The organism is Exilibacterium tricleocarpae (assembly GCF_007004655.1).
GTDB classification, from domain to species: Bacteria; Pseudomonadota; Gammaproteobacteria; order Pseudomonadales; family Cellvibrionaceae; genus Exilibacterium; species Exilibacterium tricleocarpae.
The window spans coordinates 599086-656756 of record NZ_ML660087.1 but is presented as its reverse complement, the minus strand read 5'-3'; the positions used below and the strand labels follow the sequence as shown (position 1 = coordinate 656756).

General features: G+C 59.2%; 48 protein-coding genes and 1 riboswitch (2 of these 49 only partly in view). Of the genes, 25 read left to right on the top strand and 23 right to left on the bottom strand.

The window, feature by feature from the left end; translation table 11 throughout:
- The 3 genes from FKG94_RS02525 to FKG94_RS02515 all read left to right on the top strand — a co-directional run.
- Positions 1 to 184 carry the final stretch of an MltF family protein gene (locus tag FKG94_RS02525; RefSeq protein WP_142902588.1) on the top strand. The gene continues 1955 nt to the left of window position 1, outside the view, so only the last 184 of its 2139 coding nucleotides appear in the window; its start codon lies beyond the left edge, outside the window; its stop codon occupies positions 182 to 184.
- 54 nt (positions 185 to 238) lie between these two features.
- Positions 239 to 739 carry an NUDIX hydrolase gene (locus tag FKG94_RS02520; RefSeq protein WP_142902587.1) on the top strand — a complete coding sequence of 167 codons (501 nt, stop codon included), beginning with the start codon at positions 239 to 241 and terminating at the stop codon, positions 737 to 739.
- A gap of 202 nt (positions 740 to 941) precedes the next feature.
- Positions 942 to 2717, top strand: coding sequence for a di-heme-cytochrome C peroxidase (locus FKG94_RS02515; protein ID WP_142902586.1), 1776 nt, complete (start codon positions 942 to 944; stop codon positions 2715 to 2717).
- 33 nt (positions 2718 to 2750) lie between these two features.
- On the opposite strand, the gene FKG94_RS02510 is transcribed toward FKG94_RS02515, so the two are convergent.
- The gene (locus FKG94_RS02510; protein WP_142902585.1) at positions 2751 to 3119 is read right to left on the bottom strand and encodes a transglutaminase-like cysteine peptidase; all 369 of its coding nucleotides are present in this window, start codon (positions 3117 to 3119) and stop codon (positions 2751 to 2753) included.
- Positions 3119 to 3304, bottom strand: coding sequence for a hypothetical protein (locus FKG94_RS02505; RefSeq protein ID WP_142902584.1), 186 nt, complete (start codon positions 3302 to 3304; stop codon positions 3119 to 3121). The genes FKG94_RS02510 and FKG94_RS02505 overlap by 1 nt, the downstream gene beginning before the upstream one ends.
- A gap of 129 nt (positions 3305 to 3433) precedes the next feature.
- On the opposite strand from FKG94_RS02505, the gene FKG94_RS02500 reads away from it, so the two are divergent.
- From FKG94_RS02500 to FKG94_RS02475, 6 genes are all read left to right on the top strand, one after another.
- Positions 3434 to 4462: a GlxA family transcriptional regulator gene (locus FKG94_RS02500; RefSeq protein WP_179957454.1), complete on the top strand. Its 1029-nt coding sequence runs from the start codon at positions 3434 to 3436 to the stop codon at positions 4460 to 4462.
- 45 nt (positions 4463 to 4507) lie between these two features.
- Positions 4508 to 4620, top strand: a riboswitch (TPP riboswitch).
- A gap of 125 nt (positions 4621 to 4745) precedes the next feature.
- Positions 4746 to 5843, top strand: a complete 1098-nt coding sequence (thiO, locus tag FKG94_RS02495) for a glycine oxidase ThiO (RefSeq protein ID WP_142902582.1) — start codon at positions 4746 to 4748, stop codon at positions 5841 to 5843.
- Between the two features lie 64 nt (positions 5844 to 5907).
- Complete coding sequence (thiS, locus tag FKG94_RS02490) at positions 5908 to 6108, top strand: sulfur carrier protein ThiS (protein ID WP_246124885.1); 201 nt, start codon at positions 5908 to 5910, stop codon at positions 6106 to 6108.
- Positions 6108 to 6902, top strand: a complete 795-nt coding sequence (locus FKG94_RS02485; protein ID WP_142902581.1) for a thiazole synthase — start codon at positions 6108 to 6110, stop codon at positions 6900 to 6902. Before thiS ends, FKG94_RS02485 begins: the two co-directional genes overlap by 1 nt.
- 113 nt (positions 6903 to 7015) lie before the next feature.
- Positions 7016 to 7465: a hypothetical protein gene (locus tag FKG94_RS02480; RefSeq protein WP_142902580.1), complete on the top strand. Its 450-nt coding sequence runs from the start codon at positions 7016 to 7018 to the stop codon at positions 7463 to 7465.
- Positions 7466 to 7742: 277 nt separating this feature from the next.
- Positions 7743 to 8873 carry a Wzz/FepE/Etk N-terminal domain-containing protein gene (locus FKG94_RS02475; protein ID WP_142902579.1) on the top strand — a complete coding sequence of 377 codons (1131 nt, stop codon included), beginning with the start codon at positions 7743 to 7745 and terminating at the stop codon, positions 8871 to 8873.
- Between the two features lie 9 nt (positions 8874 to 8882).
- Here the strand turns inward: FKG94_RS02475 and der are convergent, their stop codons facing one another.
- From der to ndk, 9 genes are all read right to left on the bottom strand, one after another.
- Positions 8883 to 10337 (bottom strand): ribosome biogenesis GTPase Der, encoded by a 1455-nt coding sequence (gene der / locus FKG94_RS02470; protein WP_142902578.1) that lies wholly within the window; start codon positions 10335 to 10337, stop codon positions 8883 to 8885.
- Between the two features lie 33 nt (positions 10338 to 10370).
- Entirely contained in the window at positions 10371 to 11510 is a 1140-nt protein-coding gene (bamB, locus tag FKG94_RS02465; protein WP_142902577.1) for an outer membrane protein assembly factor BamB, read from the bottom strand.
- Positions 11507 to 12199, bottom strand: a complete 693-nt coding sequence (locus tag FKG94_RS02460) for a YfgM family protein (protein ID WP_142902576.1) — start codon at positions 12197 to 12199, stop codon at positions 11507 to 11509. Before FKG94_RS02460 ends, bamB begins: the two co-directional genes overlap by 4 nt.
- 233 nt (positions 12200 to 12432) lie before the next feature.
- On the bottom strand, positions 12433 to 13698 hold the full coding sequence (hisS, locus tag FKG94_RS02455) for a histidine--tRNA ligase (protein ID WP_142902575.1): 1266 nt from the start codon (positions 13696 to 13698) through the stop codon (positions 12433 to 12435).
- A 58-nt stretch (positions 13699 to 13756) separates the two neighbouring features.
- Positions 13757 to 14869 carry a flavodoxin-dependent (E)-4-hydroxy-3-methylbut-2-enyl-diphosphate synthase gene (ispG, locus tag FKG94_RS02450; protein ID WP_142902574.1) on the bottom strand — a complete coding sequence of 371 codons (1113 nt, stop codon included), beginning with the start codon at positions 14867 to 14869 and terminating at the stop codon, positions 13757 to 13759.
- Between the two features lie 36 nt (positions 14870 to 14905).
- Positions 14906 to 15820, bottom strand: coding sequence for a RodZ domain-containing protein (locus FKG94_RS02445; protein ID WP_179957453.1), 915 nt, complete (start codon positions 15818 to 15820; stop codon positions 14906 to 14908).
- A gap of 11 nt (positions 15821 to 15831) precedes the next feature.
- Positions 15832 to 16698: a type IV pilus biogenesis/stability protein PilW gene (pilW, locus tag FKG94_RS02440; RefSeq protein ID WP_142902572.1), complete on the bottom strand. Its 867-nt coding sequence runs from the start codon at positions 16696 to 16698 to the stop codon at positions 15832 to 15834.
- A 61-nt stretch (positions 16699 to 16759) separates the two neighbouring features.
- Positions 16760 to 17938, bottom strand: coding sequence for a dual-specificity RNA methyltransferase RlmN (gene rlmN, locus FKG94_RS02435; protein WP_142902571.1), 1179 nt, complete (start codon positions 17936 to 17938; stop codon positions 16760 to 16762).
- Positions 17939 to 17986: 48 nt separating this feature from the next.
- Positions 17987 to 18412 (bottom strand): nucleoside-diphosphate kinase, encoded by a 426-nt coding sequence (gene ndk / locus FKG94_RS02430; protein WP_142902570.1) that lies wholly within the window; start codon positions 18410 to 18412, stop codon positions 17987 to 17989.
- 556 nt (positions 18413 to 18968) lie between these two features.
- Between ndk and FKG94_RS02425 the strand changes: the two genes are divergently transcribed.
- The gene (locus FKG94_RS02425) at positions 18969 to 19352 is read left to right on the top strand and encodes a SirB2 family protein (RefSeq protein WP_142902569.1); all 384 of its coding nucleotides are present in this window, start codon (positions 18969 to 18971) and stop codon (positions 19350 to 19352) included.
- Between the two features lie 9 nt (positions 19353 to 19361).
- Here FKG94_RS02425 and FKG94_RS02420 read toward each other — a convergent pair whose 3' ends face one another.
- The 3 genes from FKG94_RS02420 to FKG94_RS02410 all read right to left on the bottom strand — a co-directional run bounded on the left by FKG94_RS02420 (position 19362) and on the right by FKG94_RS02410 (position 21780).
- Positions 19362 to 20417 (bottom strand): FHA domain-containing protein, encoded by a 1056-nt coding sequence (locus tag FKG94_RS02420; RefSeq protein ID WP_179957452.1) that lies wholly within the window; start codon positions 20415 to 20417, stop codon positions 19362 to 19364.
- Between the two features lie 48 nt (positions 20418 to 20465).
- The gene (locus FKG94_RS02415) at positions 20466 to 20861 is read right to left on the bottom strand and encodes a hypothetical protein (protein WP_142902567.1); all 396 of its coding nucleotides are present in this window, start codon (positions 20859 to 20861) and stop codon (positions 20466 to 20468) included.
- 358 nt (positions 20862 to 21219) lie between these two features.
- On the bottom strand, positions 21220 to 21780 hold the full coding sequence (locus FKG94_RS02410) for a molybdopterin-guanine dinucleotide biosynthesis protein B (RefSeq protein WP_179957451.1): 561 nt from the start codon (positions 21778 to 21780) through the stop codon (positions 21220 to 21222).
- A 220-nt stretch (positions 21781 to 22000) separates the two neighbouring features.
- On the opposite strand from FKG94_RS02410, the gene FKG94_RS02405 reads away from it, so the two are divergent.
- From FKG94_RS02405 to FKG94_RS02385, 5 genes are all read left to right on the top strand, one after another.
- Entirely contained in the window at positions 22001 to 24154 is a 2154-nt protein-coding gene (locus FKG94_RS02405; protein WP_142902565.1) for an adenosylcobalamin-dependent ribonucleoside-diphosphate reductase, read from the top strand.
- Positions 24155 to 24165: 11 nt separating this feature from the next.
- The gene (locus tag FKG94_RS02400) at positions 24166 to 24870 is read left to right on the top strand and encodes a TSCPD domain-containing protein (protein WP_142902564.1); all 705 of its coding nucleotides are present in this window, start codon (positions 24166 to 24168) and stop codon (positions 24868 to 24870) included.
- A gap of 94 nt (positions 24871 to 24964) precedes the next feature.
- On the top strand, positions 24965 to 25492 hold the full coding sequence (locus FKG94_RS02395) for a CBS domain-containing protein (protein WP_142902563.1): 528 nt from the start codon (positions 24965 to 24967) through the stop codon (positions 25490 to 25492).
- Between the two features lie 191 nt (positions 25493 to 25683).
- Positions 25684 to 26358 carry a PspA/IM30 family protein gene (locus FKG94_RS02390; RefSeq protein ID WP_142902562.1) on the top strand — a complete coding sequence of 225 codons (675 nt, stop codon included), beginning with the start codon at positions 25684 to 25686 and terminating at the stop codon, positions 26356 to 26358.
- Entirely contained in the window at positions 26348 to 27643 is a 1296-nt protein-coding gene (locus tag FKG94_RS02385; RefSeq protein WP_142902561.1) for a hypothetical protein, read from the top strand. The genes FKG94_RS02390 and FKG94_RS02385 overlap by 11 nt, the downstream gene beginning before the upstream one ends.
- 822 nt (positions 27644 to 28465) lie before the next feature.
- Here the strand turns inward: FKG94_RS02385 and FKG94_RS02380 are convergent.
- The 3 genes from FKG94_RS02380 to FKG94_RS02370 form a co-directional block, all read right to left on the bottom strand.
- Complete coding sequence (locus tag FKG94_RS02380; protein ID WP_142902560.1) at positions 28466 to 29692, bottom strand: IscS subfamily cysteine desulfurase; 1227 nt, start codon at positions 29690 to 29692, stop codon at positions 28466 to 28468.
- Positions 29693 to 29758: 66 nt separating this feature from the next.
- Positions 29759 to 30253, bottom strand: a complete 495-nt coding sequence (iscR, locus tag FKG94_RS02375; RefSeq protein ID WP_142902559.1) for a Fe-S cluster assembly transcriptional regulator IscR — start codon at positions 30251 to 30253, stop codon at positions 29759 to 29761.
- A gap of 215 nt (positions 30254 to 30468) precedes the next feature.
- The gene (locus FKG94_RS02370; protein WP_142902558.1) at positions 30469 to 31770 is read right to left on the bottom strand and encodes a hypothetical protein; all 1302 of its coding nucleotides are present in this window, start codon (positions 31768 to 31770) and stop codon (positions 30469 to 30471) included.
- A gap of 512 nt (positions 31771 to 32282) precedes the next feature.
- Between FKG94_RS02370 and FKG94_RS02365 the strand changes: the two genes are divergently transcribed.
- The gene (locus FKG94_RS02365) at positions 32283 to 33992 is read left to right on the top strand and encodes a SulP family inorganic anion transporter (RefSeq protein ID WP_218943404.1); all 1710 of its coding nucleotides are present in this window, start codon (positions 32283 to 32285) and stop codon (positions 33990 to 33992) included.
- A 411-nt stretch (positions 33993 to 34403) separates the two neighbouring features.
- On the top strand, positions 34404 to 35825 hold the full coding sequence (gene gbpA / locus FKG94_RS02360; protein WP_142902557.1) for an N-acetylglucosamine-binding protein GbpA: 1422 nt from the start codon (positions 34404 to 34406) through the stop codon (positions 35823 to 35825).
- Between the two features lie 38 nt (positions 35826 to 35863).
- On the opposite strand, the gene trmJ is transcribed toward gbpA, so the two are convergent.
- Entirely contained in the window at positions 35864 to 36640 is a 777-nt protein-coding gene (trmJ, locus tag FKG94_RS02355) for a tRNA (cytosine(32)/uridine(32)-2'-O)-methyltransferase TrmJ (RefSeq protein WP_142902556.1), read from the bottom strand.
- A 188-nt stretch (positions 36641 to 36828) separates the two neighbouring features.
- Here trmJ and FKG94_RS02350 point away from each other — a divergent pair, with 188 nt between their 5' ends.
- Both FKG94_RS02350 and FKG94_RS02345 read left to right on the top strand, forming a co-directional pair.
- Positions 36829 to 37629: an inositol monophosphatase family protein gene (locus tag FKG94_RS02350; protein ID WP_142902555.1), complete on the top strand. Its 801-nt coding sequence runs from the start codon at positions 36829 to 36831 to the stop codon at positions 37627 to 37629.
- Positions 37630 to 37712: 83 nt separating this feature from the next.
- Entirely contained in the window at positions 37713 to 38075 is a 363-nt protein-coding gene (locus tag FKG94_RS02345; protein WP_142902554.1) for an EthD family reductase, read from the top strand.
- Between the two features lie 10 nt (positions 38076 to 38085).
- On the opposite strand, the gene FKG94_RS02340 is transcribed toward FKG94_RS02345, so the two are convergent.
- Both FKG94_RS02340 and asnB read right to left on the bottom strand, forming a co-directional pair.
- Positions 38086 to 39066, bottom strand: coding sequence for a methyltransferase (locus tag FKG94_RS02340; protein WP_179957450.1), 981 nt, complete (start codon positions 39064 to 39066; stop codon positions 38086 to 38088).
- Positions 39067 to 39165: 99 nt separating this feature from the next.
- Positions 39166 to 41082 (bottom strand): asparagine synthase (glutamine-hydrolyzing), encoded by a 1917-nt coding sequence (gene asnB, locus FKG94_RS02335; RefSeq protein ID WP_142902552.1) that lies wholly within the window; start codon positions 41080 to 41082, stop codon positions 39166 to 39168.
- Between the two features lie 648 nt (positions 41083 to 41730).
- Here asnB and FKG94_RS02330 point away from each other — a divergent pair.
- The 6 genes from FKG94_RS02330 to FKG94_RS02305 all read left to right on the top strand — a co-directional run bounded on the left by FKG94_RS02330 (position 41731) and on the right by FKG94_RS02305 (position 53174).
- Positions 41731 to 43512: a thiamine pyrophosphate-binding protein gene (locus FKG94_RS02330; protein ID WP_142902551.1), complete on the top strand. Its 1782-nt coding sequence runs from the start codon at positions 41731 to 41733 to the stop codon at positions 43510 to 43512.
- Positions 43512 to 44378: a citryl-CoA lyase gene (locus tag FKG94_RS02325; RefSeq protein ID WP_142902550.1), complete on the top strand. Its 867-nt coding sequence runs from the start codon at positions 43512 to 43514 to the stop codon at positions 44376 to 44378. Before FKG94_RS02330 ends, FKG94_RS02325 begins: the two co-directional genes overlap by 1 nt.
- A 25-nt stretch (positions 44379 to 44403) precedes the next feature.
- On the top strand, positions 44404 to 45267 hold the full coding sequence (locus tag FKG94_RS02320; protein WP_142902549.1) for a citrate synthase family protein: 864 nt from the start codon (positions 44404 to 44406) through the stop codon (positions 45265 to 45267).
- A 55-nt stretch (positions 45268 to 45322) separates the two neighbouring features.
- Complete coding sequence (locus FKG94_RS02315) at positions 45323 to 47440, top strand: TonB-dependent receptor plug domain-containing protein (RefSeq protein ID WP_142902548.1); 2118 nt, start codon at positions 45323 to 45325, stop codon at positions 47438 to 47440.
- 209 nt (positions 47441 to 47649) lie between these two features.
- Positions 47650 to 48579 carry an ABC transporter substrate-binding protein gene (locus FKG94_RS02310; protein WP_142902547.1) on the top strand — a complete coding sequence of 310 codons (930 nt, stop codon included), beginning with the start codon at positions 47650 to 47652 and terminating at the stop codon, positions 48577 to 48579.
- Positions 48580 to 48629: 50 nt separating this feature from the next.
- Positions 48630 to 53174, top strand: coding sequence for an EAL domain-containing protein (locus tag FKG94_RS02305; RefSeq protein WP_179957449.1), 4545 nt, complete (start codon positions 48630 to 48632; stop codon positions 53172 to 53174).
- 45 nt (positions 53175 to 53219) lie between these two features.
- Here the strand turns inward: FKG94_RS02305 and secF are convergent, their stop codons facing one another.
- From secF to tgt, 3 genes are all read right to left on the bottom strand, one after another.
- Entirely contained in the window at positions 53220 to 54377 is a 1158-nt protein-coding gene (gene secF, locus FKG94_RS02300; protein ID WP_142902545.1) for a protein translocase subunit SecF, read from the bottom strand.
- A gap of 15 nt (positions 54378 to 54392) precedes the next feature.
- Positions 54393 to 56258 (bottom strand): protein translocase subunit SecD, encoded by a 1866-nt coding sequence (gene secD, locus FKG94_RS02295; RefSeq protein ID WP_179957448.1) that lies wholly within the window; start codon positions 56256 to 56258, stop codon positions 54393 to 54395.
- 519 nt (positions 56259 to 56777) lie between these two features.
- On the bottom strand, positions 56778 to 57671 hold the 3' portion of the coding sequence (gene tgt / locus FKG94_RS02290) for a tRNA guanosine(34) transglycosylase Tgt (RefSeq protein WP_425460021.1). It continues 234 nt past the right edge of the window; 894 of the gene's 1128 nt are visible here — the last part of the coding sequence; the start codon falls outside the window, past its right edge; it ends in the stop codon at positions 56778 to 56780.

The following is a 57671-nucleotide window of genomic DNA, read 5'->3' as shown; positions in this document are numbered from 1 at the left end:
GCGTCTGGCGCGCCAAAAAGGGCTCGACCCGGATCGTTGGTTCGACAATGTGGAAACCACGATGTTGTTATTGAGCAAACAGGAATACGCCAGTAAAGCACGCTTTGGTTACGTGCGCGGGCGCGAACCGGTTAACTATGTGCGCGGTATCCGGGAGCGTTACCGGGCTTATCTATCGCTTTAAAAACGGTGCCCGGCACTCAATCACGGCTATGACCAGACAACCGGCATCGTCACTATGATCACGCAATTACCGCAATTAATTTGCCCTGTAAAACTGCTGGCACCTGCAGTGTGTCTTCTGTTTCTGACCGGCTGCGCAGCGGATTTCACCTGCTCCACCCCCGCCAACCCGTTGCCCGGGGCCAACGCCGGCTGCCTTGTCATTCACGACAAGAAACTGCTCGTTATTCAGCAGCGTTCCGGACGCTGGAGTCTGCCCGGCGGCAGCTCGGGCCGGGGCGAAGCGGCACAGTGCACCGCGCAGCGGGAAACCTGGGAAGAGACCGGCCTCGCAGTCGAAGTCGGCAACCTGGTGCGGGTATTCAACAACGGTTTTCACCTGTTCCGTTGCAGCGCCGCCGGCCCTCACGCCACCCCTCACGCCACCCCCAACCCAAGCGACCGCGGCGAAGTCAAAGCAGTGCGCTGGCTGCCCGCCGATCAGTTTCAGCAACTCTCCTGGCGCTTTCCCGAACAGGCCGCCTACCTGCAACAACTATTGACCCAGGAACCTTGATCGGGTCCCTTATCGGCCATCGGGTGGGTCTGTATTGTTTGACATTGTTAATAAACAGGATACTGTTTCATAATCACCAGGTGCTGTTGCATAACTGCCCGGCTTGGCCAGGTCAATAACAAATAACGCCGCAGGAGCCGGGCCGGCGTAAAACAGCTTCCAAGCCCAGTGCACAGACAATAACAAACCAGGGGAGCCCGGTATGAGATCGAGATGGCACGCCTTGGCCCTGTTACTCGCCGGCGCCGTCACCCTCAGCAACTGCTCGGTCTGGTCCGGCGACGACTACGCAGACGCCCGCCCGGCCGAGGGCCTGCCCTGGTGGGAAGTTTCCCAGGGCTGGAGTGACACCCAGCGCAAACAATTCTGGTTTATGGACCAGGGCTCGCGGCTGCTCCCCTACGACTGGTTTCTGCACCTGGAGTTGGAGGACAGCACACAGTTGCTGCGCGCCGACGCCAATATCGAGCGCCTTGGCTATATTCCCGCCCCGGCCGATCCCACCTGGAACCCGGACGGCCTGCCGATCGGACTGGCCAAGGGTGGCGCCGACACCGAGGGCACCGTCTGGCTCGGCCCCACCTGTGCCCTGTGCCACGTCAATAGGATCGCGCTCGATGGCAAACCCACGCTTATCGACGGCGCACCCACCCTGGGCGACTTCGAAACGTTCAACCAGCAGATTATCGACGCCCTGTTGATGACCTGGACGACAGCGGAGAAATTCGACCGCTTCGCCGGCAAGGTGCTCGGCGACAACGCCAGCTCAGCCGCCAGGGCCGAGTTGATGGGCAAGATGCAGTTACAGACCCAGGTGCTGGCAATCAAACAAGAGCAAAACCGGGGGCCCTATCCCTACGGCCACGGCCGCGTCGACGCTATCGGGGCGATCTTCAACCAGGTGACGGCGCAGATACTGAAGGCGCCGGATAACTGGCGCCCGGCCGATGCACCGGTAAGCTATCCCTTCCTGTGGGGGGCCTCGCAGTCGTCTGTAGTGCAGTGGACCGGCCTGGCCCCCAACGACAGGGCCGGTTTCGGGCCACTGATGCGCAATGTCGGTGAGGTGATCGGCGTCTTTGGCGTGGTGGAGGTGGTCAACCGCAGCGGCGACGCCTACCTCAGGGCCGAGGATACCCTGGAAGACCACCTGCGCAACGCCTCCAGGTTCGGCTACCGGTCCTCGGTCAATATGGAAAACTTAGGGCGTCTCGAAAAGCTGGTACGGCGCCTGCGCGCACCGCGCTGGCCGGCCAACCTGCTGCCGGCGCCGGACCCGGCCAAAGCGGCCCGCGGCGAGGCCATCTATCGCGCCCGCTGCATTGCCTGTCATGCCCTGGTGGCGCGCCGGGACCAGTACAAAAGCTATGAACCGGTCATGATAGAGGTGGCCAAAGTGGGCACAGATCCGAAAGTGGCCGACAATTTTCTCCTGGCCACCAATACCCGCACCGGCCAGCCCTGGGCCAGCGGCAAACTGGAGGGTACCCATGCCTATGTGATTGGCGGTGACCGCTACGGCCCCGAGCTACCCACCCGGGCCGGCAGTCAGCCCATCAGCCCCAGGGGCAGCGCCCTGGTCACCGTCGGCACCGGCGTCCTGCTGGGCCATCCCCCCGCCGCAGTCAAAGCCGCATTTCAGAGTTACAGTCGCGCCCGGGCTGAAAAAACCTTTAACCCGCGCTCCTACAAGGCGCGGCCCCTGAACGGCATCTGGGCAACCGCACCTTACCTGCACAACGGCTCGGTGCCCAACCTGTTCGAACTGCTGCTGGCGCCGGAACATCGCGCCACCCGCTTTTACGTGGGCAGCCGCGAGTTCGACCCGATCAAGGTCGGCTATCGCTCCGATGCCGGCACCGGGGGCTTCGAATTTGACACCCGGCTGGCGGGCAATCACAACGGCGGACACCCCTACGGCAGCGGCCTGACCGACGCCGAAAAGTTCGACTTGGTGGAGTTTCTGAAAACCCTCTGAGCCGGCCTCAGGTACTGCGAGTCGCGGCAGCGGCTAGATAATTTCGCGCCAGGGATCGCCGGGCTCGTAACCCGATATCCGCAACCAGCGGTAGTCCCGCAACACGGTATTGGGCACGACCGTCTTTTGCAGGTTGTCCAGAATCCAGCCGTCGACCTCCACCACCAGGTGCCCGCGGCGCGCGATTTCGCAATACACCAGCCGACTGCGCAGGCCCGCCCGCCGCAGCAGTGTGCGGCAGGCCAGACAGAAACCGTCGCAGTCATCGCGCAGCACCGCGCTGCCATCGTAGCCGCGCGGCGGCATATCCCAGCGCTCGGCACGGTCGGAGCGAAAAATAAAGTGTCGCATAACCTGCCGGTGAACCCCCAGCAATACCCTCCGCAATTCTTCACTTTGCATCAGCAATCCCCTCCCGGATCAACCTCGCGCAGGTCAGTGCAACCCTTGGGCGGCGGCACCTGGCGACCGGTCTGAAACGGCGCCGGTGACAGGCGTTGGCAACCGCTGAACAAGCCCGGCAACCAGGCCGTCGCAGCAACCGAAACCGTGTACGCGAGAAATCGACGACGTGAAATAGCTTTCATCACTACTACCTCCATTAGCGCCAGGGTTGGAGTCAGTTTAGGCAGTGGTGCGTAGAGACAGAAGTGGCGGATATGACATTTTTCGTGCTATTTGAGACAAAAAGACATAGACTCGGCAGACAGTTCACTATGACTACCAACACAGAGAGTCCGGATGTGATCACCGCTACCCTCCTGCTGGCCCCAAAAGTCATGGCAGCCAGCGTCATGGGCTTTGCCGATATGATCTATGTGGCCAACCGGGTCGCCCTGAGCCAGGGGCAGCCGGAGCCCTTCAAGCTGCGCATGCTGTCTCTCGACGGGCAGCCGGTCATCTGCTCCACCGGCTATCCGCTGGCCGTGGATGGCGACCTGGCAAGCGCCGAATCCAACGGCGTGCTTATTGTCCCGGGGTTGATGCTGGCTGACGGTAGACACCTGGACCGGGCCCTGTCCCACTACCGACCGCAGATAGACTGGCTCAAACACAACCATCAACGTTTTGATCGGGTAGTGACCAACTGCAGCGCCACCTTCCTGCTGGCGGAAGCAGGACTGTTAGATGGCAAATCCGCCACCACCTCCTGGTGGCTGACCAAAGCCTTTGCCCGCCGCTATCCGCAGGTGGATTTGGATGCGGATGCCATCTGTCGTTGCAGTGACCACTTTATCCTCGGGGGCGGCTCCGGTTGCTTCACCGACCTGATGCTGGTCATTATCGAGCGCTACGGCGGTCAGCCGCTGGCACGCACGGTAGCGAAGTATATGCTGGTGGATAACCAGCGCCGCAGCCAGGCGCCCTACGCTATCCTGCCCGATACCAACCACGATGACGTCGTGGTCGCCAGAGCCCAGGCCTGGATTCACCGCCATCTGCAGCAGGATTTCAAGGTCGAGGATGTCGCCCGTCATGTAGCAGTGAGTTCACGTACCCTGATTCGACGGTTTCAAAACACCCTGGCGGAAAGTCCCCAGACCTACACCCAGCGGGCGCGTATCGAGCACAGCAAGCTGCTGTTGGAGACCACCCAATTGCGTTTCAGTGAAATCGTCGAACGCTGCGGCTACAGCGACGAAAGTGCGTTTCGACGCCTGTTCAAAAAACTCTGCAAGGTCTCACCCAGCGAATACCGGCGCAAGTTCCATATCGCCCACCAGGTGCCGGCGGTGGCCGAATAGCGCAAACGTATTGCAGCCGCACACCATCCAAAGTAGACTGCCTGCTGACTCTTGTCGGGGCGCCCGGCGCAGTTTGCGCGCGGGGCTGAGATCGGACAACCGAACCCGTGGAACCTGATCAGGTTAAATCCTGCGTAGGAAACAAGACGGCGACCCCGGGCTCCATGCCCATTATTTATGGTCCAGACCCGCTTGTATCCCACTCGCCCTGATCCCCCGCCACCGGCAGACAGTCCGTTAAATCGTCACCATCCACTCGCTCTCTGATATTGCGGGCCACTGAATGACAGAGCAGACTCAACGAATTGCCATCGCCGGTGCCGGCCTGCTCGGACGCCTGCTGGCCTGGCGGCTGTTGCGCCGGGGACACGCCGTCACCCTGTTCGAAGCCGGGGCGCTGGCACAACCGGCGGCCGCCGCCCATACCGCCGCCGGTATGATCGCACCGCTCAGCGAGGCGGTGGAAGGCGGCGCCAGCGTCTACGAGATGGGCATGGCAGCACTGGCCCTCTGGCCCGACTGGCTGCGCGAACTGCACGAGCAAAGCGGCGAGGCCGTGGCCTGCCAGCACAATGGCAGCCTGATCGTCGCCCATCCCCAGGACAGCGCCGAGCTGCTGCAGTTTCACAGCGACCTGCGCCACACACTGGCCGACCGCGGTCGCTTTCATTGGCTCGACGGCGCCGGCATCGAGGCGCACGAACCCGACCTCAGCGGCCAGTTTCAACAGGGGCTGCTGCTGGAGGACGAAGCCCATATCGATAACCGGCATTTATTGCGGGCCCTGCTGCAGGTCATCCGCACGCAGCGGGCGGACTGTCGGGAAAACTGTGCTGTCGAACTGCAGCCCGGCGCCGTATCCATAAACAGCGGACAACGCGAGGAGTTCGATCTGGTGGTCGATTGCCGCGGCGTCGGCGCTAAACGCCAGTGGCCCGGATTGCGCGGTGTGCGCGGCGAAGTGCTGGCAGTGCAAACCCCCGAAGTGACTCTGCAGCGCCCGGTTCGGCTTATGCACCCGCGTTACCAGCTCTACGTTGTACCGAAAGCCAACCACTGTTTCGTCATCGGCGCCACGCAAATTGAAAGCGAGGACCGCGGTCCCGTGACCCTGAGGTCCAACCTGGAATTGGGCAGTGCCCTCTATACGCTCAATCCGGCCTTCGCCGAAGCCCGGGTGGTGGAGCTGAAGGCTAACCTGCGCCCGGCACTGCTGGACAATCTGCCCCGTGTTCAACACCGGCAAGGCCTGATCAGCGCCAACGGCCTCTACCGGCACGGGTACCTGCTGGCACCGGTGGTCATCGGTCATATTCTGGCATTGATCGAAGGCGGAGCCCTGCCGTTTGCCGATGCTCTCGGTATGGAACAGGTTGCCTGACAGATCATCCGGCGGGTTGGCATACCTTGCAACACTATTTGTAATACTGCGACGAGAAGACATAGTGAAGGTCAGCTTAAACAACGAGCCGGTAGAAGTTGCCGGCGCTACGACACTCAGCGCCGCCATCGAGCTGTGGCAATTTGGCGGTCAAACTATTGCAGTCGCTATCAACGGCGAGTTTGTATCCCGTTCAAATTACGCGACGCGAATCCTGGAAGCGGGTGATCGAATCGATATCGTTAAACCTGTGGGAGGTGGCTGATGGATGACGCACTAACACTTTACGACGAAACATTCTCCAGCCGATTTCTACTCGGCACAGCGCTCTACCCGTCGCCGCAAATTATGCGCGAGGCAATCACCGCCTCGGGCTGTGAAATTGTAACCCTGGGACTGCGCCGGCAAAATCCTGCCGATCGCGACGGCGACAGCCTGTGGGACTGCATTCGGCAAAGCGGGCGCAAACTGTTGCCAAATACCGCCGGCTGCAAATCCGCCAAAGAGGCGGTGACGCTGGCGGAAATGTCGCGGGAAATTTTTGCCACTCCCTGGATTAAACTGGAAGTGATCGGCGACGACTATAACTTGCAACCGGACCCTTTCGGTCTGGTCGATGCCGCCGAACAACTCGTGCGGCGGGGATTTAAAGTGCTGCCCTACTGCACCGACGATCTGATTCTCTGCCAGCGCCTGCTCGATGTGGGCTGTCGGGTACTGATGCCCTGGGGGGCGCCGATCGGCACCGGTCAAGGGCTGTTGAATCGCTATCACTTGCGCACACTGCGCGAACGCCTGCCCGATACCGTGTTGATTATCGATGCCGGTCTCGGCGCACCTTCGCAGGCCGCAGAAGCCATGGAAATGGGCTTCGATGCGGTGCTGTTAAACACCGCCGTCGCCCGGGCGCGGGACCCGGCCGCCATGGCCGCCGCTTTTGCCGCCGCCATCGGGGCGGGGCGCCAGGCATCGCGGGCCGGGTTGATGCATAAACGACAGACCGCGACTCCCAGCACACCGACACTGGGGCAGCCGTTCTGGCATCAACAGGGTGAATGACAACACTAATATGCCGCTCAGTTGCCATTTCTGTCACTGAGTTCACCTTTTTTTTCGTCTGACTTATCTAGAATGGGCGTTCGTTGCCAATACCCAACAGGGAGACAAGCACCATGACAATAAATAATTCACTGATGTCTGGCATAAGTTTTCTGCTGCTTATCGCTGCCGTTGCAGCGACGGCGCAAACCAACACCGGCGAGCAGGCGGTGGAACAAGCCACGCAGCTGGAGTCGGAGGCAGCAACGCCAACCGCAGCCGAAGCCGACGCAACACCAGTGACGCAAGAGGAAAGCGCCGCCGCTGAAGTAACCGGCGACACGGACCCGCGCACGATCAGCTACACCTGTGTGCTGCAAGATTTACAGCGACGCGTGGAGGTAGACTACCTGGACCCGGTGACCAATACTCCCTGCGAAGTGAGTTACTACAAAGATGTGGAAACGCCCGGTGTCAAACAAACACTGTGGAGTGCGAGCAGTGCCGAGGGCTATTGCGAACAACAGGCCGCCACTTTTGTAGAAAAACTCCAGGGCTGGGGTTGGAGCTGTAACAGCCAGTAACGCTCCTGTCGGGTGACAACCCGCGCCGTCGGTTGTCGCCCCACTGTTTCCATTTTACTGTACCGGCAGTACACACTTTTCTGGCGGCGTATTCTCCTGCATGACAGTTTACAACTTTTTACTGGTTCCACTTCCGCGCACACCGCTATTATGTGCGCTAGTGGTATCGATCTAATTACGCCCTATGCGATCCGCTGGCTAAATCTGTGCCAAGCTCTCGGAACAGCTCAAACTATCTCAGAATGTGGCACAGTGTAATCACTTCGAGATACAGACTATGAACGCTCCTGCCAATCAGATTCCGTTGCAGTCGGCCACCGTCGGTTCCGATGACGAAATAGACTTGTTCGAATTGATCGCCGTCGTTTGGAACGGCCGCCGGGTGTTGCTGGGTCTGATGGTCACCGCCGTGACGCTGGCGGCGATCTATGTCGGCCTGACACCTAAACTGTACAACGCCAGTGCCGATATTTATCCGGTCAATACCATTCAACTGGCGCTGATCTCTCCCGGTTTCAGCGCGGATGCAGAAAACCGCGCTACCGGTGAACTCAGTCCCGAACTGTTGTTCAACACCGCGTTAATGAAACTGCACAGTGAAAATATGGCGGAGCAGTTTCTCTCCACCACGGGTGCACAAGTCAATCCGCAAGGCGCAAACCCACAAACGGCCAAGCAATTTCTCGACGCTTTGAGTGTTAGCAAAGAGAAAAGCGGTACCCGGGCCGCCATCAACCTGCACGGCACACAACCGCAGGAAACCGCAACGCAACTCAAAGCATACCTGAACTTTGTCAGCCAGGCAGTCATCGTGTCGGTCTCCCGGGACCTGTTGGCCGCCCTCGACGCCAGCATCCAGTATATCGACCGATCGATGGAACAGGCCCGGCAACAGGCTGAAAACAAACGGCTTGATAAGGCCGCAGTTCTGGCCGAAGCCGCAGATATCGCCGCGGCACTCAGCATCCAGGAACCGAGGATCGACCATCTGGCCCACACGGAAGTAACGCCGTTCAATGACAAACTCTACCTGTTGGGCACCAGGGCGCTACAGGCGGAACTTGCAGCACTGCAAAGCCGCAAACAAAAAGATGCATTCATCCCCGAGCTGCGACAACTGGAAGCAGCCAAAAGCGCGCTGCTGATGGATGCCGAGAAAGTACGCCAGCATCAAACCAGTATCGACGCATTTACCCTGCCGGCTTCAATTCTTGCCCCGACACAACCCGCCGCGCCCAAAACCGCGTTGATACTCATCGCCGCGGTGGTCATCGGTCTGATCGCAGGCCTGGTAACCGTTTTTGTGAGACAGGGGATACGCGCTTACAAAATTCGCACGCAATCGGCCTATATGGCGGGATACAAAAAAGAAATTCTAAGGCGCGAGGGCCACTACGCCGTGCTGTGAGCCCGGCCGTTACTTTTTCTTCTTGGTGTGTTTCATCAACCGGCGTTTTTTGGCAATCTGCCGCGCCGTCAGCTTGTTCTTGCGCCCGGCAAAGGGGTTCTCGGTGGTTTTGAATTCAATCCGAATCGGTGTGCCGTGTAACTCCAGAGCGCGTCGAAACGTCTTTTCGAGATAGCGCCGATAGTGCGCCGGCACCGCCTCAGTCTGGTTGCCGTGAATCACGATAATGGGCGGGTTGTGCCCGCCCGGGTGGGCATAACGCAGCTTGATCCGATGGCCGTGTACCAGCGGTGGCGGGTGGTCGCCGACGGCATCCTGCAAAATGCGGGTGAGGTGGTTGGTGGTTAATTTGTCGGTGGCGGAGTGGTAGGCCCGCTCCACCGATTGATATAAATGCCCGACACCGGTGCCGTGCAACGCCGAAATAAAATGAATGTCTGCAAAATCCACAAAGCGCAGCCGGCGTTCCAATTCCTTTTTTAGGTAGCTCTTGTGATCGTCTTCGAGGCCGTCCCACTTGTTCAGGGCGACCACCAGGGCGCGTCCCGCATCGATAACATGTCCCATTAGATGCAGGTCCTGATCCACCAGCCCCTCGCTGGCATCAAGCAATAGAATCACGACGTTGGCGTCGTCAATAGCCTGCAGTGTTTTTACAATGGAAAACTTTTCCACGGTTAACTTGATGTTCTTGCGCCGCCGCACACCCGCCGTATCAATCAGTGTATAAGCCTTGCCCTGGCGCTCATAGTTGATGTAGATACTGTCCCGGGTGGTGCCCGGCAGATCGTATACCACCACCCGCTCTTCGCCGAGCAGGCGATTGACCAGCGTGGACTTACCCACATTGGGTCGCCCGGCAATAGCAATCTTAATCCCACCGGCGATTTCCTCCGCCGTGTCTTCGCCCGCTGCTGTTTTATTTTCTGAGCGTTCATCCTCTGAGTTTTCCGCAACGCCGGCAGTCGCCTGTGGCTCGCAGCCGTCGAGCACCGCCTGCATCAGGGTTTTCACCCCGCGCCCGTGAGTGGCGGTAGTGGCATAGATATCGCCGAGACCGAGTTCATAGAAAGGTGCAACGGCCAGATCGTGGTTGAGACCGTCGATTTTATTGGCCACCAGGTAGGTGCGCTTGCCGGTGACACGCAGGTGCTTGGCAATCATTGCGTCAGCCGGGGTCAGGCCGTCGCGGCAATCGACCATAAACAGCACGCTGTCGGCTTCATCGATCGCCTGCAGCGACTGGCCGGCCATGATGGTATCTATCCCGGTCTCATCGCCGCTGATGCCGCCGGTATCGATCACGATACAACGGCGACCGGCGATATCCGCCTCGCCGTACTTGCGATCGCGGGTGAGACCGGCGTAGTTGGCCACCAGCGCATCGCGCGAGCGAGTCAGGCAGTTGAACAGGGTGGACTTGCCTACATTGGGACGTCCCACCAAAGCGATTACCGGAACCATGACACCTGTCTCTGAAGTGGCCTCAACGCGGGCTTACTTTTTCACGACCTCTAGGGCGACCAATTTGCCGCTGTTGCCCAGAGCAAAAAGCTGGTCGCCGGCGGCAATCATAGGCGAGCGCAAACCATCGCCGTCGAGCTTGCGCCGGGCCACGTAGCTGCCATCCGCCTGGCTGAAGACATGCAGATAGCCATCGTCATCACCCACGGCCACATAGTTGGCGAAGGTTTGCGGCGCCGATACCTTGCGGCGAACCAACTGGTCGTTGTCCCAGATCAGTTCACCGCTGTTGGCCTGGTAGGCCTGTACGCTGTCACTGTCGGTTACCACATACACATTGGAGATACCGGCCGCCAGATTCTGGAAGCTCGAATTTTCCTGGGCCCAAATCACGCGACCATTGGCACGACCAAAGGCACCGAGGCGACCCTGAAAGCTGACGGCATAGACTAAATCGCCGTGCAACATCGGCGAGCCGTCGATATCCACCACTCGCTCCAACTCGGTGCGGCCCTGGGCCAACCCCACCCGTTGTTCCCAACGCAATACCCCGTCACTGGCGCTCACCGCAATGACCTTGCCGTTGGCAAAGCCGGCGTAGACAGCGTCGCCTCTCAATACCGGCGTACCCGTACCCCGCAGGGTCAGCACCGGCAGAGTGTTTTCATATAACCAGCGGCGCGCCCCGGTTTTGGCCTCGAGGCCGACCAGTTTGCCGTCCACAGTCTGCGCCACCACGATGTCACCATTGGTCTGCGGCGGTGCCAGCACTTCACTGCTTACCTGGGTGCGCCACAACTCGCTGCCGTCCGCCTGGTTCAACGCTATGACCTGTCCCGCGTAGGTCCCCACCAGCACCAGCCCGGAGCCGGCACCGACACCACCCGATACCGGCGTGTCCAGGTCGGTTCTCCACAGCCGCTTGCCGTCACTGCGGTTTAGCGCCGTGACCCGGCCTTTTACATCAACCGCAAACACCGCCTCTGCAGCAAGCGCCGGCACCAGCAGGGTATAGCGTTTATCCTGCCCGGCACCCACATTTCTGGACCAGACGGTCCGAATCTTGCCGGTGGCTTCAAAATCCACCAGCTCAGCGGGCTCCAGATCGATGCTGTCGGTTGAGGAACAGCCGACAATCAGGGCGGCGCACAGAGCGAGCGTGAGACGCCTCATGGCGCCTCCTCCGCACTGGCGACGGCGGGCGCGGCGAGCTGCAGGTCGTCGAGTTTCATTTGCAGGATGGGACGGCGGTTGGACTGACCCGGCAACAGCCTGTCGAGTGCCAACTGATAGGCCGCACGAGCGTCCGCAACCCGTTCCATGGCGACCAACACATCACCCCTGGCCTCGGCATAGACCGCGGTGAAGCTCGGGTCCGTCTCGCCCTCCACCAGCGCCAGCGCCTCATCCAACTGCGCCTGGGCCAGTAACACGCGCGACAAGCGCACCCTGGCCACCAGGCTGATGCCGTCCGACGGCCGGTTGTCGAGAATCCAACGCAAATGGATTGCCGCCTGCTCGAGGTCGTCGTTCTCAGCACTCAGTTTCGCCACCATCAGTGCCGCATTCTTGGCATAGAGACTGCCCGGATCACCGTCCTGCAACTGCTGGACAAAATGGGTGGCATTGGCCCGCTGCTCCTCGCTCAACGACTGGCCGGGCTCGACCGCCAGCACCTCGACCAGTTGTTCGTAGAGCGCCGCCGAGGACTCGGCCTGATCGCGCTGCTGAGTCTGCCAGGCCTCCCAGCCGAAATAACCTGCAACAGCGAGAACCACCCCCGCTATCGTGGACTTGCCATTCTCCTTCCACCACCTTTTAAGGGTTTCTAATTGTTCTTCTTCGGTAAGATGATCCGCCACAAAAGACTCCTGATTACTGTTTTGCCAAGGTTTTCAGCTACTGTTTCTAACTACTGCTTCTAGCTACTATTGCTAGCCACTAGCTTTCTTCAACTATCTTTCTTCAACTACCTTTCTTTCACTACGGTCTCTGGCTATTTTCCGGGAATACATTTCCTGACCGCCGCCGCTCACCACTATCCTTCACGCACCTGTTGTGGGCCCCCGCGACACCTTCGCAGGCGCCGTTCGACTCAGCCTCGCAGGCGGCTGATAACCTCTTCAACGGTGAGAGTTTCCTGCGCCTTTTCCTCACGTAAATACTTCAGCGCAACCCGATTGCCGGCCACTTCATCCGCACCGAGAATCAGTGCCACCGACGCGCCACTGCGGTCGGCCTTTTTCATCTGGCTCTTGAAACTGCCCCCGCCGCAATGGGTCAGCAGTCTCAGGCGCGGCAACGCCGTGCGCAATTGTTCCCCGAGCCGGACCGCCGCGGCCTGCACGTCACCCGCCACTACCAGGTAAATGTCGGCCTGTCGATCAAGCCCCGGGGGTATCCGGTCCAGCGTTTCCACCAGCAAAGCCAGGCGCTCGATACCCATGGCAAACCCCACCGCGGGAGTCGGTCGCCCCCCCAACTGCGCCACCAGGCCATCGTAGCGGCCGCCGGCGCACACGGTACCCTGGGCACCCAGCTTATCGGTGACCCACTCGAACACCGTGTTGCTGTAGTAATCCAGGCCCCTCACTATACGGGGGTTGATTTGATAGGCAATACCGGCGGCGTCCAGCAGCCCCTGCAAACGGTCAAAATGTGCGCGTGATTCGTCGTCCAGGTAATCGAACAGTACCGGCGCCTGCGCCAGCAGCGCCTGGGTATCGGCATCTTTGCTGTCGAGGATACGCAGCGGGTTACTGTCCAGCCGGCGCCGGCTGTCCGCATCGAGTTGGTCCTTTCTTGCGCTCAGGTAAGCCACCAGGGCATCGCGAAAGGCGGCCCGCGACGCCGGTGTACCGAGCGTGTTGAGCTGCAGGGTCACCGCCTGCTCGACCCCCAGCGTCCGCCACAGCCTGGCACTCAGTAATAAAATCTCGGCGTCGATATCAGGCCCCGCCATGCCGAAGGCCTCCACCCCGATCTGGTGGAACTGGCGCAGGCGCCCCTTCTGTGGTTTTTCATAGCGGAACATGGGCCCGCCGTACCAGAGACGCTGTACCTGGTTGTATAGCAGACCGTGTTCCTCACAGGCGCGCACACAGGACGCCGTGCCCTCGGGTCGCAGGGTCACGCTCTTACCATTGCGATCGTCGAAGGTGTACATCTCTTTTTCAACAATATCGGTCACCTCACCGATAGAGCGCTTGAACAGTTCGGTTTCCTCGAGAATAGGGAAACGAATCTGCCGGTAACCGTAACCTTGTACGACGCCCGCGACCGCGGCCTCCAGGTATTGCCAGAGCGCCGATTGGTCCGGTAGCAGATCGTTCATACCCCGTATAGCTTGAATTTTTTCCAAGATTAATTCCCAACTTCATTGTCAACAGCAAAACAATCGGCCGCCGGTTTACCGGGGGTCAGGCTTTTGCAATCAGGTCTTTCTGTTGCTCCGCCTTGACGGCGGCTTTTTCCCTGATCAAACGCTCCAGATCATCGACCAGGGACTCTTTTTTGAGTTTCTGGCTCGGTTCACCGTCGATATAAATCAGGTTATTGGGAGTGCCGCCGGCCAGGCCGATATCCGCCTCTTTCGCCTCCCCCGGTCCGTTCACCACACAGCCGATCACCGCCACATCCAGTGCCGTCGTCACATCTTCGAGACGGGTCTCCAGTTCGTTCATGGTCTGAATCACGTCGAAGTTCTGCCGCGAGCAACTGGGGCAGGCAATAAAGTTGATGCCCTTGGAACGCAACTTCAGGCTCTTCAGCAGATCCCAGCCGACCTTGACCTCCTCCACCGGATCGGCGGCCAGCGAAATGCGCAGCGTATCGCCGATCCCGTCCATCAGCAGCGCGCCCAGACCGACAGCGGATTTAACGGTACCGGAGCGCAGGCCGCCGGCCTCGGTAATGCCCAGATGCAGCGGTTGCTCGATCTGCCCGGCCAGTTCGCGGTAGGCCGCCACCGCCATAAAGACATCGGAAGCTTTGACACTGACTTTGAAATCCCTGAAATCCAGGTCGTCCAAAATGGCCACGTGGCGCAAAGCCGACTCCACCAGGGCCGCCGGCGTCGGTTCACCGTATTTTTTCTGCAGGTCCTTCTCCAATGAACCGGCATTGACACCGATGCGAATCGGAATACCCAGGTCGCGGGCCTTGTCGACCACCGCGCGGATACGCTTCTCGCGCCCGATATTGCCCGGGTTGATGCGCAGGCAGTCGACCCCCAGGTCGGCCACCCGCAGCGCAATGCGGTAGTCAAAATGGATATCGGCCACCAGCGGTACCTCGACCTGGGCGCGGATTTTGCCGAACGCCTCGGCGGCATCCAACGAGGGCACCGAGACCCGGACAATATCGGCGCCGGCGTTTTCCAGACGCTGAATCTGCTCCACTGTGGCCGCCACATCGGTGGTCTCCGTGTTGGTCATACTCTGCACGGAGATGGGGGCGTCACCGCCCACCGCCACCTTGCCGACCATAATCTGGCGCGACCGGCGACGTTTGATGGGGGATTGATAAAACATAGTCTAGCTACCTATACACTGGGGGTCGGGACCGGACTATTCACCGACGATGAAGCGCAGCGTTTTCCGCCCGCTCTGCGGATTGACGGCGACCGCCGCCCCATTGAGTGTCACGGCAACGGCGCGCGCATTACCCAACATAATATTGAACGGCGCCGCGCCGCTCAGGGACACCGTTTGCCCGGCCCGCTGCAGGTCAGCGATCAGCACCTTGCCGCCGGCGTCGGTGACCTCGACCCAGCATTCGTCGGTGAAGGACAATTCCAAACTATCGCTGACCGCAGCCACCTGCGGCGCTGGCGCAACGAGGTCTGCCGGGCCGGAAGCGTCCGCCGCGGGTTCGGCAGACACAGGTGCGGCCGGCGCAGGCTCAGCGGTGGCCGGGGCCATCGACGCCAGTTCACCTGCCGGCGCCGGCTGGTCCTGCAGACCATCGCTGTCGATGGAGGCCGGACCCGACGGCGCCGGCGACTCGCCGGCCACACCGGTGCCGGGCGCGGCCATCGGTCCGGGCGATTGCGGCTCCTCAAATAGGTTCACGGCCAATACCCACACCAGCATCAACGCGCTGGCAATGGCCGCGGGCATCATCCAGCTCGGCAACCGCCGCGCCGCCGCTTGGCGCCCGGTGCCGAGGTCCGCCTGGGTGACCCGCTCCGTGGTGCGCCGCATCTCCGCCAGATAGTGGTCGTAACAGGCGACCAGTTCGTCGCCGTCCAGATTCACCAGCCCGGCGTAGCGGCGGATATAACCGCGCACAAAGGTTTCAGACACCATATATTCGTAATGGTCCTGCTCCAGTGCGCACAACTTGTCTTCAGGTATACGCAGTTCCGCCGCCACACTCTGGGGCGTCAGATTGGCCGCTTCGCGAGCCGCCCGCAGCCGCGCCCCCGGCGTGTGGTCGGTTGCCGGCGGCGGGGAAGTTGTTGAGGTGTCGTCGGCGCTCATGGACATGTCGTTTAGTTTTTTAGCGCTTTTTGATACTCGAGGTACTCTCGCGAGTAGCGATGCAAATTTCTCAACGCCAGCGCGTAACTGGCCTCTTTGTCCTTGTTGCCAAAAATGCGCTCTATACGAATACCCAGCCACAGGGTCCGTGGCGTCTGCGGCGCGACCCGCGCAAACTGGTCCAGATGGCGTTTGGCGGCGGCATAATCCTGCTCCTGAAAATAAATATCCGCCAGCTCCACCAACGCCATGGATAGCCGGTTATCGAGACTCAGGGAGTGCTCGAAGACGGCCTTGGCCCGCTCCACACGGTCCAGTCTCAAGGCCGCGCGACCCAGATTCGCCAGCGCGATCGGCCGCCGGTCGTAGCCGATATCGTCAGCAGCCAGTTTGAAATGCTTGTAGGCCTCTTTGTAACGCTCGCGCGAATACAGAAATGACCCGTAATTGTTGTGCGCCTGGGAAAATCGCGGATTCACCCTGATGGCGCGACGAAAATGCTTTTCCGCCAGTTCCGGCTCTCCCTCGAGCTTGTATAGTAGCGCCATGCCGTTGTGGGCACCGGGTGCATTGCGGTCGATCTCAAACGCCTTATTGAAGTGGTAGCGGGCCGATTCGCGGTTTTTCTTGCTGAGATAGCCTATGCCGAGTTGAATATAAGTCTGCAGCGCCTTTTCCTTATCAATCTTGGGTTTGGGTTTGCTCCCCGGCGCATTGGTGGTGACACAGCCGGAAACAAGCGCCAGAACGCCCGTCAGCAGCAGCAACGCGACGCGGGCGGACCACCCGCGACCAGCGCCTCCACCATTCTCTCCTCGGAAACTGTCTCCTCGGATACGGTCTCCTGCGACACCAGCGCCGATCACAGCTACTGCCATCTTTAACCACCCCCTGCTATCGTCTGTATCGACGGTTATATTCAATCAATCGTTGCGTTTATCAACGCCCGGCGACGAATCGCACCGGCTCCGGCTGCACGCGCTGTTGCGCGCCGTTGCGGGCGTCCCGGTAGCGCTCGCTGCGGCGCGTGCGATCATTGACACTGCCGGCCAACTGGCCGCAGGCCGCATCGATGTCGTCACCGCGGGTCGTGCGCACGGTGGTCGTAAAGCCCGCCTGTATCAATAAATTCTGAAACCGGCGCAGGGCACCGTCGCTGACCCGCCGGTAATCGGACTGGGAAAACGGATTAAACGGAATCAGATTAATCTTGACCGGCACATCTTTCAACAGTTCCGCCAGCTCCCGGGCGTGGTGCGGGCGATCGTTGACCCCGTCGATCAAGGTGTACTCAATGGTGATTTTGCGGTGATTGTCCGGCAACCCTTCGATATAGCGCCGTGCCGACGCCAGCAGCATGGCAATCGGGTATTTGCGGTTGATGGGCACCAGTTGGTTGCGCAACTCATCATTGGGCGCGTGCAGCGATATGGCCAGGCACACATCGGTATACTCGCCCAGTCGATCCAGGGCGGGCACTACCCCGGAGGTACTCAGGGTCACCCGGCGCTTGGAGAGGCCGTAGCAGTTGTCGTGCAGCATCAGGTTCATGGCCGCCACGACGTTGTCAAAGTTCAACAGCGGCTCTCCCATGCCCATCATCACCACATTGGTGATCTTGCGCACCCCGGCACTGCCCAACTGGCCGAACGACTTGGCCGCAATCCACACCTGGCCGATAATCTCCGCCGCGGTCAGATCGCGGTTGAAACCCTGTTTGCCGGTGGCGCAGAAACTGCAATCCAGTGAGCAGCCCACCTGCGATGACACACAGAGCGTGCCGCGTTCGCCATCGGGAATAAAAACCGTCTCGATGGCATTGCCACCGCTGACGCGAATTAAAAACTTGCGGGTGCCGTCGGCAGAGTCCAGTTGCTGCAGGACCTCCGGCGCCCTGACCTCAGCCAGACGCGAGAGTTTGCCCCGCAGGTCTTTGCTGATATTGGTCATCGCGTCGAAGTCGGCTACGCCCTGTTGGTGTATCCACTTCAGCACCTGGGCGGCGCGAAAACGCTTCTCGCCAATGCGCGCAAAAAAATCCTCCAGCTCCGCCTGGGTCAGGCCGAGCAGATTTACCTTGGGCGTCCGGGCGTCTGTGGTTTGCGCCTGTTCAGTCATGACTGCACCTCTGCAACTGTCTCACTTGCCGTTACCGGCGGCGCGCGATCAGCGTGCGCAGATCTCTTCTTCGGCAAAGAAGTAGGCCACTTCGCGGGCCGCTGACTCAGGGCCGTCGGAACCGTGGACGGCATTGGCGTCGATGGACTGGGCAAAGTCGGCGCGAATCGTGCCCGCGGCCGCCTCCCGGGGATTGGTCGCGCCCATCAAATCGCGATTCAGCGCGATGGCGTTCTCACCTTCCAACACCTGGACCACCACCGGGCCGGATGTCATAAAGTCCACCAAGTCCTTGAAAAACGGGCGCTCTCTGTGCTCGGCGTAAAAGCCCTCGGCCTGTTCGCGGGACAACCGCTGCATTTTCGCGGCCACGAGTTTCAAACCGGCCTGCTCGAAGCGGCTGTATATCTGGCCAATCACATTCTTGGCGACCGCATCCGGCTTGATAATGGAAAGTGTACGTTCAACAGCCATTTAAAAAATCTCCGATTATTGTGTTACTACTTAAAATTCACTAAAAGTTAAAAGTTGTGATAATACTTAAAAATCCCGGTGGGCCCGCCAAGGCCCTCCGGTCAAAGTCCTGTTCGAGGATATCGTCACTCAACCAATAGGCAGCCACCGGCTTGCGGCGCCCAATTTCACAGTAGAAAACCGAGCCGGCGCCCGTAACGCCCGGCGCGGACCTATGCCTGCCACGGCACTGCCGGCAGCCCGTATCGCCAGCGCTCCGGCATTGCCGCGTTCAGTTAGCTAAACCGGTGAATTTTAAGGGCTTACTGGGTATTCAGCAACCGCTTAGCACCCTCTTTTGGTGAAAAGCGCCGCCCGTCGCAGAATGCCGGCATATTTTTCGAACGAGGCACTGTCGCACGCCTCGACTGACACCGAAAACCACCGATTGGCAGGCAAAGCCGGCGTGCCGTCGTTTTAGGGTTTTAGCGCTGGCGCCGGCGTATTTTGGTGATAGTATCCGCAGCAGCCGTCGTTTTATTCCACCCCGGCTTCAGAGGAGGACAGTCACCCTGCCATGGGAACACTGAAAATAATACACATGAGCTGCGCCCTGCTCGCTCTGGCCGGCTTTACCCTGCGCGGCGTCTGGATGCTGGCGGATTCTCCCCTGTTACAGCGGCGCTGGGTCAAAATCGCACCGCACATCATTGATACCCTGTTGCTGGGCTCGGCGCTGGTGCTGGCCGTGCAGATGCATCTGTCGCCGACCCAGCAACCCTGGCTGCTGGCCAAAATCCTGGCGCTGGTGCTGTACATCGGCCTCGGCACTGTGGCGCTGAAGCGCGGCAAGACCAAAACCGTCAGGGGCGTCGCCTGGGTAGCGGCACTGATGGTGTTTGGCTATATCATGGTGGTGGCGACGATCAAGTCGCCGTGGGGCTATCTGGCACTCCTTTGACGGCGCGGCTCAGTCCGCGATGATCAGCGCCAGGATCACCAGCAGCAAGCCGACAAAGGCGGCAATAATACCGATTCTGAGTCCGCGGCTGCGCGCCGCGATCTGCGTCTCCTCCGGATTCTGCTCCAACTGCGGCTCATCGGTCTTGAAAACCAGGGTAATGCGCCCGATCTGAATGCGATCGTTGTGACGCAGTCCGCTCGCACTTTTGGTCTCGCCATTGACCACGACTCCGTTGGCCGCCCGGGTGGCCAGGATCCGATAGCTCGAATCGAGCCGGATCAGGCGCGCGTGATCGCGGGAGACGGACTTCTCCTGAATGTGGATATCCGCATCTTTATCCCGTCCAATCAGCCATTCCTTGCCCTTGACATTGTTGTCCAGTGTAAAGACCTGCCCGCGCATCGGCGCCGTCATCACCACCAGCCGGGGGCCCGAGCCTACGCTCACATCCCTCTGGAACTGGCGATTGACCGACTCAATTTGCTCGCGCCGGTCCGGCGTCAGCATCTTCGTACTGTTGGCCCGGGCATTGGCCGCAGCAGCGCCGGGGTCGGGCGTCACCGCTACCGAAACCGGCTCCGCGGCCATCGGCACCACACCCGCTGCCGGTGTAACAGGTGGCGCCACCGAGCCCGCGGCGGGGGATTGCGCGGGCCGCTCGCCGTCGGCAGCCCTGCCGCGATCGGCGGCGGCCTGTTTCATCTTGGGAGTTGCCACCACAGTGGCCGCCGCCGCACCGGACTGGCGGGAGGTTACCCGATAGGCCAATTCGTCGAAGGCGACCTCGTCGCCGAGCGTCAAAAGGGTGCGCGATGCTATTTGCTTACCGTTGACGAAAGTGCCGTTGGAGGAGTGCAGGTCCTCGATAAAGACTTTGTTCGCCGCCACCAGTATTTTGGCGTGATAGCGGGATATCTGGCGGGAGCTTAAAATGATGGCGCACTCCACCTCGCGCCCCACCAGCATCTCGCCCTCCAGCGCAAAGGTCTCACCCGTCGCCAGAGACCTTAACGCCAGAGACGTCGATGCCGGATTCACCCTAGTCAAGTCGTTCGCTGTCAAACCCATAACCCCGTCGCTGTCTGCACGCGGCCATTACACCATAACTCCTTATTGTACCTCCAGTGTCTTGACACCCTCGGACTCAAGGTGTACTCCGCATGTGTTGAGCCCCACCACGGACACCTTGAAACTGCCGCGCTTGGCCTCGAGCAGCGCCGAATACGCCGCCCGCCCCCCGGGCTTGCCCAGATCGATGGCGAACTTGCGGCGGGTATTGCAGCGCGGCGAGTTTTTAATCTCGGCGTCGAGGTCAAACAACACGTAACCGGCGTGGTTGGCGATATGAATACTCGCCACCTGCCCCTCGGCAACACCGGCCTCTACCCAGGCGGCGCCGGAAAAAGCCGCCGCCAGCAGGAGCCAAACCACCCGGCGCGGCCACAAGGAAAGACAGACGGGTAACTGTAGCGGCGGTTGGATAATTGCAGTTGCATATAATCGCATAGACTTCACTCGGGAAAAACGGCATCCCGGCATCGGCCCTGGTCAGTCAGGCCCAGCCGGTAAGTCGAGGGTTACGCATTGTCAGGTGTAACCAGAGTCCGATTTAAGCCCAGCCGGGTTTAACCGCAATCGGGTTCAACCATGGACAGGTTCAAACCCAGCCGGGTTCAAATAGCCTCAGGCTCAACCACAATCAGGTTCAGCCATAACCAGGTTCAGCCATAACCAGAGCCATAACCAGGTTCAAACACAGATTGTCTCAGCTATAGACAGGCTCACCATGACCGGGTTCAACGATAGAGAGTACAGGCAGATGCAACCACTGCCAACCGCGCAGTGATCGCAGTGGAGTCAAAAGCTAACGAGCGTGTTGTCCCGGCAGTGCGAAAACTTCAGCCTTGACGGGGACCAGGCAGGTGCGGCAGATAAAAGCGGCAATTTTACCGGTGTCAGCCGCTTTCAACACCGGCAAATCGAGTGCATTGAGACCGGCAGTCGGCTCCTCGGCCACCAGCCCCACCACATTGGGGCAGGCGGTGGCAAGCAACTGGGTATTCTCCAACTGGTGGTGCAGCTTCGGGTGCACCAACAACAACTTTGGCTGGGTGATTTCTTTCAGCCCCTCAATCAAGACCAAATCCACCGGCGTCATTTTACGCAGCAATGCCGCCAGTGCATCGGTGTGGGAAAAATCCTCATCCGCACTGTGCCACTCACCGGGCCGCAAAAATACCGCTTGCTCACAGCCGGCGCCACGCAGACGCCGGCTCTCCATGGAAATAACGCCTTCGTCGTCGCGAACCGAGGCGAGCTTGACGGTGGAAACCAGCAGGTTTCGGAGGCGGTAATACCTGATCAGCCTGATCAACAGGTCCGTGCATCCACTGCCGGACCAACCCACTAATCCAAACGCCTTCATCGATTTGTCCACCTCCGGGTTACTGCTTCTCCAAGCCCTGCTCTGCCAAAATACTGCTCTTCCAAAAGGTTGCTTGTCGAAAACATTAGCACCGCACCCGTGCTTGTAACGGGGATAGTAACCTACAACATGTTGGGCACCTTGATCTAAGTCAACACAGCCTGTGGTCGTCGAGTCCATTATGGGCCACATTCCTCAACCCACAACATCAGGTAAATCAATGACCGCCAACTCTCTGCCGTTTCAAAATTCAGAGGGAGCCGGCCCCGCGCCTTTGCAAGCCGCGTCGCTGGATATCTGGGATAAAAAATACCGGCTCAAAGATCACACCGGCAAAGCGGTGGACGGCACTATCGATGAGACCTACCAGCGCGTCGCCCGGGCACTGGCCGATCTGGAACGGCAGGACTTGCGCGATACTTGGTATAAAAAATTTCTCTGGGCGCTGCGCAACGGCGCCATCCCGGCCGGGCGCATTGTATCCAATGCCGGCGCCCAGCAGTACAAGCCCGCCACCTCCACCATCAACTGCACGGTCTCTGACACCATTGCCGACTCGATGCACGACATTCTCACCAAGAATCTACAGGCGGGCCTGACCCTGAAAGCCGGTTGCGGCATCGGTTATGAATTTTCCACACTGCGGCCCCGCGGCGCCTATGTGACCGGTGCCGGCGCCCACACCTCCGGCCCGCTGTCTTTTATGGATATCTACGACAAGATGTGTTTTACCGTTTCTTCAGCGGGCGGAAGGCGCGGCGCGCAGATGGCGACATTCGACATCAGCCACCCGGATGTTATCGAGTTTATTCGCGCCAAGCGCGAGGACGGGCGCCTGCGCCAGTTCAACCTGTCACTGCTGATCACCGACGACTTTATCCAAGCCGTAAGTGACGACAGCGACTGGACACTGTCGTTCCCCTTGACCGAACAGGAACGGCAAAAAGATGCTATCGATCTCGATGATTCGCGCCAGGTCATCTGGCGCGAGTACCCGACCAGCGAGGGCTATATCACCGACCAGCGCGGACTGGTGGCGTGCAAAATCTACCAGACCCTGCCGGCGCGGCGACTGTGGGACGTTATCATGACCTCCACCTACGATTTTGCCGAGCCGGGTTTCATCCTGATCGACAAGGTCAATGACTATAACAACAACTGGTTTTGCGAAAACATCCGCGCCACCAATCCCTGCGGCGAGCAACCCCTGCCCCCAAACGGCAGTTGCCTGTTGGGCTCGGTCAATCTGACCCGCTTTGTCGACAACCCCTTCACTGCCCAGGCCGCGTTCGACTGGGAACGCTTTCGCAAGCTGGTCAAAATCTTCGCCCGCATGTTGGACAATGTCGTGGAAATCAATGGCCTGCCACTGGCGGAGCAGCGCCACGAAATCGAGCACAAGCGCCGCCACGGTATGGGTTTCCTCGGACTGGGCTCGGCCATGACACTGCTCGGCATAAAGTACGGCTCACCGCCGTCGCTGCAGTTTACCGAACGGGTCACCCGGGAGCTGGCCCTGAGCGGCTGGCAGGCGGCGCTGGAACTGGCGCAGGAGAAGGGACCGGCGCCGATTATGGAACAGACATTTACCGTCAGCGCCGCCATGCTCGCCCAGCGACCGGAAATGGCAACGGACGGCTATCAAGTCGGCGACAGCGTCAAAGGCAAGATTCTGCACAGCCGTTACAGTCGCTACATGCAACAATTGGCCACCATCGACCCGCAACTGGTGGAGAAACTGGCGACGACCGGCGCCCGCTTTACCCACCACACGTCAATCGCCCCCACCGGCACCATCTCGCTGTCACTGGCAAACAATGCCAGCAACGGCATCGAACCGAGTTTCGCCCATCACTACGCCCGCAATATTATCCGCGAAGGGAAGAAGACCAAAGAAAAAGTCGACGTTTACTCCTATGAACTGCTCGCCTACCGGCACCTGATCAACCCGCACGCCGATGTGCACGCCACCGAGCCGGACCGGCAGTTGCCGGACTATTTTGCCAGCACCGACGATATCGAACCCACCAGCCACATCGACGTGCAGGCGGCGGCGCAGAAATGGATCGACTCCTCCATTTCCAAAACCATCAACATACCCACCGATTACCCCTACGATGACTTCAAAGGAATTTACCTGTACGCCTATGAAAAGGGACTGAAAGGCTGCACTACGTTCCGCTACAACCCCGAAGCGTTCCAGGGTGTGTTGGTCAAAGAGGAAGACCTGCAAAACACCACCTATCGGTTTACCCTCGCCGACGGCAGCCATGTCGACGTCAAAGGCAATGAAGAAATCGAGTACGACGGCGAGGTGCACAGTGCCGCTAACCTGTTCGACGCGTTAAAAGAAGGCTATTACGGAAAGCTCTAGGACTGTTTGCCATGACCAAAGTTATCGATAAGAAAATCATCGACTGTGAAGTGCTGAAACCAAAACCCGATGTCGGCGCCGACAATACCGGTACCGAGGCGGCCGGTGCCGAAAAAGCCGAGGCGGAAATCATTCATATGCACGAAAAGGTCGACCGGCCGGAACTTCTGCTCGGTGCGACTTACAAGATAAAAACGCCGCTGTCGGATCACGCGCTGTATGTCACCATCAACGATATTGTACTCAACCCGGGCACCGACCACGAACTGCGGCGACCGTTTGAAATCTTTATCAATTCGAAAAACATGGACCACTTTCAATGGGTGGTGGCCCTGACCCGGGTGATCTCCGCCGTCTTCCGCAAGGGCGGCGATTGCACGTTTCTGGTGGATGAGCTCAAAGCCGTCTTCGACCCCCAGGGCGGTTACTTCAAGACCGGGGGCAAGTTTATGCCGTCTCTGGTCGCTGAAATCGGCCATGCCATCGAAAGTCACCTGCGCATGATCGGACTCTTGCAGCCTGAAGAAATGAGCGCCCACCAGCAGGCCATTCTGGACCAGAAACGGGCGGAATACAGCGCCGCCAACGGTGTCGACGACGACACCGAGACCTACCCCCATGGCGCAACACTGTGTAAAAAGTGCCATACCAAAGCCGTCGTGCTGCTCGACGGCTGTATGACCTGCCTGAGCTGCGGCGACTCCAAGTGTGGTTAGGGTCGGTCCCGGTTACTATTGATCTCCCTCAAGACTTTATCACCAAGTTCTGCGACACTGTAGCTTACAGGTATTCATTGCAGGAGACTGAACAATGCAAGCGTTAGAGGTAGGGGGTGATGCCAAAACGGTTGATCTCGCCGGTATTACCGCACAGGACGTCATGTCCACCCAGGTTATGCCCGTCTATGAGGACTGGTCCATCAAGCGCCTGGCCGATTTCTTCGTCGACAATCAAATCGCCGGCGCGCCGGTCGTGACCGGAGGCGACCAGTTGACAGGGGTGGTTACCATCACCGACATCATGAAATTCGAAAGTGCCTCCGCCGATGACGACACGATCGCCGTGACCCGGGACCACTACGACAGTATCGCCCGCGACACCCTCGATGCGCAGGAGCTGCGCAAGCTCAGCGCCGGGGCCAGCACGATTTGTACGGTCGACAGTATTATGACGAGGGATGTGATTCATATCGACGCCACCACGCCATTGTTCAATGCATGCGCGACCATGTTGAAAAACGACGTACATCGGCTGTTCGTCACCCGGCAGGAAAAAGTCATCGGTGTGATTACCAGCATGGATTTATTGAAGCCGATGGCGCGCCTGGCCAGCGTATAACCTCGCAATAGGCACCTGATCGCGACCCGGGCGGCCGCCCGGGTTTCACGCCCGACACCCGCCAGTGGCATATAGTGCTACTTTTTCACTAGTCCCCGCCACTGCTTGCCCCGACCCCGCCCACCCTCTAGTTTTAGCAGCCATCGCCGCACCGGCGCCAGCTACGACAATCTGCTAACGGGGTAAAAAGTATGAGAGTTAAACGACTTATTGCGTCCTTTGGGGCCAGTTTTGAGAGCTTTATCAGCAAAGTGGAGAACCACGAAGCAGTAGCGGACTCCGTCATCGCCGATGTACGGGCCGCCGCCGCCAAACTCCGGGTCCAAAGGGGCCGCATTCAACATCAACTGCAGCGCCTCGGCGCCGAGCAAAAAAAGCTGCAAACCGAACAGGAGCGCTGGCGCAAACGGGCCCTGCAATTGGGCGACACCGAGGAACAGCGCAGTCTGCAGTGCGTGAGGCATTTCAAGTTAACCAAATCCCGCCTGCGCCAAGTGGAACATCAGATCGATGAATACCACAGCATGGACGAGCGGCTGCAAAGCAACCTCACGGACGTAGAACAGCGCCTGGAACAATTGCGACTCAAGAAGACGGCGCTCTCCTCACGCAGCGCGCGGGCATCCGCCCTCGCCGGCACCCGCGGCGAGGAAACGCTGACGGATATGGAGCAGGTCTTCGACCGCTGGGAGACCGCCGTGCTGGAGGACGAATACCGCGAGGGGGTGTGCGACGAGTCCACCGACAGTTTCGAGCGGGAATTTCTCGCCGCCGAGGAGCTGGATGATCTGCGCGCAACCTTGGACGACATCAAAAAGGCTGCCGCGACCGACGGGCAGAAGGGAGAAACTCGCGATGCAAACTGAATACGTGTCCATAAAGGCCGACACCGACACCCCACCCGCGAGGCCTGCCGGCAGCCGCCTCGCTTCCCTGTTGCGCTGGCTCGGCGCCGGCGCCGTCGCGCTCTCCGCACTGATCTACTTATTGCAGGGTGTGGAGCACATCGATTTACAACTGCGCAACTGGGTCTACCTGATCCTGATGGGGCTGCTGTGCGGCGGCGGCGTCATCAGCCGTCTGGCCATGGATGACGCCAAGAGCGCGCGCCTGCTTTTCGCCCTGGCCGCGGCCTTGATACCGGTGCAGTTTTCCCAACTGGGCGGCATGCTGTTTGAGTGGGTTGCCGTCTCCACACCGGGGAGCGCGGAGGATATCCCAGCCTTTTTAATCGCCACGGTTGCGGCCGCAACCCTGGGCCTGTCGGCCCCGGTCGCCTTTGCCGGTTTCTCGGTGCTGGCGCGGCGGGAGGCAAAAACGCTCTGCCTGCTGTTTCTGGCGATCAACGCGACGCTGCTGCTGCCGGTACGTACCTCGGTCGCAGGCATAGGCGTTTTGGGCGCTCTGGTAGTAGCGGCCCTGGCAATGGAACAGCGCTTCTTCTCCCATAAAGCGGCCTACCGCACCCTGGAGGGCCGGGCTATCCGCGCCATGTTCCTGGCGCCGCTGTTTATCGCCCTGGCGCGGGCCGGGTTTCACGCCGATACGCTGGCCGGCTACTGTGCCCTTGGCGGTATCGCCAGCCTGATGGCGATCGGCAGTTGCCGGCACTGGACGACACACAGTCGGACGCGCGAACTGCTGCTGTTCGGCGGCGTTGTGCTCGGAGCTGTCAGTTGGACGGTCTACGCGCTCAATGTACTCAACTGGCACCAAAACGCTTATCAGTCCGTGGCTATGCTGATACCCCTGGCGGGCCTGTTGTTTACTGCCAGCCGCTATACGCCAGCGCGGGGTCGCACTTACCGCACCGCGGGCACCGCTTTGCTCGCCTTCGGTATCTATCTGTTACTCTGCTGGGAAACCACGGTATTGGCATCGCTCAGTGCGCTGCTGATCGCCACGGCACTGCTCGCCTGGGGTATCCTGTTGCGTTATCGCGAACCGACGCTGTCCGGTGGCGCGGGAATCTGTGTCAGCCTCACTAGCCTGGTACTGCTGGCGCTGACCAATATCCACACCAGTACCTGGATTATGCTGGCGGGTGTGGGCCTGGCCTGCGTCCTGGGCGCGTCAGTGGTCGAGCGTTACGGCCGCCGGTTTCTGACCGTGACCCGCGACTCCTGGGTGGAGGTGTCGGGGTGGCGCTGAGGCGGGTCGCCGATACTACGCCGCTCGGTGGTTCGCTTCAGGTGTAATCATTCACATCTGATCAGATATTTTAGTTGTGATGTATGGATGAGCCCTGAAAGTGAAAAAGTGTCGGGAGCGGATACCCTGCAGAGTTTGGCGTTCTAAACTTTTTGCGTGCCACACCACGGCCCGTCGGGGGTGCGCGGTCCCGATCGGTCGCAAGCTTGCCTGTCGCCCCGGCGGCTGCGGAACTCGACCATTTTTTGCTTTGCAAAAAATTGGGACTCAGACAGTCCTCGCCTAAAAACGCCGGGGCAACAGGCAAGCTTAAACGCGCCCTGAGTGATCGGGACCGCGCACCCCCGCCGGGCCTTACCTATTGCGCATTGTTCATGTATCGAGAGATCCATGACAGGCAGTAAGAAAAAGATATCATTACAGCAACAGTTTAGTCTTTCGTAGAGTAAGTTCGCCATACAGCGACGGGGCAACGATTTTTTCTGTCGAAGTCAGGGGGTAGGCCCGATAGCGACCCGGTAGCGCTCTGAGCCCAATCAGGCCGTGTTTAAGCTTGTCAAGGTTGTCGGCGTTTTTAGGCCAGGACTGTCCGAATCCCGAAAAATTGCATGCAATTTCGACAGCCTTTAGGCTGCCCGAAGGGTGAAAATACGCCTTAGCGTATTTGAATCAATTTTTGCGCAGCAAAAAATGGTTGAGTTCCGCAGCCGCCGACAACCTTGACAAGCTTACGGCCGGGCTCAGAGCGCTATCGGGCCGGTGTAGTGGCACGGTAATACAAGGACGGTTCTCAACATCTATGATATTTCTTAGCTAAATTATTCAGTGAGACCTGTGCTCAATGTCACTATGTCCGGCGCTGCCACCAACGCCGCTTTTATAACTATGCCAAAGCGGCGACAACTCCCGCAACTTAGTTACCGCCTGGTGTATCTTATCGATCGCGACGTCCACCTCTGCCTCGGTAGTAAAACGGCCAAAGCTGAAACGCAGGGAGCTGTGTGCCAGCGCGTCGTCAAGACCGAGCGCTCGCAACACGTAGGAAGGTTCCAAACTGGCGGAGGTGCAGGCGGAACCCGATGACACCGCCAAATCTTTCAGCGCCATCAACAGAGATTCGCCGTCAACATAGGCAAAACTAAGATTGAGAATACCGGCCAGGCGCCGTTCGAGAGAGCCGTTCACCTGCACGTGCTCCAAATCCTTGATGCCCTCAAGCAGTCGATTGCGCAAACCCAGAATGCGTGCGCTCTCCTCTGTCATTTCTTCCCTGGCAATGCGAAACGCCTCTCCCATGCCGACGATCTGGTGCGTGGCAAGGGTGCCGGAGCGCATGCCCCGCTCATGGCCGCCACCGTGAATCTGCGCCTCCAGTCGTACCCGAGGGTTGCGCCTCACGTAAAGCGCCCCCACCCCCTTGGGGCCATATATCTTGTGGGCGGAGAAAGACATTAAATCCACCTGCATCGCCGCCAGGTCAATAGGAATCTTACCGGCACTCTGGGCGGCGTCGACGTGAAAGGGCACCGACTTTTCCCGGCAAATCATACCTATGGCGGCAATATCGGTTATCACACCGATTTCATTGTTGGCGTGCATCAGCGACACCAGCGTGGTGTCGTTGCGAATGGCGTCGGCAACCTGTTGCGGGTGGATGATACCGTTGCTGTCAGGGGTCAGGTAAGTGACCTCGAACCCCTCGGCCTCGAGTTGACCGCAGGTGTCGAGCACCGCTTTGTGCTCGATCATCGAGGTGACGATATGCCGACCGCGCTGGCGATGGAAATGGGCAACCCCCTTGATCGCCAGGTTGTCCGCCTCGGTGGCGCCACTGGTCCAGACAATCTCGCGGGGATCGGCGTTGATAAGGTCGGCAACCTGGCGGCGGGCATTCTCCACCGCCTCCTCCGCTTTCCAGCCAAAAAAGTGCGAGCGCGACGCGGGGTTGCCAAAATTTCCCTCGAGCGTCAGGCATGCCATCACTTTCTCAGCCACCCTGGGGTCCACCGGGGTGGTGGCAGCGTAATCGAGGTAAATCGGTAACTTCATGGGGCGTTCTCCAATAATGCCTGACCGGCGCCCGCTCTCCGGCACCGGTCGCAAACCTGCATTATCTTACCCCAGACTGGACGCTTCGATCACATCCAGTCGATCTTTCATTTGCTCCTCCTGCTCGCGCTTGTCCTGGCGATCTGACACCGCCCGCACATCGCGACGGGCAACCAGGCTGGCCAGGCTGATGCCGCTGAGAAACTCATGAATTTGATTGCTGAGGTCTTCCCAGAGGTAGTGGGTCAGGCACACCTCGCCGTGTTGGCAGGTGCTCTTTCCACCACAACTGGTGGCGTCGATGGACTCGTTGACGGCATCAACAATTTCCGCCACGTACAACTCACCGGCGTCGCGGCTGAGCTTGTACCCGCCGCCCGGCCCCCTGACACTGGTGACCAGCTTGTGCTGGCGCAGCTTGGCAAAAAGTTGTTCCAGATAAGAGAGAGAGATTTCCTGTCGCTTGGAGATACCGGCAAGGCTGACAGGTCCTTTGTCGCTGTGCAGCGCTAAATCCAACATTGCGGTTACCGCGTAGCGGCCTTTCGTCGTCAGTCGCATAAGTCGAGCCCATAGGCTGTGCAGGGGTAGACATTATCAAAAAACCCACTATCTTAGTCAAGTATATAACCCAGCATTTAGCTCAGGTATTAAGGTTTATTTAAGAATAAGGAAATATGTTCTAATAGCGATAAATTCTATAAGTATCGATAGTTCCGGTCGGGAGCCCCTCCATTCAGGGCTCCGAGGACGGCAATCAAAGATCGGCAGTGCAGTTAGTGATGTCTCAGCAAGTCTTCTGGATGGAACCGGTGCTCGCGGTCGATTCGCAGGCTTGTCCCCGAGCCGGGACGGGCGGGGGGTGACAGCAGGTTAAAGCACCAGCTAACGCCGGGCACCATCTCGACCGGCAGAGTGAGGTTGTCGAAGAAAGTGCTCAAATCGGCCTGCGGCAGCAAGGCTTCGGTAACGTAGCGGGCGCGGGACTTGACCTCGGTGTCGCCCAAGCGATTGCGATTGCCCCACCCCACCACAAACTCCTCGCAACCGCCGGCCTCGGCGGGCGCACTGGTATAGCCCGTATCGCGGTCGATATTGAAGTGGTATTTCATCATGGTCTCTTCGAATAACATGGCAACGTCTTCATAAATCGACGAGTAGGCATAGTCGTCGTTGGCCCCATCGGCGGCAAACAGCTCACCCACCTGCGCCGCGCTCAGCGCCCGCTGTTCCGCGCTGGGCGTGTCGCCGCGAAACATTACGCCGGCCAGACCGCGCAGGGTGTCCGAACTCAGCGGTATGTCATCCTGCAACTGCACCGCCACCCGCTGGCCCTGAATGCTGGCGGCGGCGGCCAATACCGACTGCGTGGTATCCAGTCCGCCGATGATATCCGGTGGAAAAAAATCGTTGGCATGGGCCAATTCGTGAAACAGCAGCGCCGCCAGGCGGTAGACGATATCACCCAGTTCACGCTGTTCGTCGCCGTCCAGGGGGTAGAACTGGTAGGCGCGGACGCTGTTTAGCGTGTAGCGCCAAAGCGACCGGAAAGCGAGTTCATTGCCGAAATTACTGCGGAAATCCTCTTCGCGGTTGATCGTCGCCTTCTCCGCATTGGTAAGCCACAGATTGGCGGGGTCCAGGTAGATGGCGCCGGTCAGGGTGGTGTAGAACGAGGGCCGAATATCGTCGTCGATAACAATGGCGGTAACGCCTTTCAGCAATGTCAAAATATCGGCCGGCAACTCCGCCAACACCGCCGCAAAGCGCTCCCCCATCCAGGTGTGGGAGACGGCCACCCGCGCCATAATGGCGTCGATATCGGGGTCGCTGTGCTCGAGTCCGATCAGCGGCAAGGTGTCCAGCGAACAGGACTCGGACTGCTCTTCCGCCGCCACACAACCCACCAGCACACCCGCATAGGACGAACTGTCGACAAACGCGCTGATATTCGCCAGTTGCGGCTGCGGCGGCACACTGGTGCCGTCACCCGTCTCAGTGCCGCCACCACCGCCGCCGCCGCAACCAAACATGGCGAGAGCCAAAGCCGCAGCGGTCACTTTTGCCAGTGTTGCCATTTACCGATTCCTCATTACTCTGGATCGTGGGACTTCGCCATGACCTTGCCTTGCTCACGGCTTTCAACACTAGCCTCAAGCGTTACAGACAGATACGACTATCCACTCGCCGCTGGACGACCGGACCGCGAGCGCCCTTTCTCATTGGTTAAAATGTACAAAATTTGCCGTCATTTTTCCTGCGTCAATTCACGTCCTGGCGTTATCGCGGGGCTTCAGCAGGTATCCATAATCGCGGCTATCACTGCTTTTTCCTTTTTAGAACAAGGCGTTAGCTTTTTTTATAAGACAAAAACGAGTAGACTTCCAACGCGACTTTCCGATCGCCGGCACCGTGAATCGCCGCTTGTCCGGCTATATCGACGCGACAATTATTGGTGCGGCAATAATGCGGTGACAATACAGCACTGTTTCAACCCTGACCGTTGGCGCCCTAACTTTTTAAGAAGGCAACGTTGAAAGCAAAAGCCGCCCCACCCCCAACCGGCCTCATTGCCAGGTTATTTCCCTTCTTGACCTGGGGTCGCCAGGTAACCGGGCAATCGCTCACCGCCGATCTGCTCGCCGGCCTCACCGGCGCCGTTATCGTGCTGCCGCAGGGCGTCGCCTACGCCCTGATTGCCGGCCTGCCGCCGGAGTACGGGCTCTACACGGCGATTATCACCCCGGTGATCGCCGGTCTGTTCGGTTCCTCGGTACACCTGATATCCGGCCCCACTGCGCCCATTTCCATTGTCGTGCTCAGTGTCACCAGCACCATTGCGCCACCGGGCAGCACCGAGTTTATTCCCACCGTGCTGACGCTGACGCTGTTGTGCGGCCTGATCCAGTTCGGTCTTGGGCTGGCGCGGATGGGGACCCTGGTCAATTTTATCTCCCACACCGTCATTATCGGTTTCGCCGCGGGAGCGGCGCTGTTGATCTGCACCAGCCAGCTCAAGTATTTTTTCGGCGTGCCGGCGCCCAAGGGCGCCTCGTTTATCGATACCTGGGCGGCGCTCTGGCACCAACTGGGCAATATCAATCCCTACGCGGCGGCCATTGCCCTGATCACCATGGCGACCACCCTGGCGGTAAAACGTATCGATAGGCGCCTGCCCTATATGCTGGTGGGTATGGTGGCGGGCAGCCTGGCCTGCTGGCTGATCGACGGGGCCACCCGGGGTATTCAACTGGTGGGGCCACTGCCCGGCAGTTTGCCCGGCCCCTCGATGCCGGACCTCTCCATCGACACCATCAGTGCCCTGCTGCCGGGCGCGGTGGCGGTGGCGGTTCTGGGACTGGTGGAAGCGGTCTCTGTCGCCCGGGCCATCGCCATCCGCTCCGGCCAGCGCATCGACGGCAACCGGGAGTTTGTCGGCCAGGGCCTGTCAAATCTTTGCGGCAGCTTCTTCTCCTGCTATGCCGGTTCCGGCTCTTTTACCCGCTCCGGCGCCAACTACGATGCCGGCGCCCGCACACCGCTGGCGGGCGTGTTCGCCGCGCTCATTCTGGTGCTGGTGTTGCTGCTGTTGCCACAGATAACCGCTTATCTGCCGCTGCCGGCCATGGCCGGTGCCATCGTCCTGATCGCCTGGAATCTGATTGACTTTCATCATATTCGCGAAATTTTGCGCAGCAACCGGCAAGAGACCTCCGTGTTGCTGGTCACCTTCGCCTCGACACTGCTGGTGGAACTCGAGTATGCGATTTACCTCGGTGTCCTGTTGTCGTTGTTGCTTTATCTGCACCGCTCTTCCAAGCCGCGGCTGATGGAGGTGGCCCCGAAAATCTTTGCCACCAGTCGCGGCTTTCGCAGCATTGAGCGTTTCGGTCTCGATCAGTGCCCGCAACTGAAGGTCGTGCGTATCGACGGCTCGATTTTTTTCGGTGCGGTGGATCATATTCAACGGGAACTGCAGCGGGTCGCCGATAAATATCCCGAGGCCAAGCATATCCTGTTGCTGTGCCCCGGCATTCACTTTATCGATATCGCCGGCGCCGAAATGCTGATTAACGAGGCCCGGCGCTTTAAAGATAAAGGCGGGGCGCTGAGCTACTGCGCGATGAAAAATACGGTGATAGACGAACTGGAATCCATCAACTATATGGACAAGCTCGGGCGCGAAAACTTTTTTGTCAACGCCGACGAGGCGCTCCACGCGCTGGTGCCGCGGTTGGAGCAGGCTATCTGTGAGAACTGCCGGCACAGGGTGTTCCTCCAGTGTCCGCAACAGAAGTAAAGTCCGGGAGACAACGACACCAGCCGCGGCTCACTCCGACCTTCATCGTCCCCAACAACGGCGCCAATTCACGTCAACACCTCCATTCACACTGGTCGCGCAAATCAAGCGACAAAACACACCTAAGTATCAACGCAATTTGTGAACTGATACCTTGAGACATCGTTGTCATTTTCCCTAAACTGCTTGCCAGTCGATTTCATACAGTCAAGCGGTAAACGCTTGGGAGCCAGTTTTGCCGCGGCACCCGAGACGCGTGTTTTTGCCGTTCTAAATAAAACAAAACCAGACTCAAGCAGCGAGTGCTTTGTCCACCGTTTCACGCTTTTAGCAGCGTGTTCGACGGCTGTCTATCGCCCGCAACAGGGCTGTTTTCGCCAGAGATATCCAGAGATCTTAGAGGTGCGTAATATGAAATCATTTATCACGATCATCAGTGCCGGCACGGTTTTCGCCATGTCGTTGTCTATGTCAATCGACGTTGAAGCCCACGGTTATATTTCGGAACCAAAATCCCGCAGCTTACTTTGCAAAGAGCGCGTCAATGCCAATTGCGGCTCTATCCAGTGGGAACCGCAAAGTGTTGAAGGGGACGATCGCTTTCCGGGCAGCGGCCCCGCCGACGGCACAATCGCTGCCGGTGGCCTGGCACAGTTTTCCCCGCTCAACGAACAGACGGCAACGCGCTGGCATAAAACACCCTTCAAAGCCGGCAGCAATGTATTCAAATGGCGCTTTACAGCCCGCCATGTCACCCGTGACTGGCGCTACTTTATTACCAAGTCCAACTGGAATGCCAATCAACCGCTGACGCGAAGCTCTTTCGAGCTGTCGCCCTTTTGTGAAAAGAGCGGTAACAATCGTCAGCCGCCGGCAGAGGTCAGCCACAGCTGTAACGTGCCGTCCAGAAGCGGTCACCATATTATTCTCGGCGTCTGGGATGTAGGGGATACAAACAAATCCTTTTATCAAGTCGTCGATGTCGTCTTCGACGGCCAGAACCCCAACCCGACACCCACGTGGCGGGACATCGGCGATATCAACCCGACTGTCGATCTGGCGCCGGGCGATAGCGCCAGCACCCGGGTATTCGACCTGCGCGGCGAGATACCCAGCCTGTCGACCGAGTTGGTCATCGGCTCTGCCGCCGACGGCGCCCGCAATACCTGGCCGAGACTGTTGGCGGAAAAAAACAATCGCCTGCACACGGAACTGCGCGCCGGGGTCCTCAGCGGCGGCGTCATTCGTCCCGCAGCGGGAAAAAATGATGTCTTCACACAAGACAGTGCCTTGCAACGGGTCGAGATATCCATCGAAAGGTCCGGCACGCCGTCCCTGAGCCTGGATGTCGACGGCGTCAATAATCGCTACACCGTCGCCAACAACGCGGTCACCATTGAATTTGCCGTCACCACCAACCAAAGGGCCAGCGTGCAAGTCGATCTGCTGTCGAGCGGCAACCAGTCGGTGGCCAGTACAACGGCCGATGTCGACGGCTACCGCAATCTCTCCCTCAGGGTCAACAATGCCCAAGCCGGTGCCTACACACTGGTGATTAAAGGCGAGTCGGCAAACGATGACTTTGCTCAAAAGTCTTTCAGTCTGCAGCTCATCAGCGAAAGCAGCGGACCCCAGGACTACGATTATGTGTTTCCCGACAACCTGAGGCAGTACCGGGCCGGTACCAAAGTGCTGGCAAAAGACGACAACATTTACCAGTGCAAACCCTTTCCCTACGCCGGTTGGTGCACGATTTACTCACCCGGCGCCAACGCCTATGAACCGGGCGTGGGGGCACACTGGCGGGATGCGTGGATTCGGGTCAGCCCCTAGCCATCGAAGCAGCGGCGGGCTCCCCCGGCGGGAAGCACTTATGTTTGATCGCCCTGCTTTTTGCTGTGATAGATATAATTCTGCGTCGCGGTCAATACGCCGCGCAGAATGCTCAACTCCATTTCGTCGAGCCGAACCCGGTTGTAGAGTCGTCGCAACCGGGTCAGGGTCTGGCGCGGATTATCGGGTTCGAGAAACCCCAGTTCCTCCAGCGTTTCCTGCAGGTGTTGATAATACATCTCCAGGGCTTTCTGGTTGGCCGGCGGCATATCCCAGTCATCGAAATGCGGCAGCTTGCCCTCTTTCGCGGTCAGGTACCCCATGCGCACTTCGTAGGCCAGCACCTGCACCGCGGCGGCGAGATTGAGCGAGCTGTAATCCGCGTTGGCAGGGATATGAACATGATAGTTGCACTTGTGTAACTCTTCATTGGTCAGACCGCGGTCTTCGCGGCCAAAGACAATGGCCACCTCGTGTCGATCGACCTCCGCCCAGCAGCGCTCGCCACACTCGCGCGGCGTCAGCAGGGGCCAGGGAATGCGGCGCTCCCGTGCGCTGGTGCCCACTACCAGCCCACACTCGGCAACGGCTTCATCCAGGGTGTCCACCACCACGGCCCGATCGAGCACATCGAGGGCGCCGGCCGCCCGCCACACGGCCTTGTCGGCGGGAAACTCCTTCGGCGCCACCAGGTACAGCCGCGACAACCCCATATTTTTCATCGCCCGCGCCGCGCCGCCGATATTGCCGGGGTGGGAGGTATTCACCAGGACGATACGGATGTTGTCGAACAGACGCTCTAAATTCGCGGACATGGAATCGGCACCAACGCTAAAACGGGCGCGCAGTTTACCAATAAACCCGCCCCGGAGCGACAGCCCCCGCTGGAGAAGCACAGGCGTCGCTGGTATAATCCGCTGCCGCGGACCGGGGCGCCCGACACAGATGCGCCGCCCGGTTCCTTACCACGTCCTACGAGTCGATCTTTACGAGTCAATGTCCCATGGAACCCATGTTAAATATCGCCCTGCGCGCGGCGCGCAAGGCCGGTGAGTTGATTGAGCGCGCCCTGGAGCGCGTCGATATCATTCCTGTCGAGGAAAAGGGCCGCAACGACTTCGTCTCCGAAGTCGATCGAGCCGCGGAGCGGGAAATTATCTACCACCTGCGCAAAGCCTACCCCGACCACGGTATCCGGGGCGAAGAGACCGGCGTGCAGGAAGGTAAAAACAGCGATTACGAATGGGTTATCGACCCCCTCGACGGCACCACCAACTTCCTGCACGGCATCCCCCATTTTGCGGTTTCCATCGCCTGCAAGTTAAAGGGCCAGGTGGAACACGCCGTCGTGTTGGACCCGGTCAAACGCGAGGAATTCACCGCCAGTCGCGGCCGCGGCGCCACCCTCAACGATCGCCGCATCCGCACCACCAGCCGCCGCGGTCTCGACGGCGCGCTGATCGGCACCGGTATTCCGTTCAGCGGTTTCGCACTGGAGCATATTGCCCCCTATCTGGCGGCACTGCAGGATATCGCCGGTCGCACCGCCGGGATTCGCCGGCCCGGGTCAGCCGCACTGGACCTGGCCTACGTGGCGGCCGGTCGGTTTGACGGCTTCTGGGAGATGAACCTGAAACAGTGGGATATCGCCGCCGGTTCGCTGCTGGTCAAGGAAGCCGGCGGCCTGATCAGCGATTTCAATGGCGGCAACGATTTTCTCGACAAGGGCCATGTGGTCTGCGCCGCGCCGAAGGTCTTCAAGCCGTTGTTGACCATTGTGCAGAAACACTTGGGCGACATTTGAAACCACCCCTGCTGTTGGTTGTCGGTTGCAAGTCATAAGGTGCAAACTGTAAAGTGACAGATGTCATGCTCGATGGTGTGTAATTGGGGCGTGACGGCACCCGCAACAAGGAGCAGGCCATGGTCCGCATTACCACGCTATACCAAAACACCGAGGGCGCTCACTTCGATTTCGACTACTATGTCGATACCCATCTGGAACTGATCAGGCAGCGCATGGAGGGTGCCGGTCTGGTGGGCATGGAGGTGATCAAAGGCATGTCCAACCCCGATGGCAGCCCCGCCGAGCACCTGTGTATCTTTCATATCTACTTCACCACACTCGAAGCCGGCCTGCGCGGCATCGAGCAGCACGGCGAGGAGTTTGCGGCGGATATCGTCAACTACACCAATATCGAACCCCAGGTGCAGATCGGCGCGGTCGTCCACCGCTACACCGCCTCTTGATACGAACCGCTTACGGCTTGGTGGCACTGACCAGCGTAAACACATCGCCGGCCGGTTCCTTGACGACACCGGTAAATCCCGCACCCTCGACAATGGCGCGCAATTCGGCAAACGTGAACTGCTGGCCCTCGGTGTGAATGATCATCGCCATATCGTAGCTGTTGGCAAGCCAGGGACCGCAGCGGTCGTCGTCTTTCAACAACTCGCAGATAAAAATCCTGCCGCCCCGACGCAGCGCCGTAAACGCTTTGTCCGCAATTTCACGACAGGTGTCAAAATTCCAGTCATGAAAAATATCGGAGAAAAACATACCGTCGGCATCGGTCGGCCAGGCCTCGTTGAAAAAATCCAAGGCCCGAAAGGAAACCCGTTGCTGCAGGCCGCGGCTCGCCGCATACTCCTCACCGAGTTCACAGACCATCGGCAAGTCGATAACCTGCGCGGTCATGGCCGCATGGTTGGTGACGATTTGGGTGGCAAAGGTACCTATGCCGCCGCCGATATCAAGCAATCGGGTAACACCATTGAACAGCACCGATTTTGCCACCTGTTCGGCACTGTAAAGGCCCCGGCTGTGCATCGAGTAGGCAAATTCCCGGGCAAAATCCTTATTGCTGCTGAGAAACTCAAACAGCGGGTTGCCATCGTGGATAGTGGAATTGTTTTTTTGCAGTGCCTCGACAAACATATCGGCAGACGCCGGTGCATTGCGGGTACACTGCCAAACCGGGCCCCAGTAGTAATCGGAATCCGGCAGCATATATTTTCTCGCCAACGCGGTTAAGCCGTAGCGCCGGGTCTCATCGCAGTCGAGGAAACCAAGTGCTGCCATATAGCCGGTGATAGCCACAGCGGCCCGGGGTTGCACGGCGAGTCTCTCAGCGATGGCGGCAACGGTCAGCGGTTGCGGCGCAAGCAGGCTGAACAACCCCAGCTCATCGGCCGCCGTCAGGGAATTGATCTGGGTAACTGTTTGCCATATTTCCCACATCCTGCGGTCACTCAAAGTCGCTTGCTGTTCATCCCCTTGTGGTTCGCCCCCTTTTGGTTCATCCCAATGCCGTTGCATATCGTTGCCCTCCGGATTCAGTCACTGGCTTCCCAGGTTGAAATGCTTCTGCAAACAACAAAGGCTCATCAATTCCAGCAATAACGCTTCGGTTTGAGGCCAGGCGTTTTGCGGCAGTGACGGCACCTTGTCGAGAAACCCCACCACCGCCTTTTTATCGAAAAACGGCAGACTGTCCATCACGGTTCCCCGCAGCGTGTCCTGCACCAGTTGGTAGAACTTTTCGTGCGGGGCAATCACCGACGGCGGGGCAAGAAATGGATGCTTCTGCCGTTTATAGACAGCGTCGATCACAAATGGCCGCACAGCCTCGCGCAACAGGTATTTTTCCGTCTTGCCTTTTATCTTGAGGCCGACCGGCAGCGGGGTAACCATCTCCACCACGCGGTGATCCAAAAATGGCAGGCGCCCCTCAATGGAATGAGCCATTTCCATACGATCGCCAAGATTGGTCAGCACGTAATTGGGCAACACCGCCTTCGACATCATATACATGGAAGCGTGCACCGGTTCCACGCCCGCGATTCGGTTGTAATCCAGATGCTGCAAAAACTGCTGAATCGGGTGCACCTCGCCCAGCCGCCGCAAGGTGTCGGCATGATAAAACTGTTTCATTGCCGTGAAGATTTCCGCCAGCGGCAGCAGCCACGCCGGTTCGTATCCCAGCAGGCGCCGGATAAACGCCGCTTGCTGGCCGGTGCCGGTCGGCAACAGCAAACCGGCTGACACTTTATTGCGCGCCTTCAATTCTTCCAGCGCCTGCGCCGTGGTACCGGCCGCCTGCCGTTTGGCATCAGTAAGAATGGCATCGCCGCGAAAAGCCGAGTAACCGGCAAAAATCTCATCGGCCCCCTCGCCGGTGAGCACCACTTTCAGACCGAACTCTCTGACATATTTACTCAACTGAAACTTGGCAACACCATGGGCATTGAACAGCAGTGTTTCGCCGTGCCGGATTGCCTCGGCAAAATTGTCCGCCAGGTCATCCTGGGTGACGGAAATACAGTGATGTCTGGCACCTGCTTTTTCGGCCATAGACCGGGCCAGCGCCGCTTCGTCGTAATCGCGATCGCTGAATGACAGGGTGAAGGTGTCGATGGGCGCCTGTCGCAAATGCGCGGCCATACCCAACACCGCACAGGAATCGATACCGCCGCTGAGATAGACACCCACCGGTACATCGGCCCGCAAGCGCGTCTCAACGGCCTCCAGCAGCGCCGCCCTCAGATCGGCAACCGCGGTCTGCTCATCGGTGCCCTCCCGGCCCGGCGGCAGGTAGTTGAAATCCCAATACTTACCCAGCCGCACACCGCCGGCGGTGGCCAACAGAAAATGTCCGGGCGGCACCTGGTGGATGTCTTTAAACAGCGTGCGATCGCGAAAAAAGAAAGCCCGCGACAAGTAGGCATCCACATCCCAACCGGCGGGCACCCCGGCGGCCAGCAGCGCTTTGATTTCCGAACTGAGCAGGACCGTGTCACCCTGCACGGTGTAATACAACGGCTTGATACCGAATCTGTCGCGTGCGGCAAACAGCGTCTGACTGGCCTCATCCCACAGACAGAAGGCAAACTCGCCGCGCAGATGCGCCAGCGCCGCCGTTCCGTAGCGGTGGTATAAATGCAGCGCTATCTCGCTGTCAGACTCGGTTCTGAAAGCATATCCCTGAGCCTGCAGTTGGGTGCGAATCTTTTCAAAGTCATAAAATTCCCCGTTGACCACCAGGTGCAAACCGTCCTGCTCACTGGACAAAGGCTGGTCGCCGGTCTCCAATCCCATGATGCTCAAGCGGGTGTGGCCGAGGCCCACCCTGCCGTCGGCGGCAATCCAGGTGCCCCGGTTGTCCGGTCCCCGGTGACCGATGACATCCAGGCCGCGCTCCAGAAGGCTGCGCTCAACCTGACCGCTTGCCGAAAACAGCGTCAAAATCCCACACATATCCAAGTCCCCCCATGCCCGCGCACCCGCGCCAACACTCCGGTGGTTGGCAACACCCCACCCGCGCTCCAATCGACTACACTCTATAATAAACAGCGCCGTCACGTAAGGTATGCCATGCTGAATAAATTCCGGCAGTATTTGGAAAACTACTTCGCCATTTTCGCGGAGAATTGCGTGCCTTGTGGCAAATGTCCGTTGACCGGTGCCCACCGCCCGCAGCGCTGCCAACAACAGCCTGCGGCAGCAATCGGGTCGTTAAGGACACAGCAAACGCCAACTGTTCTCGCCCGTTCAGACGATACTTAAAAGTATCGGCATCACTATTGATGCTCCGCCGCAATGGCACACATCGCCGAGAAAAATTGGAGTGCCATAAAAAATTTATACGACGCCATCGACTTTTTTCAAAACATTTTGTTGCGACCGGCTAAAGATGGTCTACATTTATGAATGGTGTTTAACTTTTGTAAATGCAAGTAGGTAAGCAGATACGCAGTAAAACTGTAAAAAAAATGTAAACTCGACACTGTATCTGCACAGTCAATAAGTGACATAACAACTATAACCAAACATCACTGGTCCGCTCGCTGACAATGGGCGTAACAAGATGCCAGAGACCACTCTGATTAAGGGGTGAACCGGCTGATGAAAGCAAATAGCCACACAGCATTGGGGGCACGCAACGCAGAGCTGGCGTGGGAGCAGGGTGACTTGCTGCTTCACTATCTGGAAAAACTGGACGTCGACTATGTCTTCGGTGTTCCGGGCGGCGCCATCGAACCCCTCTACAACGCCCTGGCCCGCAGCGAAAGACGCGGCGGTCCGCGATCCATCGTCGCCAGACACGAAACCGGCGCCGCCTTTATGGCTGACGGTTACAGCACTCAATCGGGAAAGCTCGGCGTGTGTTGTGCCACCTCCGGTCCCGGCGCCACTAATCTGCTGACCGGGGTGGCTTCCGCCTATATCAACAACGTACCGTTACTGGTGATCACCGGCCAGACCGCAATGCCGGGTTTCGGTCAGGGTGCATTTCAGGAATCCTCGTGCGCCGGTATCAATACCGTCGGCATACTGGAACACTGCACGCATTATAGTTCGCTGGTCTCCCATATCGACCAGTTTGAAAAGAAACTGGTGACCGCTATCGTCACTGCCTGCACGACGCAGCGCGGCCCGGTACACCTGAGTGTGCCCATCGATATTATGCGCTGCCCGGCACCGGCCCGCGCTTCATTCGATATCAACAGGCTGCTGAAAAAACCGTGTCTGCACGACGCCGGGGATATCGAAACGCTGCTAAACATTCTCGCCGACAGTCGCGCAACCACAATGGTTATCGGCAACGCCGGTGAGGAGGCAATCGGCAGTATTTTGAAGGTCGCCGACCACATCGGCGCACAGTTGCTGACCACGCCACACGGCAAGGGACTGGTCAACCCCTACCATCCTCTGTTCCGCGGTATGCTGGGTTACGCCGGGCACAGCAGCGCCGTCACTGCGATCAGCGATCCGGCCATAGATACCATTATTTGTGTCGGCACCTTGATGAGCGAACGAGCCGGCAAGAACTGGCTGAATCACATCAAACCTCACCAACAACTGATTCATATCGATGAGGTAGAAAGCCACTTCACCTATACCCCCATGGCCGACTTGCACGTCAGAGGGCGGCTTGCGACAATTTTCGACCTCCTGTTGCGCCATACCGGCGGCCGTCGCCTGCGCAGCAAAACACCATCGGCCCCGCCCGCGCCGGCGACTGGCCTCGACAGGCGTTTTACACTGGACGACGAAGGGGCCTATAAAAGCGGTGACACGCCGCTCAAACCGCAGCGACTGATGCGAGAGCTGCCGCGAATTTTCCCCCGCAATACCTGCTTTCTGGTAGATTCCGGGGCCGGCCTTGCGTGGGCACTACACTACCTGCACCCGCTGGATCGGCGTATAAGCGGTACACGAAACCCGATGGGACGACTGTTTCGGGCCACTGTCGAATTTACCTCGATGGGCTGGGCCATCGGCTCTGCCATAGGCACAGCCCTCGGCAGGCGCGGAGAACCGATGGTCTGCATTACCGGCGACGGCAGCCTGTTGATGAGCGGCCAGGAGATCACCGTCGCCGTGCAGGAGCAGTTGCCGATTGTCTTTATTATCTTGAACGATTCCAGTCTGGGTATGGTGAAACACGGCCAGCGCCTGACGGGCGCCGAATCGATCGGCAACGCCCTGCCGCCCACTGACTTTACACTGCTGGCCCAATCGATGGGCGCCCGGGCTTACACGATCCGCTCACCACTGGACCTGGCGCGCCTGGACGGCAGTGCGCTGTGTCGCGCCAAGTGCCCCACGGTGATCGACGTGCATATCGATCCGGAAGCCGTGCCGCCGTTGAAAAACCGCATCCAGACGCTGACGGAGAATTGATGAACGCCGAGAACGCCGATAACAAAAATAACAACGACAGCAACGACGACCCCAAAGAGACCATTCGCTCCAGTTTTTGGCACGAGCAGGCAGAGCCCGACAACCCTTTTGCGGCCGCGGTGTGTCGCTGTGCCGGCTTCGATGTCTACGGCGATTTACTGGGTAAGGCGAGCTGGATCGAATATCTCTATCTGTTGTTTCAGGGAGAACAGCCCGACGCAGCGCAGACTAAACTCTTGAACGGCCTTGCCGTAGCCATCGCCAACCCCGGTCCCCGGGACTACAGCGTGCACGCCGCTATGGCGGCCGGTGCCGGGGGTTCGACACTGGCGTCCAATCTGATGGCGGCGTTGGCGGTGGGCGCCGGTCGCCTCGGCGGTGCGCGGGAAGTTTGCGAGGCCATGGGGTTGTGGGAGCAGTGCGGCCGCGATCTCAACACCTGGCAACGGGCGCTGGAGCAGTATCGCAATGCCCGGCAAACCGTGACGGCGGATATCTGGCCGGCAGCGCAACACCCACCGGGCTTTGATCCCCGGGGCATCTCTTGTCCCACCCCGATTCGACAAACCCTGACCCAACTGGCCGACAACAACGTGGCAATACATCTGCAATGGCTGCAGGAACACCGCTCTGACATGGAGGCCGCCGCCGCTTTACCCCTGGCCATCAGCGGCGTGGCCGCCGCGGCTTTTATGGATCTGGGCTTCGATCACCAACAAGGAGAAATGCTTTATCTGCTGCTGCGCCTGCCGGGCGCCGCCGCCCACGCGCTCGATCAACACGGGCAAAGCCGGCGCACGTTTCCCTTCTTTCGCAACGGCATCAATCTCCAAAACGATCCGGGCCCGAAACGCGGGAGCCCTTAATCGACAACGGGAGCAAATCGTCAACATGAAAACAGTGCTGGAGGCGTGGGAACAAAGCTGGACCACTGAAATGGGAGCCTATTTCCCAGGCGAGCGCGTGGTTCTGAGGGGCAAAGACCTGTTCACCGAGCTGCAGGATTTAAGTTGGATGGGGTTACTGATCTATGGCGTTACCGGCAGGCTGCCGGATGCAAACCAGGAGCGCCTGCTCAACGGTATCTGGGCGCTCGGCACCAGTTACCCCGACCCCCGTATCTGGAACAATCGCATCGGCGCGCTGGCGGGCGCTGCCGGCAGCACCTCAACCCTGGGTGTAAGCGCCGGCCTGGCCGTAACGGAAGCTTTGCTCTACGGTCTGCGGCCCCTGCTGGGAGCCGCAGGCCTGCTGCTGGAGGCACAGCGGAAACTGGAGCGGGGGGAAACGCTGGAGGAGATGCTCGCCAATAAACTGAACAAAGCGTCCGGCTGCGCGCCGGCATCCGGTCAAGCGTCAAAAAAACGACACCGCCTGGCAGCACTGCCGGGGTTCGGACGCCCGGTGTCCTCGCGCGACGAGCGCATCGCACCGCTGCTGGAATTGGCCGGTAAACTGGCGTGCGATCGGGGCCCCGCAGTCAAGCTGGCCTTTAGCATGGAAAAGGTTTTGCAGCAAAGTGGATATCGACATCTATACTTAAACGTAGCGGGATTGATGGCGGCGCTGCTCACTGATCAGGGCTATACCCCGCAGCAGCAATATCAATTATGCGTGCTATGCTCTAGTGGCGGCATTTTGTTCTGCGCCGCCGATGCCGCCACGCATCCGCCGGGCAGTTTCTTTCCCATGCGATGCGCCAGCATCGATTACCACGGAACAGCACCACGTCAATGGAGGACCGAAACGATCTGATTATCGGCAGTATAGCGGTCGGGCCAACCGGCGTTAGGTGAAGGTTTTAGTAAAGATGAAAATCGAGAGATGTATTCCCGGAACACTTAAGCTCGCCCTACTTCTGTCCAGTTCTGTGAGCCTGGCGCAATTCTCCGACGACGAAGAGAGTCTGCTGGACCTGTACGGCAACGAGGACATGATCAGTATCGCCACCGGCAGCCAGCAACTGATAGCCAAGGCACCGGCAGTGGCGACAGTCATCACGGCAAAGCAAATTCACAATATGGGCGCAACCGACCTCGACGAGGTGTTGGAGACGGTGCCGGGGCTGCATGTCTCGGTGCGCGCGGCCGGCTACAACCCCATCTATACTTTTCGCGGTATCCATGCCGACCTCAACCCGCAAATACTGATGCTGGTCAACGGTATTCCCATTACCAACCTTTTTCACGGTGACCGCAGCGTGGTATGGGGCGGGATGCCGGTCAACTCAATCTCCCGCGTCGAGGTTATTCGCGGGCCGGGTTCAGCGATCTACGGTGCCGACGCTTTTGCCGGCGTGATTAACATTATTACCAAGACGGCTGGCGATATCGATAAAACCGAGACGGGTATTCGGGCCGGCTCTCACAATACACGCGACGCCTGGCTGGTGCACGGAGGCGATATCGGCGCAGCGGAATTTGCGTTTGTGCTCGAATATCACGACACCGACGGCCAGGATGAAATCATCGATATCGATGCGCAGACCTTTCTCGACACGGTATTCAATACCGATGCCTCGCTGGCGCCGGGGCCGCTCAGCCTGATGCGCCAAAGTCTCGATATGCGTTTTGATCTGCACTACAACAACTGGAACTTTCGCGCCGGCTTGCAGCACCGCGACGATCTGGGAATCGGCGCCGGCGCCGGCCAGGCCCTCGATCCCAATAACCGCTACGCCAGTGACCGCTGGAGCGCCGATCTCACTTACCGCAATGCCGAAGCGTTCGAAAACTGGGATGTCACCGCGCAGGTGAGTTATCTCAATACCACCCAGGAAATTGAAGAAGATTTAGTGATCTTTCCGCCGGGGTCCAATACCGGCTTCGGTGTCATGCCCAATGGCCTGATCGGCAACCCCGAGGTATACGAGCGCCACTACCGGGCCAATTTTTCAGCCTTTTACGACGGTTTCTCCTCACACACACTGCGCGTGGGCGGCGGGGCCTACTACGGCGATCTGTACCGAGTCACCGACCACCGGAATTTTGGTGTCAATCCCGCCACCGGGCTGCCGCTGCCGCCGGACAGTCCGGTCATCGACATCAGCGATACGCCTTTTGCATTTTTACCGGAAGAGGACCGGGAAAACTATTTTGTCTTCGTGCAGGATATCTGGAAATTCACCAACGACTGGGAACTCACCGCCGGGGTCAGATATGACGATTACTCCGACTTCGGCAACACGGTGAATCCGCGTTTGGCACTGGTTTGGTCAGTCACCAACAATCTAACCAGTAAACTACTGCTCGGCCGTGCCTTTCGAGCCCCGTCCTTCGCCGAGACGCTAAACGCCAACAATCCCTTGACCCTGGGCAACCCCGACTTGGAGCCGGAAACTATAGAGAGCTTCGAGCTGGCCTTCGATTTTCGTGCGTCGGAAACTGTCAGCTACGCGGTCAACCTCTTCAGCTACACCTGGGACGACATCATACTGTTTGTTCCAGACCCCGGCGGGGCTTCCAGCACCGCCCAAAATGCCGGTAAACAAACCGGCCAGGGCCTGGAACTGGAGACCAGTTGGCAACCGACCACCAACCTGGAGTTAAAAGGTAATTACGCGTTTCACGACACCACTAACGAAGACACTGACCAGGACGCCGCCAACTCGCCGCAAAACCAGCTGTATTTGCAACTCGACTGGCAGTTTGGATCGGGCTGGCATTTAAACACGCAACTCAACTGGGTGATGGATAGAAAGCGGGAGCCGGGAGACAATCGGCGGGACATCGACGATTACCGCAAGGTGGACTTGACTATCAGGCGCCGCAGCGCCCACGACAATTGGGAAGTATCCTTCGCCGCTCGCAATATTTTCGACGCCGATATCAGAGAACCGAGTCTGGCGGGGACACCCTCAGCCTCCATCCCCAACGACTTACCGATGGCCGGTCGCCACTACTTCGGCGAGCTTCGCTACCAGTTTTAAGGGCACAACTGGCACGGGAAGCCATGCATGAAAAACAGACTGACAGGCCCCTGGCATCTCTGTGAAAAGTCGTCTATACAACCCCGCGAGGGCTTTGCATCGACAGCAACTCGTTGTTCCGCAGGCTACTGCTGCAGGGACTGTTGTTTCGGGAATTGTTGCTTCGAGAATCAGTGTTTCGAAGACTGTTATTCAGAGGACCGCCATTCTTGCACCACGTTACTGGATTGATTCTCTCAGCTATGCTCAGGGTATTGACGCCGGTGATACTGGTGGCATGGACACTTTGCGCCACCGCCGCCGACCCCAAAGTCGTTATCTACTACCCCGATATGCGCGAACCCTACCGCAGCATCTTCCTCGATATTATCGAGGGCATCGAGGCTGAGCTGAAAGTAGCGGCGCAGAGAATTCCGCTTAAAAAAGGCCAGGCACCACCAACTTTTGCCAGCGCCAACAATCCCGTGATCGTGGCACTGGGCAAACGCGGGTTGAAGGCCGCCCACGGCTCTACCCATCCGGTGGTGTTCGGCGCGGTTAACCTGAATCCCAGCCAGATACCGGACAATTTCGGCGGCATTCTGGTCGAACCCGACCCGGCGGTGATGTTCGAGACACTGCGGCGTCTGGCACCCGAGGCGCGGCGGATTCACGTCGTTTTTCACACCAAGCGGTCCGGCTGGCTGTTGCAGCAGGCGGCCCAATCGGCGCAGCAGCAAAACTTTGTATTGAAAACCTATGCCGCTGCCGACCTGCGCGAGGTCGCCAACCACTATCTGGATATCTTCAAAGCCGCAAAAGCAAATCAAGACGTTATCTGGCTGCTGGAAGCGGCATTTTCACGGGACAAAACCATCGTCAACAATATTCTCGAGCAGGCCTGGAGTCATAACGCGCTGGTCATCACCAGCAACCCGGGGTATGTGAAGCGGGGCGCGCTATTCGCTTTCTACCCCAACAACAAGGCCATGGGCATACAACTCGGGATGATCGCCCAGCGCAGGCTCGCCGGCGAGGCGGTGCCCAAGGCCGCCCCGTTAAGCGACCTGCTGCTGGCATTGAATCGACGCACAGCGGACCACCTGGGCCTGAAATTCCCGAAATCTGAAAAATTCGATTTGATCTATCCGCCGCGGTAGCGAGGCAGACGATGCAGATACAGTACCAGTCAGTCAACGAGAGGCCGACCATGTCTAAGTCACCGGATAAAACCTGGTCCCGCCTCAGCTTTCGCCAACAACTGGTCTTAACGTTCAGTCTCGGCATTAGCTGTCTGGCCATCACCTCGTCACTGGTTATCTCATCTGTGTCCAACAACACGGTTTACGAACAGATGTTAAACGAGGGCCGCCAGGTCACCGAGGCCTTTGCAGAACAGGCAACACTGTCACTGTTATACCGCAGCCCCGACAGTGCCGAGGAGTCGGCCCAGAGCACCCTGGCGTTTCCGGACGTTGCCGGTGTCACCATCTATACGCCCGACAGAAACACACTCTACCATTTCGGTGCCAGCAACCCCGCCACTGACAATGCGAAAAACCTGCCGGTCGCCGAGCAAATCTACACAGAGAACGACGACGCCTGGTTTTTTTCCGCACCGGTCTATGCGGGAGAAACCCTGGAGGAGGATGTAACCGGCGGCGGTTCCCCGTTTGACACTGAGACATCACTGCGCGAGTTGATCGGCTTCGTCGAAGTGGTGGTCAGCAAAGACAGCCTCAAAGCCATGAGCGTGAAGATCTTGCGCAGCAATCTGCTGGTGGCCGGGGGCTTGTCGATTTTCCTGCTGCCGCTGCTGTTGATGATCACCCGTCACGTGACCCAACCGATCAAAAACCTCGCCCAGATTATGGGACGGGCGGAACAGGGACAAACCGATGTACGGGCGCAGTTGCAAGGCCCCAAAGACATCATCGAGATGGAGACCGCTTTTAATACCATGATGTCGGAGCTGCAGTCGCGGGAACAGGAATTGAAGCGCGCCCGTGACACGGCGCTGGCGTCAGCCCAGGTCAAGGGGGAGTTTGCGGCAACGGTGAGCCATGAGTTACGCACCCCGATGAACGGCATCATGGGTATGTTGGAACTGCTGCACGGAATGGGTCTCAGCGATAAGCAAGAGGAGTACATCAAGGTGGCCCGCACCTCGGGCGAGTCACTGCTGGCATTGATTGACGACATCCTGGACTTCTCGAAAATAGAGTCCGGAAAAATGAAGCTGCACCTGACCGATATCGATCCACGGGAAATGTTGCAGGATATCGTGGAGTTACTCACCACCCAGGCCCGCCAGCGCGATGTCACCCTGCACTGTGACACGGCAGCGCCGGTACCGGCAAGCATGCGCGGCGATTCCGGTCGTATCCGCCAGGTGCTGATCAATCTCACCGGTAACGCCATCAAGTTTACCGAACACGGCTCGGTAACGCTGCGCCTGAGCCTGCGCGCCAGTGACAACACACTGCTCAACGACGCTCCGGAGGAGCTGTATTTCGAAGTGGAGGATACCGGTATCGGTATACCCGTCGAGGCGCAACAGCGCATCTTCGAAGCCTTTGCCCAAGCCGACAGTTCCACCACCCGCAAATATGGCGGTACCGGTCTGGGCCTGGCGATCTGTGGCCAGTTGGTGGAGCTGATGGGGGGCAACATCGGCGTCCACAGCCAGCCCGGCCAGGGCAGTACTTTTTGGTTTTCCATTCCCCTGGAAGCCGGCGTCGGCGCAGTACCGGTAAGGGAAATCGACCACACCAAACTGGTGGGCCTGCGCATACTGCTGGTCGGCAACGATGCCGAGCCTATCGAACACCTGGAAAAATCGCTGCTCGACTGGGAGACCTTCCACCGCACCACCAGCAACGGCCAAACCGGCCTCAGCGCACTGCAAGCCGCGGCGGCCCAGGGTCGACCTTTCGATCTGGTGATTATCGACACGCCCATCGACGACCTGTCGATCACCGAATTTATCGAGCGCATGCACAGTGAGGAGACACTGCGCAAAACCCACATCATCCTGCTGGGTGAGCCGACCGGGGAGGCTGCTGTCGAGACCGCCTCGGCTACCTGGCTGCCGCGCCAGCCGCAAGCACTGGCACTGTTTGATGCTATCGACCAACAGCTTTCCAAGCGCCCGGCCAAAGCTCCCCGCAAAGTGGCGCCGGCCGCAGTCGAAGCCGCAGTCGCCGCCACAGTGCTGATCGCAGAAGACAACACCGCCAACCAGCAAGTTGCCCTCGGTATGCTGGAAAGGCTCGGCCATACAGGCCACCTGGCCGGTGACGGGGAGGAGGCGATAACGCTGCTGCAGCAACAGCATTTTGACCTGGTGTTGATGGATTGCATTATGCCCGGTATGGACGGCTACGAAGCCACCCGCTTGATCCGCCGCGAGGAGACCGACAGCAACCGCATACCGATCATCGCCATGACCGCCAACGTCGGTCCGAGCGACCGCCAGCGCTGCCTGGACGCCGGCATGGACGACTATCTGACCAAACCGGTAAACCTGGCGGACCTGCAGACTGCGCTGGGCAACTGGCTCGGACAGGCGGCTGCGCCTGCCGATGAGCCGGCCGCCGATATGCCTGCCGCGACCCAAACCGTCGACTCAACCGGCACTGCCCCGCAGCCAGACACGGCAGACATCGAGCAACTGCCGACGCTCGATACGGCAACCATCGACAAACTGCGGGAACTGGTGGGCAAGCGTTTTCAAGCCATGCTGGAGGCATTTCTCGAAGACACGCCCCGCCACATAGAGAACCTCAAAACCGCCGTCAACGAGGAGGACGCCGGGAAGATTCACGCCCTGTCACACAGTATCACCGGCAGTGCCAATAATCTGGGCGCTGTCAGGCTGGCCCGCTTCAGCCGGGATCTGGAACAGCTAGGGGCCGCGCGGCAGATGGCCGGCACCGGCGAATTGGCGGCACAGATCGAGTGTGAATACCGTTCGTTGGTGGAGCTGCTGACCCAACAGTTGGCGCAGCAACCGCTGCAGGAGACCGCACCATCAGAACAACCGCCGGCAATACCCGACCAACATCGCATACTGGTCGTCGACGATGAAAGCAGTGCCCGCCTGGCACTGCACGGTATCCTGGAGCGCGACGGCTACGCCATTTCCGAGGCCAAAAACGGCGCTGAGGCCGTTGCCGCCTGCAAGCGCCAGAGCCCGGACCTGGTATTAATGGACGCGATGATGCCGGATATGGACGGCTTCACCGCCTGCCAGCGCATTCAGACATTGGAACTGCCATCGACGCCGCCGATCTTGATGGTCACCGCACTGCAGGACGAGGAGTCGATTGAGCGGGCCTTTGCCAGCGGCGCCACCGATTTTATTCCGAAGCCGGTCAACCTGACGGTGCTGCGCCAGCGGATCGCGCGACTGCTGAAAACCAACAGCGCTGAGAAAACCGCCCACCAACTCGCCTACTACGACAGCCTCACCAACCTGCCCAACCGCACCCTGTTTTTGGAGCGCGCCCGCGAACTGCTGCAGCAGGCCGAAGCCAAGCAGCAGATGATGGCCCTGATGTTTTTGGACCTCGACCGTTTCAAACTCGTCAACGATACCCAGGGCCACGACGCCGGCGATCTGTTGTTGAAGACGGTGTCATTGCGACTGCAGGGCAGTATCCGCGGGGCGGATATCGTAGCGCGCCTAGGGGGCGACGACTTTACGATTTTGCTGAACGATATCGAGTCACCGGAGACGGTCGTCAGGGTCGCGGAAAAAATCTGCCGCCGACTGGTCCAGCCGTTCGCTTTCCTGGCCCAGCAGGTCTACGTCTCCGCCAGTATCGGTATCGCCCTCTACCCGCAAAACGGCGGCAATATCGGCACCCTGATGAAACATGCCGATACCGCCATGTTCAGCGCCAAGGCGAAGGGCGGCGGCGCCTTCCAGTTTTATGAATACGGCATGGCAACGGAGATATCCCGCCAGTTGGAACTGGAAAGCGAGTTGCGCCAGGCGCTGCAGACCAATGAGTTGGTACTGCACTATCAACCGCAGATGGATTTGCTCACCGGCAAGCTGGTGGGTATGGAGGCGCTGGTGCGCTGGCAACACCCGCAGCGGGGGTTGCTGCCGCCCTCGGAATTCATTCCGCTGGCGGAACAGTCCGGACTGATCAACGCCCTCGGCGACTGGGTATTGCTCCACGCCTGCCGGCAGCAAAAAGCGTGGCTGGATCAGGGCATTGTGCCGCTGCCGGTAGCGGTGAACGTCTCCGGCCGACAGTTGGGCGGCGATGTGTTGTTCAATAAAATCAAGGACATTCTGGCCGAGACCGACATCCCCCACAACCTGTTAAAACTCGAGTTGACCGAGGATACACTGGCAGACAGCAATCAGGAGATCGTCGAGCAGCTGCAACACCTGAAAAGTCTCGGCGTCACTCTGGCGATCGACGATTTCGGCACCGGCTATTCCTCATTGAGTTATCTCAAACAGTTTCCGGTAGATACCCTGAAGATCGATCGCACCTTCATCAAGGATTTGCCCGACGACACCGACAGCGCCGCCATCGCCGGCAGTATCATCGCCCTCGGTCACCGTCTCGGTATGAAAATCGTTGCCGAAGGCGTCGAGACCGAAGCGCAACGAGACTTTCTCAAGCGCGAGGGCTGCGACGTTGCCCAGGGTTACCTGCTGAGTCGGCCACTGCCGAAACCGGAGCTGGAGTCCTGGTTGCAGGCACGGGTCAAGGAAGACGGCGCGGCCTAGCGCGGAGCGCGGTTGGGCTGCGCAGTTTCCGGCGGGTTGACCGACTCAGAGCGTCTCTTCGAGTTCGGCCCCTTCTTTCTCCGGCACCATCAGGTCTTCCTTGCTGATATTCATCAGCAGCAGCACATTCGGCACCACGTAGACCGATGAATAGGTCCCCACAAAAATACCGGCAATCAACGCCGTGGCAAAGCCGCGGATGAGTTCACCGCCGACCAGAAACAACGCCAACAACACCAGCAAGGTGGTGGCGGAGGTGACCAAGGTGCGGCCCAGTGTCTGGGTCAGGGAGATATCGATAATCTCCTCGGAGCCCTTCTTGCGCACCTTGCGAAAATTCTCTCGAATCCGGTCCGAGACCACAATCGTATCGTTGAGCGAGTAACCGATCACCGCCAGCACCGCCGCCAGCACGGTGAGGTCAAAGTCGAGGTGCAGCAGCGAAAACAGCCCCAGCACCACCAGCACATCGTGGGCCAGTGCGGCGACAGCACCGACGGAGAACTTGAACTGAAAGCGCATCGCCACGTAAACCATCACCACTGCCAGTGCAAACAGCAACCCCAGGCCGCCGTCATCGCGCAACTCCTCGCCCACCTGGGGACCGACAAATTCGCTGCGGCGCAACTCGGCGGGCTGCCCGGCGGCCGCGGCCAGCCCCGCAATCAACTCGCGAGTTACTATCTCCTCAAGGCTGGTTTTGAGAAACACCACCAGGTTGCCGTCGTCATCGGTCTCGGTAAAGACATTGCCGTACCTGGCAACCGGAAACAGGGCCACCGGATCGCCGGCGAGCGCGGGGGCACCGCGAATCAGCAAGCGCTCGACATATTGATCGCTGTTGATGCCTTTGCTGTCGAGTTCGACCTGCGCACCTTCGGTCAACGCCGTCAGATCGCGCTGCAGTTGCTGTACGCCGATATCTTTCAACGCCCCCTGCAGGCGAATCAATACATCGACGTCAGTGCCGAAGTGCACCACCGAGGTATTCCTGATGGACTGCTGCTCCAGCGTCGCCCGGACTTTCTCCAGCTCCACCGGCTGCTCGAAGCCGACCTCCAGTTGCGTGCCACCGGTAAAATCCAGCCCGAACTGCAGCCCGTTGACCGCCAGGGACGCCACCGCTCCCAGCAACAGTATTGCGGAAAACACCGCAGCGATCTTACGCTGCGCCATAAAACGAATTACTTTCATCTCAGCCATTGGTTTACGCCCCCACTAGATCCACAACTTTTGCACGTTACGCCCGCCGTAGATCAGATTGATCAGGGCCCGGGTGCCCATGATAGCGGTAAACATCGAGGTTAGAATGCCGATTGAAAGGGTTACCGCAAACCCCTGCACCGGTCCCGAGCCGATGGCGAACAAAATCACCGCGACAATCAGGGTGGTGATATTGGCATCGAGAATGGTGGTAAACGCCCGTTCGAAACCGGAGTTGATCGCCGACTGGATCGGCAGGCCGTTTTTAAGCTCCTCGCGAATCCGCGAAAAAATCAATACGTTGGCATCCACCGCCATACCCACCGTCAACACGATACCGGCGATACCCGGCAGCGTCAGGGTGGCGCCGAACATCGACATACAGGCCAGCAACAGCAGCAGGTTCACCGCCAGGGCGATATTCGCCGCCAGGCCGAACACCCGGTAGTAGACCAGCATAAAAACCAACACCAGCGACAGGCCGATCTGCACCGACTTGACCCCCACCGCGATATTCTCCGCCCCGAGCGACGGGCCTATGGTGCGCTCCTCGACGAAATACATGGGCGCGGCCAGGGCACCGGAGCGCAGCAGCAGCGCCAGTTCCGAGGATTCGGCCGGACTGTCCAGGCCGGTGATGCGAAACTGCACCCCGAGCGCGCTCTGGATGGTGGCCAGACTGATGATCTTTTTCTCCACCGTCTGGGTGGGAATGGCGATTTCCTCACCGGCGGCGGTGGTCTGGTAGTCCATGCTGGTTTTATACTCGATAAACAGCACACCCATGCGCCTGCCCACATTGGTACGGGTAGCGCGGTTCATCTTCTTGCCGCCGATACCGTCGAGGCTGATGCTGACCTGGGGCTGATTGGTTTCCGGGTCGAAATTCGACTGGGCCCCGGAGACGGAATCGCCGGCGATAATCAGCTTGCGCTCCAGCCAGGCGGTGCGCCCGGCGTCGCGCTCGCTGCGAAACTCGAACAGCTCCTTGCGCGAGGCCAGGGCTTTCGGTTCCGCTTCCAGCCGGAATTCCAGATTGGCGGTCTTGCCGATAATGCGCTTGGCCTCCGCTGTGTCCTGCACGCCGGGCAGTTCCACCACTACCCGGTTGCGCCCCTGGCGCTGCACCAGCGGCTCGGAAACCCCCAGCTCATTGACCCGGTTGCGCAGCGTGGTGAGGTTCTGGTTGAGGGCGTAGTCCTCGATCTCGCGCACCGCCACATCCGTCAGCCGCGCATAGATATAATAGCCGTCGCTGTCGTCCTCACTGACCCGCTCCAACTGGTTGAATTCACTGCGGATAATGTTGTTTGCCTGATCGCGCAACTCGTCGGATCGGAAGCGGGCCACGATAACATTCTCCTGATTGACCACGATCGACTGGTAGCGGGCCTCGCCGCGCAACTGGTCTTTGATTTCACTGACCAGGGTTTCCAGACGCGTGGCCACAGCGGTATCGGTATCCACCTCCAGCAGGAAGTGCACGCCGCCGGCCAGGTCCAGCCCCAGCTTCATCGGTGCCGCGCCCATCGACCTGAGCCAGCCCGGCGTGGTGGGCGCCAGGTTGAGGGCGACGACGTAGTCCTCCCCCAACACCCGTTGAATACGCTTTTTGGCCGCCAACTGCTGCTCCCGGTCCTCGAGGCGGATCAGCACCGAATTATTGTCCCCCACCACGGCGCCGAAGTGGGCGATACCGGCGTCGGACAGGGCCCCGGTAGCGCGGTCGAGCACCCGCTGATCAATTTCCATAGCGCTCGATTGACCCGAAACCTGCACCGCAGGGTCGGGGGCGTACATATTGGGAGCGGCGTAGATAAACCCCAGCACGGCCACAAAGAGAATAAGAAGGTACTTCCAGAGGGGGTAGCGGTTTATCATAGAGGGTACCTTAGCCGTGTAATCTTTGTGGTATCTGGCCTGATATGGGGCCGTTTCTTGGGGTTAAAAGGGGGTTTAGAGGTTTGGATATTTCCTCGGGGTCGTGCCAACCGACCCGGCCCCTGCCCAAGAGCAGGACTTAGGGTTCGAGACACGCCGTATACCCATCCCTGGGGGCTCTGGTTCGGCATCCATGCCTCACAAGGTCTCGAACCCTAAGTCCTGCTCTTGGGCAGGGACCTACCACCGTAGCTCTACCGATACTTCTCAACGGTATTTTATCAACTGCGGTGGTAGGTTCGACTTGAGGGCGCGCTTCTAGAAACCTTCTGAGGCATGGATGCCGAAGAGCCAAACGTAGGTGCCTTAGGCAAGCCCCCAGGGATGGGTTTACGGCGTGTTTCTAGAAGCGCGCCCTCAAGTCGGACCGGATCGGTTAGCACAACCGCCCCGACAATCCCTACCAATTCTGGCCAGCGATTATAGCGGTTTCCCCTTCTACCACAATGGCCCAGACCACTAACCGGCCCGCAATTCGGGTACAGACTGGCCCAACCCACCGTAAAACGTCTCAAGGAACCCATCCAGCCGCCCGCCGGCGATGGCCTCCCGCAGCCCGGCCATCAGCGCCTGGTAGTAATGCAGGTTGTGAATCGTATTGAGCTGCGACCCCAGGATTTCACCGCATTTGTCCAGATGGTGCAGGTAGGCGCGGCTGAAATTCGCGCAGGTATAGCAAGTGCAGTCCGGGTCCAGGGGGCCGGTATCGTGACGGTGGCGGGCGTTGCGAATCTTGATCACGCCGGCACCGGTAAACAGGTGGCCGTTGCGGGCGTTGCGGGTGGGCATCACACAGTCGAACATATCCACACCCCGGCGCACGGCCTCGACGATATCTTCGGGTTTACCCACACCCATCAGGTAACGCGGCTGCGCCGCCGGCATCAGAGGTGTCAGTTCCTCCAGCACCCGCAGCATTTCGGCTTTCGGTTCCCCCACCGAGAGACCGCCGATAGCATAGCCGTCAAAGCCGATAGCCGTCAGGCCGGCCAGGGATTCGGCGCGCAACTCCGGGTACATGCCCCCCTGCACTATGCCGAACAGCGCCGCCGCACTGTCGCCGTGGGCCGCTTTACTGCGGGCGGCCCAGCGCAGCGACAGCGCCATGGAGTCGCGCGCCTCGGCGGCGGTGGCCGGATACGGCGTGCATTCATCGAAAATCATCACAATATCGGCACCCAGGTCGCGCTGGACCTGAATCGATGTTTCCGGGTCCAGATAGACCGGGCTGCCGTCGATGGGCGATTTGAAGGAGACCCCCGCCTCCGTAATCTTGCGCAGCTTGCCCAGGCTGAATACCTGAAAACCGCCCGAGTCGGTCAGGATCGGGCCGGGCCATTGCATAAAGTCGTG

Coding starts and splice junctions, on each gene's coding strand:
- FKG94_RS02520 (WP_142902587.1), top strand. CDS start 239: ATGATCACGCAATTACCGCAATTAATTTGCCCTGTAAAACTGCTGGCA.
- FKG94_RS02515 (WP_142902586.1), top strand. CDS start 942: ATGAGATCGAGATGGCACGCCTTGGCCCTGTTACTCGCCGGCGCCGTC.
- FKG94_RS02510 (WP_142902585.1), bottom strand. CDS start 3,119: ATGCAAAGTGAAGAATTGCGGAGGGTATTGCTGGGGGTTCACCGGCAG.
- FKG94_RS02505 (WP_142902584.1), bottom strand. CDS start 3,304: ATGAAAGCTATTTCACGTCGTCGATTTCTCGCGTACACGGTTTCGGTT.
- FKG94_RS02500 (WP_179957454.1), top strand. CDS start 3,434: ATGACTACCAACACAGAGAGTCCGGATGTGATCACCGCTACCCTCCTG.
- thiO (WP_142902582.1), top strand. CDS start 4,746: ATGACAGAGCAGACTCAACGAATTGCCATCGCCGGTGCCGGCCTGCTC.
- FKG94_RS02485 (WP_142902581.1), top strand. CDS start 6,108: ATGGATGACGCACTAACACTTTACGACGAAACATTCTCCAGCCGATTT.
- FKG94_RS02480 (WP_142902580.1), top strand. CDS start 7,016: ATGACAATAAATAATTCACTGATGTCTGGCATAAGTTTTCTGCTGCTT.
- FKG94_RS02475 (WP_142902579.1), top strand. CDS start 7,743: ATGAACGCTCCTGCCAATCAGATTCCGTTGCAGTCGGCCACCGTCGGT.
- der (WP_142902578.1), bottom strand. CDS start 10,337: ATGGTTCCGGTAATCGCTTTGGTGGGACGTCCCAATGTAGGCAAGTCC.
- bamB (WP_142902577.1), bottom strand. CDS start 11,510: ATGAGGCGTCTCACGCTCGCTCTGTGCGCCGCCCTGATTGTCGGCTGT.
- ispG (WP_142902574.1), bottom strand. CDS start 14,869: ATGTTTTATCAATCCCCCATCAAACGTCGCCGGTCGCGCCAGATTATG.
- FKG94_RS02445 (WP_179957453.1), bottom strand. CDS start 15,820: ATGAGCGCCGACGACACCTCAACAACTTCCCCGCCGCCGGCAACCGAC.
- pilW (WP_142902572.1), bottom strand. CDS start 16,698: ATGGCAGTAGCTGTGATCGGCGCTGGTGTCGCAGGAGACCGTATCCGA.
- rlmN (WP_142902571.1), bottom strand. CDS start 17,938: ATGACTGAACAGGCGCAAACCACAGACGCCCGGACGCCCAAGGTAAAT.
- ndk (WP_142902570.1), bottom strand. CDS start 18,412: ATGGCTGTTGAACGTACACTTTCCATTATCAAGCCGGATGCGGTCGCC.
- FKG94_RS02425 (WP_142902569.1), top strand. CDS start 18,969: ATGGGAACACTGAAAATAATACACATGAGCTGCGCCCTGCTCGCTCTG.
- FKG94_RS02415 (WP_142902567.1), bottom strand. CDS start 20,861: ATGCGATTATATGCAACTGCAATTATCCAACCGCCGCTACAGTTACCC.
- FKG94_RS02410 (WP_179957451.1), bottom strand. CDS start 21,780: ATGAAGGCGTTTGGATTAGTGGGTTGGTCCGGCAGTGGATGCACGGAC.
- FKG94_RS02405 (WP_142902565.1), top strand. CDS start 22,001: ATGACCGCCAACTCTCTGCCGTTTCAAAATTCAGAGGGAGCCGGCCCC.
- FKG94_RS02400 (WP_142902564.1), top strand. CDS start 24,166: ATGACCAAAGTTATCGATAAGAAAATCATCGACTGTGAAGTGCTGAAA.
- FKG94_RS02395 (WP_142902563.1), top strand. CDS start 24,965: ATGCAAGCGTTAGAGGTAGGGGGTGATGCCAAAACGGTTGATCTCGCC.
- FKG94_RS02390 (WP_142902562.1), top strand. CDS start 25,684: ATGAGAGTTAAACGACTTATTGCGTCCTTTGGGGCCAGTTTTGAGAGC.
- FKG94_RS02385 (WP_142902561.1), top strand. CDS start 26,348: ATGCAAACTGAATACGTGTCCATAAAGGCCGACACCGACACCCCACCC.
- FKG94_RS02380 (WP_142902560.1), bottom strand. CDS start 29,692: ATGAAGTTACCGATTTACCTCGATTACGCTGCCACCACCCCGGTGGAC.
- iscR (WP_142902559.1), bottom strand. CDS start 30,253: ATGCGACTGACGACGAAAGGCCGCTACGCGGTAACCGCAATGTTGGAT.
- FKG94_RS02370 (WP_142902558.1), bottom strand. CDS start 31,770: ATGGCAACACTGGCAAAAGTGACCGCTGCGGCTTTGGCTCTCGCCATG.
- gbpA (WP_142902557.1), top strand. CDS start 34,404: ATGAAATCATTTATCACGATCATCAGTGCCGGCACGGTTTTCGCCATG.
- trmJ (WP_142902556.1), bottom strand. CDS start 36,640: ATGTCCGCGAATTTAGAGCGTCTGTTCGACAACATCCGTATCGTCCTG.
- FKG94_RS02350 (WP_142902555.1), top strand. CDS start 36,829: ATGGAACCCATGTTAAATATCGCCCTGCGCGCGGCGCGCAAGGCCGGT.
- FKG94_RS02340 (WP_179957450.1), bottom strand. CDS start 39,066: ATGTGGGAAATATGGCAAACAGTTACCCAGATCAATTCCCTGACGGCG.
- asnB (WP_142902552.1), bottom strand. CDS start 41,082: ATGTGTGGGATTTTGACGCTGTTTTCGGCAAGCGGTCAGGTTGAGCGC.
- FKG94_RS02330 (WP_142902551.1), top strand. CDS start 41,731: ATGAAAGCAAATAGCCACACAGCATTGGGGGCACGCAACGCAGAGCTG.
- FKG94_RS02325 (WP_142902550.1), top strand. CDS start 43,512: ATGAACGCCGAGAACGCCGATAACAAAAATAACAACGACAGCAACGAC.
- FKG94_RS02320 (WP_142902549.1), top strand. CDS start 44,404: ATGAAAACAGTGCTGGAGGCGTGGGAACAAAGCTGGACCACTGAAATG.
- FKG94_RS02315 (WP_142902548.1), top strand. CDS start 45,323: ATGAAAATCGAGAGATGTATTCCCGGAACACTTAAGCTCGCCCTACTT.
- FKG94_RS02305 (WP_179957449.1), top strand. CDS start 48,630: ATGTCTAAGTCACCGGATAAAACCTGGTCCCGCCTCAGCTTTCGCCAA.
- secF (WP_142902545.1), bottom strand. CDS start 54,377: ATGGCTGAGATGAAAGTAATTCGTTTTATGGCGCAGCGTAAGATCGCT.
- secD (WP_179957448.1), bottom strand. CDS start 56,258: ATGATAAACCGCTACCCCCTCTGGAAGTACCTTCTTATTCTCTTTGTG.